48 protein-coding genes, 1 tRNA gene and 5 pseudogenes (1 of these 54 running past the window's edge) are annotated in these 57,179 nt (G+C 59.6%); 31 read left to right on the top strand and 23 right to left on the bottom strand.

Going from position 1 to position 57,179, the window contains the following annotated elements; genetic code table 11:
• Window positions 1-92, bottom strand: partial view of a helix-turn-helix domain-containing protein gene (locus JCM21793_RS06235; protein WP_007010879.1) — the beginning only. Its footprint begins 172 nt before the window's first position; 92 of the gene's 264 nt are visible here — the first part of the coding sequence; its start codon is at window positions 90-92; the stop codon falls past the left edge of the window.
• A 94-nt stretch (window positions 93-186) separates the two neighbouring features.
• On the opposite strand from JCM21793_RS06235, the gene JCM21793_RS06230 reads away from it, so the two are divergent.
• The 6 genes from JCM21793_RS06230 (at window position 187) to JCM21793_RS06205 (ending at window position 5,925) form a co-directional block, all read left to right on the top strand.
• On the top strand, window positions 187-525 hold the full coding sequence (locus tag JCM21793_RS06230) for a hypothetical protein (protein WP_025029807.1): 339 nt from the start codon (window positions 187-189) through the stop codon (window positions 523-525).
• A 41-nt stretch (window positions 526-566) separates the two neighbouring features.
• The gene (locus JCM21793_RS06225) at window positions 567-1,538 is read left to right on the top strand and encodes a hypothetical protein (RefSeq protein ID WP_155983383.1); all 972 of its coding nucleotides are present in this window, start codon (window positions 567-569) and stop codon (window positions 1,536-1,538) included.
• 266 nt (window positions 1,539-1,804) lie between these two features.
• Window positions 1,805-2,077, top strand: a complete 273-nt coding sequence (locus JCM21793_RS06220) for a hypothetical protein (RefSeq protein WP_025029805.1) — start codon at window positions 1,805-1,807, stop codon at window positions 2,075-2,077.
• A gap of 844 nt (window positions 2,078-2,921) precedes the next feature.
• Complete coding sequence (locus JCM21793_RS06215) at window positions 2,922-4,394, top strand: hypothetical protein (protein ID WP_025029804.1); 1,473 nt, start codon at window positions 2,922-2,924, stop codon at window positions 4,392-4,394.
• 65 nt (window positions 4,395-4,459) lie between these two features.
• On the top strand, window positions 4,460-5,323 hold the full coding sequence (locus tag JCM21793_RS06210) for an autotransporter outer membrane beta-barrel domain-containing protein (RefSeq protein WP_025029803.1): 864 nt from the start codon (window positions 4,460-4,462) through the stop codon (window positions 5,321-5,323).
• 11 nt (window positions 5,324-5,334) lie between these two features.
• On the top strand, window positions 5,335-5,925 hold the full coding sequence (locus JCM21793_RS06205; protein ID WP_162175216.1) for an autotransporter domain-containing protein: 591 nt from the start codon (window positions 5,335-5,337) through the stop codon (window positions 5,923-5,925).
• A 309-nt stretch (window positions 5,926-6,234) separates the two neighbouring features.
• Here JCM21793_RS06205 and JCM21793_RS28150 read toward each other — a convergent pair whose 3' ends face one another.
• From JCM21793_RS28150 to JCM21793_RS29140, 3 genes and pseudogenes are all read right to left on the bottom strand, one after another.
• The gene (locus tag JCM21793_RS28150) at window positions 6,235-7,767 is read right to left on the bottom strand and encodes a glycosyltransferase family 4 protein (protein WP_370671627.1); all 1,533 of its coding nucleotides are present in this window, start codon (window positions 7,765-7,767) and stop codon (window positions 6,235-6,237) included.
• A gap of 36 nt (window positions 7,768-7,803) precedes the next feature.
• Window positions 7,804-8,474: pseudogene (locus JCM21793_RS31395) on the bottom strand (glycosyltransferase family 2 protein); the annotation flags it as partial.
• Window positions 8,456-9,334, bottom strand: coding sequence for a class I SAM-dependent methyltransferase (locus JCM21793_RS29140; RefSeq protein WP_025029800.1), 879 nt, complete (start codon window positions 9,332-9,334; stop codon window positions 8,456-8,458). The pseudogene JCM21793_RS31395 and the gene JCM21793_RS29140, both read right to left, overlap by 19 nt.
• 267 nt (window positions 9,335-9,601) lie before the next feature.
• Between JCM21793_RS29140 and JCM21793_RS06190 the strand changes: the two genes are divergently transcribed.
• Both JCM21793_RS06190 and JCM21793_RS28140 read left to right on the top strand, forming a co-directional pair.
• Window positions 9,602-10,405 (top strand): ABC transporter permease, encoded by an 804-nt coding sequence (locus JCM21793_RS06190; RefSeq protein WP_025029799.1) that lies wholly within the window; start codon window positions 9,602-9,604, stop codon window positions 10,403-10,405.
• Window positions 10,406-10,434: 29 nt separating this feature from the next.
• The gene (locus JCM21793_RS28140) at window positions 10,435-11,754 is read left to right on the top strand and encodes an ABC transporter ATP-binding protein (protein ID WP_025029798.1); all 1,320 of its coding nucleotides are present in this window, start codon (window positions 10,435-10,437) and stop codon (window positions 11,752-11,754) included.
• A 17-nt stretch (window positions 11,755-11,771) separates the two neighbouring features.
• On the opposite strand, the gene JCM21793_RS06180 is transcribed toward JCM21793_RS28140, so the two are convergent.
• Window positions 11,772-12,272, bottom strand: a complete 501-nt coding sequence (locus tag JCM21793_RS06180) for an acyltransferase (RefSeq protein WP_162175215.1) — start codon at window positions 12,270-12,272, stop codon at window positions 11,772-11,774.
• Between the two features lie 826 nt (window positions 12,273-13,098).
• Between JCM21793_RS06180 and JCM21793_RS06170 the strand changes: the two genes are divergently transcribed.
• The 3 genes from JCM21793_RS06170 (at window position 13,099) to JCM21793_RS06160 (ending at window position 14,901) form a co-directional block, all read left to right on the top strand.
• Window positions 13,099-13,172 (top strand) — tRNA-Gly (locus JCM21793_RS06170).
• A gap of 97 nt (window positions 13,173-13,269) precedes the next feature.
• Window positions 13,270-13,533: a DUF6460 domain-containing protein gene (locus tag JCM21793_RS06165; RefSeq protein ID WP_007009504.1), complete on the top strand. Its 264-nt coding sequence runs from the start codon at window positions 13,270-13,272 to the stop codon at window positions 13,531-13,533.
• Between the two features lie 21 nt (window positions 13,534-13,554).
• Complete coding sequence (locus JCM21793_RS06160) at window positions 13,555-14,901, top strand: MATE family efflux transporter (protein WP_025029796.1); 1,347 nt, start codon at window positions 13,555-13,557, stop codon at window positions 14,899-14,901.
• Between the two features lie 3 nt (window positions 14,902-14,904).
• On the opposite strand, the gene JCM21793_RS06155 is transcribed toward JCM21793_RS06160, so the two are convergent.
• On the bottom strand, window positions 14,905-15,996 hold the full coding sequence (locus JCM21793_RS06155; RefSeq protein ID WP_025029795.1) for a quinone-dependent dihydroorotate dehydrogenase: 1,092 nt from the start codon (window positions 15,994-15,996) through the stop codon (window positions 14,905-14,907).
• Window positions 15,993-16,340 carry a DUF952 domain-containing protein gene (locus JCM21793_RS06150; RefSeq protein WP_007009500.1) on the bottom strand — a complete coding sequence of 116 codons (348 nt, stop codon included), beginning with the start codon at window positions 16,338-16,340 and terminating at the stop codon, window positions 15,993-15,995. Before JCM21793_RS06150 ends, JCM21793_RS06155 begins: the two co-directional genes overlap by 4 nt.
• A gap of 136 nt (window positions 16,341-16,476) precedes the next feature.
• Here JCM21793_RS06150 and JCM21793_RS06145 point away from each other — a divergent pair, with 136 nt between their 5' ends.
• A complete protein-coding gene (locus tag JCM21793_RS06145) occupies window positions 16,477-16,914 on the top strand; it encodes a hypothetical protein (RefSeq protein WP_025029794.1) in 438 nt (145 codons plus the stop codon).
• Between the two features lie 116 nt (window positions 16,915-17,030).
• On the opposite strand, the gene JCM21793_RS06140 is transcribed toward JCM21793_RS06145, so the two are convergent.
• The gene (locus JCM21793_RS06140; RefSeq protein WP_007009498.1) at window positions 17,031-17,405 is read right to left on the bottom strand and encodes a hypothetical protein; all 375 of its coding nucleotides are present in this window, start codon (window positions 17,403-17,405) and stop codon (window positions 17,031-17,033) included.
• A 179-nt stretch (window positions 17,406-17,584) separates the two neighbouring features.
• Between JCM21793_RS06140 and JCM21793_RS06135 the strand changes: the two genes are divergently transcribed.
• Window positions 17,585-18,262 carry a response regulator transcription factor gene (locus JCM21793_RS06135; protein WP_244439680.1) on the top strand — a complete coding sequence of 226 codons (678 nt, stop codon included), beginning with the start codon at window positions 17,585-17,587 and terminating at the stop codon, window positions 18,260-18,262.
• 27 nt (window positions 18,263-18,289) lie between these two features.
• Here the strand turns inward: JCM21793_RS06135 and JCM21793_RS06130 are convergent, their stop codons facing one another.
• Window positions 18,290-21,778 (bottom strand): PAS domain-containing hybrid sensor histidine kinase/response regulator, encoded by a 3,489-nt coding sequence (locus JCM21793_RS06130; protein ID WP_025029792.1) that lies wholly within the window; start codon window positions 21,776-21,778, stop codon window positions 18,290-18,292.
• Between the two features lie 303 nt (window positions 21,779-22,081).
• On the opposite strand from JCM21793_RS06130, the gene mscL reads away from it, so the two are divergent.
• Window positions 22,082-22,498: a large conductance mechanosensitive channel protein MscL gene (gene mscL / locus JCM21793_RS06125; RefSeq protein WP_007009495.1), complete on the top strand. Its 417-nt coding sequence runs from the start codon at window positions 22,082-22,084 to the stop codon at window positions 22,496-22,498.
• A 100-nt stretch (window positions 22,499-22,598) separates the two neighbouring features.
• Here mscL and hemA read toward each other — a convergent pair whose 3' ends face one another.
• Both hemA and JCM21793_RS06115 read right to left on the bottom strand, forming a co-directional pair.
• The gene (hemA, locus tag JCM21793_RS06120; RefSeq protein ID WP_025029791.1) at window positions 22,599-23,876 is read right to left on the bottom strand and encodes a 5-aminolevulinate synthase; all 1,278 of its coding nucleotides are present in this window, start codon (window positions 23,874-23,876) and stop codon (window positions 22,599-22,601) included.
• Between the two features lie 134 nt (window positions 23,877-24,010).
• The gene (locus JCM21793_RS06115) at window positions 24,011-24,511 is read right to left on the bottom strand and encodes a MarR family winged helix-turn-helix transcriptional regulator (RefSeq protein WP_007009493.1); all 501 of its coding nucleotides are present in this window, start codon (window positions 24,509-24,511) and stop codon (window positions 24,011-24,013) included.
• 89 nt (window positions 24,512-24,600) lie between these two features.
• Between JCM21793_RS06115 and JCM21793_RS06110 the strand changes: the two genes are divergently transcribed.
• From JCM21793_RS06110 to JCM21793_RS24440, 3 genes and pseudogenes are all read left to right on the top strand, one after another.
• The gene (locus tag JCM21793_RS06110) at window positions 24,601-26,376 is read left to right on the top strand and encodes an N-acetylglutaminylglutamine amidotransferase (protein WP_025029790.1); all 1,776 of its coding nucleotides are present in this window, start codon (window positions 24,601-24,603) and stop codon (window positions 26,374-26,376) included.
• A 3-nt stretch (window positions 26,377-26,379) separates the two neighbouring features.
• Window positions 26,380-28,193: pseudogene (gene ngg / locus JCM21793_RS24445) on the top strand (N-acetylglutaminylglutamine synthetase).
• A 48-nt stretch (window positions 28,194-28,241) separates the two neighbouring features.
• Window positions 28,242-29,398, top strand: a pseudogene (locus JCM21793_RS24440) (osmoprotectant NAGGN system M42 family peptidase).
• Window positions 29,399-29,410: 12 nt separating this feature from the next.
• Here JCM21793_RS24440 and JCM21793_RS30880 read toward each other — a convergent pair.
• Window positions 29,411-29,539 carry a hypothetical protein gene (locus JCM21793_RS30880; RefSeq protein WP_280113497.1) on the bottom strand — a complete coding sequence of 43 codons (129 nt, stop codon included), beginning with the start codon at window positions 29,537-29,539 and terminating at the stop codon, window positions 29,411-29,413.
• 73 nt (window positions 29,540-29,612) lie between these two features.
• On the opposite strand from JCM21793_RS30880, the gene JCM21793_RS06095 reads away from it, so the two are divergent.
• Window positions 29,613-30,401: an ABC transporter substrate-binding protein gene (locus JCM21793_RS06095; RefSeq protein WP_025029789.1), complete on the top strand. Its 789-nt coding sequence runs from the start codon at window positions 29,613-29,615 to the stop codon at window positions 30,399-30,401.
• Between the two features lie 67 nt (window positions 30,402-30,468).
• Complete coding sequence (locus tag JCM21793_RS06090; RefSeq protein ID WP_244439679.1) at window positions 30,469-31,608, top strand: aminotransferase class V-fold PLP-dependent enzyme; 1,140 nt, start codon at window positions 30,469-30,471, stop codon at window positions 31,606-31,608.
• On the opposite strand, the gene JCM21793_RS06085 is transcribed toward JCM21793_RS06090, so the two are convergent.
• The gene (locus tag JCM21793_RS06085; protein ID WP_025029787.1) at window positions 31,509-33,077 is read right to left on the bottom strand and encodes an aminotransferase class V-fold PLP-dependent enzyme; all 1,569 of its coding nucleotides are present in this window, start codon (window positions 33,075-33,077) and stop codon (window positions 31,509-31,511) included. The two genes, JCM21793_RS06090 and JCM21793_RS06085, sit on opposite strands and share 100 nt — an antisense overlap.
• Before the next feature lie 107 nt (window positions 33,078-33,184).
• Between JCM21793_RS06085 and JCM21793_RS06080 the strand changes: the two genes are divergently transcribed.
• Both JCM21793_RS06080 and JCM21793_RS06075 read left to right on the top strand, forming a co-directional pair.
• Window positions 33,185-33,646, top strand: coding sequence for an Lrp/AsnC family transcriptional regulator (locus JCM21793_RS06080; protein ID WP_007009486.1), 462 nt, complete (start codon window positions 33,185-33,187; stop codon window positions 33,644-33,646).
• Between the two features lie 16 nt (window positions 33,647-33,662).
• Complete coding sequence (locus JCM21793_RS06075; protein WP_036539764.1) at window positions 33,663-34,886, top strand: multidrug effflux MFS transporter; 1,224 nt, start codon at window positions 33,663-33,665, stop codon at window positions 34,884-34,886.
• Here JCM21793_RS06075 and JCM21793_RS06070 read toward each other — a convergent pair whose 3' ends face one another.
• Window positions 34,887-35,237 (bottom strand): RidA family protein, encoded by a 351-nt coding sequence (locus JCM21793_RS06070; protein WP_007009485.1) that lies wholly within the window; start codon window positions 35,235-35,237, stop codon window positions 34,887-34,889.
• 11 nt (window positions 35,238-35,248) lie between these two features.
• Window positions 35,249-36,355: an NAD(P)/FAD-dependent oxidoreductase gene (locus tag JCM21793_RS06065; RefSeq protein ID WP_007009484.1), complete on the bottom strand. Its 1,107-nt coding sequence runs from the start codon at window positions 36,353-36,355 to the stop codon at window positions 35,249-35,251.
• Window positions 36,356-36,646: 291 nt separating this feature from the next.
• On the opposite strand from JCM21793_RS06065, the gene JCM21793_RS31390 reads away from it, so the two are divergent.
• Window positions 36,647-37,846: a serine hydrolase gene (locus JCM21793_RS31390; RefSeq protein ID WP_081784644.1), complete on the top strand. Its 1,200-nt coding sequence runs from the start codon at window positions 36,647-36,649 to the stop codon at window positions 37,844-37,846.
• Between the two features lie 80 nt (window positions 37,847-37,926).
• Here the strand turns inward: JCM21793_RS31390 and JCM21793_RS24435 are convergent.
• From JCM21793_RS24435 to JCM21793_RS06030, 6 genes and pseudogenes are all read right to left on the bottom strand, one after another.
• Window positions 37,927-39,145, bottom strand: a pseudogene (locus JCM21793_RS24435) (Gfo/Idh/MocA family protein); the annotation flags it as partial.
• Window positions 39,146-39,160: 15 nt separating this feature from the next.
• Complete coding sequence (locus tag JCM21793_RS06050; protein ID WP_025029784.1) at window positions 39,161-40,180, bottom strand: LacI family DNA-binding transcriptional regulator; 1,020 nt, start codon at window positions 40,178-40,180, stop codon at window positions 39,161-39,163.
• Entirely contained in the window at window positions 40,177-41,133 is a 957-nt protein-coding gene (locus tag JCM21793_RS06045; RefSeq protein WP_025029783.1) for an ABC transporter permease, read from the bottom strand. The genes JCM21793_RS06050 and JCM21793_RS06045 overlap by 4 nt, the downstream gene beginning before the upstream one ends.
• Window positions 41,130-42,119: an ABC transporter permease gene (locus tag JCM21793_RS06040; protein ID WP_155983386.1), complete on the bottom strand. Its 990-nt coding sequence runs from the start codon at window positions 42,117-42,119 to the stop codon at window positions 41,130-41,132. The genes JCM21793_RS06045 and JCM21793_RS06040 overlap by 4 nt, the downstream gene beginning before the upstream one ends.
• A 2-nt stretch (window positions 42,120-42,121) precedes the next feature.
• Window positions 42,122-43,622 (bottom strand): annotated as a pseudogene (locus tag JCM21793_RS24430) (sugar ABC transporter ATP-binding protein).
• Between the two features lie 61 nt (window positions 43,623-43,683).
• Window positions 43,684-44,706: an ABC transporter substrate-binding protein gene (locus JCM21793_RS06030; protein WP_025029781.1), complete on the bottom strand. Its 1,023-nt coding sequence runs from the start codon at window positions 44,704-44,706 to the stop codon at window positions 43,684-43,686.
• 353 nt (window positions 44,707-45,059) lie between these two features.
• Between JCM21793_RS06030 and JCM21793_RS06025 the strand changes: the two genes are divergently transcribed.
• Window positions 45,060-45,383, top strand: coding sequence for a hypothetical protein (locus JCM21793_RS06025; RefSeq protein ID WP_025029780.1), 324 nt, complete (start codon window positions 45,060-45,062; stop codon window positions 45,381-45,383).
• 29 nt (window positions 45,384-45,412) lie between these two features.
• Here JCM21793_RS06025 and JCM21793_RS06020 read toward each other — a convergent pair whose 3' ends face one another.
• The gene (locus JCM21793_RS06020; RefSeq protein WP_025029779.1) at window positions 45,413-45,631 is read right to left on the bottom strand and encodes a hypothetical protein; all 219 of its coding nucleotides are present in this window, start codon (window positions 45,629-45,631) and stop codon (window positions 45,413-45,415) included.
• 353 nt (window positions 45,632-45,984) lie between these two features.
• Here JCM21793_RS06020 and JCM21793_RS06015 point away from each other — a divergent pair, with 353 nt between their 5' ends.
• The 7 genes from JCM21793_RS06015 to JCM21793_RS05985 all read left to right on the top strand — a co-directional run bounded on the left by JCM21793_RS06015 (window position 45,985) and on the right by JCM21793_RS05985 (window position 54,005).
• Complete coding sequence (locus JCM21793_RS06015) at window positions 45,985-46,776, top strand: GGDEF domain-containing protein (protein WP_007009478.1); 792 nt, start codon at window positions 45,985-45,987, stop codon at window positions 46,774-46,776.
• A gap of 194 nt (window positions 46,777-46,970) precedes the next feature.
• A complete protein-coding gene (locus tag JCM21793_RS06010) occupies window positions 46,971-47,480 on the top strand; it encodes a hypothetical protein (RefSeq protein WP_155983382.1) in 510 nt (169 codons plus the stop codon).
• Between the two features lie 106 nt (window positions 47,481-47,586).
• The gene (locus JCM21793_RS06005) at window positions 47,587-48,147 is read left to right on the top strand and encodes a L,D-transpeptidase (protein WP_370671625.1); all 561 of its coding nucleotides are present in this window, start codon (window positions 47,587-47,589) and stop codon (window positions 48,145-48,147) included.
• A gap of 295 nt (window positions 48,148-48,442) precedes the next feature.
• Window positions 48,443-49,843 (top strand): TolC family outer membrane protein, encoded by a 1,401-nt coding sequence (locus tag JCM21793_RS06000; protein ID WP_007009475.1) that lies wholly within the window; start codon window positions 48,443-48,445, stop codon window positions 49,841-49,843.
• A 34-nt stretch (window positions 49,844-49,877) separates the two neighbouring features.
• Entirely contained in the window at window positions 49,878-52,055 is a 2,178-nt protein-coding gene (locus JCM21793_RS05995) for a type I secretion system permease/ATPase (protein WP_025029775.1), read from the top strand.
• Between the two features lie 51 nt (window positions 52,056-52,106).
• Entirely contained in the window at window positions 52,107-53,384 is a 1,278-nt protein-coding gene (locus tag JCM21793_RS05990) for an HlyD family type I secretion periplasmic adaptor subunit (RefSeq protein ID WP_025029774.1), read from the top strand.
• A 6-nt stretch (window positions 53,385-53,390) separates the two neighbouring features.
• Entirely contained in the window at window positions 53,391-54,005 is a 615-nt protein-coding gene (locus JCM21793_RS05985; protein ID WP_007009472.1) for a ribbon-helix-helix domain-containing protein, read from the top strand.
• Window positions 54,006-54,023: 18 nt separating this feature from the next.
• On the opposite strand, the gene JCM21793_RS05980 is transcribed toward JCM21793_RS05985, so the two are convergent.
• Window positions 54,024-55,007, bottom strand: a complete 984-nt coding sequence (locus tag JCM21793_RS05980; protein ID WP_244439678.1) for a transglutaminase-like cysteine peptidase — start codon at window positions 55,005-55,007, stop codon at window positions 54,024-54,026.
• 342 nt (window positions 55,008-55,349) lie between these two features.
• On the opposite strand from JCM21793_RS05980, the gene JCM21793_RS24425 reads away from it, so the two are divergent.
• Window positions 55,350-57,179: Ig-like domain-containing protein (locus JCM21793_RS24425; protein WP_036539762.1), on the top strand; the 1,830-nt coding region annotated here is incomplete at its 3' end.

The following is a 57,179-nucleotide window of genomic DNA, read 5'->3' as shown; positions in this document are numbered from 1 at the left end:
ACATTGGCGATCAACGCAAGCTCGTCCTGAGAGATTTTCCTCTCAACACGCAGCCTTCGCAAATTCCAACCAACAAGCTCTTGCACATCCATGGGCGGAAGCAATCACTTGCACTTGAATAAAACCACGTATTATAGGACCATAAATTAAGCGCAAGCCCCGCTGTCGCTTTTTCAGGAGAGCCAAATGCAAGAGACGTCTCAGGCAACAACAATCGAATGCCCCTACTGCTCGGAACCGATCAATCCGAAGTCCAAGAAGTGCCGCCACTGCGGTGAAATCCTCGATCCGCAAATGCGTGATCTGGAACTGCTGAAATCGCAACGCAGCAATCCGAACGTGTTCATGAATGCTGGTGGTGGAGCAGCGGCGGCATCTGCATCATCGTCGGCGTCAGGTGAGGGCGCAGGGCTTCGCAGGTTCCCGCACTGGATTCACATTCTGCTGTCGTTGATCACCAGCGGGCTTTGGCTTCCCGGCTATCTGCTGATGTATCTGTTCCGCAATAAGCGGTACTACTACTGACGTTGTTGAGCTGACTTGAGCCGTAGCGGATGCTCTGGCCCATGGTTCAAGAGCACTTATTGAAGGCAGGCTCGGATACAGGGCCTGTTCCTGATCTCGTGCGTTTCATTGCCGGTGACTTCACGCCGTCGGTCATGGCGATCTGGCAGGGCGACACTGTTGCCGACTATCTATTGGCTTCATCTGCGCAGCGTCATGTCTGGCATGCGGTGATTGCTGCGTTTGATGATCAGTCACCGCCCCATTCTGAATTGCGTTGGTGGCTTTCCAGAACACGGCGAAAACACCTTTTGCGCGAGGTATACGGCAATTGTCCGCCGGGCATGGTGCAACTGCTATCCAAACTCGGACCGCGCTCGCAATCTCCGGGTTTCTACCGTGCCGCATATCAGGCGATGAACCGGCGGGACAGCCTCAGCCGCGTGCTACAGCGCTCTCAAAAAATCGATCCGCGTATGGTCTTTGAGATCGCCATGCTGCCGACCGATCCGTTCACCGCGCGTCTTGCCAGTCACGCGCTTCGAAGCAATGCGCCGCTGTTTCAGGTCGCCGAAATCTGTTGGCTGGGGCGGCGTGTTGCTGCGCTGACAGGCGATCAATCCGTTCTCAATGCGGTTTCGGGTTCGAGCAGTCCTTTTGGTGTCCTTCGCAAGATGATCGCAGCATTGCCGTTCCCCGAGGCTCCATGGCTGGTTGATGGGCTTGTGCCTGTCAAAACCTCAGCCGAGCTCGCACGAATAGCTCGCGAACTTGAAAACTGCCTGACCGATCATGATCAATTCTATTCCGCATGCCTCGATGTGCAGGCGGGTGTCGCCTTCTATTACCAGGCGCAGCAGCCTGAACGCCTGTTGCTGAAGTTCACGCGGCTGGGCCGTCTTGGCTGGTTCCTCGATGAGTGTCGCGGTCAGGCCAATCGGTATCCATCACCCCAAGAGATTGAGAAAATCATAGAGCGCTTGTCGGCACGTGGAGACGTTTGGTGCGAGCGCTTGAATTATCAAATCGTCTAGGAAGGATGTGGGGTGAATATCTCGGCGTCTGCAAAGCAATCATCAATGCGAAGGCAACGTCGTGTCGCGATGTCCGCAGCGCAATTCGAGGCATGGCTGAAGCATGTCGGCTTCAGCGATCGTCGCGCCGCAACAATTTTGCAGATATCCAGAGCAACCGTTGCGAAGTACCGTAGAGAAGGCGCACCGGCGCATATTGGATACGCTTGTACGGCGATAGCGTTGGGGCTTTCCATGTGGGAGCCGCACTCTGAATGAGGTGCTGAATGGTGGATTGGGTAAGGCGGCAAATATTGGTGCTGCTGCTCGCAACGGTGTTCGTCGGTCCAGTATCTGCCGACGACCAATTCGACTGGATTCCGCAGCCTTCTGCGCCGGATCAGGAGCGGCCGGGTGGCGATTTGGAGGCGCGCCCGAAATGCTATCCGACAAGGATGGTGGGGATTGCTGAGAGCTCAGCGGATTACTATGCGTCTTGCCAATCCGAGCCGGTTGGGGAGGGGGCTTCGGAAAGGTTTGAAGAAAATGAAAATCCGTAAAAGTTGTATATGGGTGTGGGGACAATAAGAGTTAAGGATTATCGATATTCTATATTTATAAAAAAATACAAAATCATCAAAAATGAGCGTAGCTCCCCTTCACTGTGTGAAGGGATTCTTGTTTCCTTTTTTACAATTTTATCAATCTTATCAAAAAAAATTCAAAATCTCACCCAATCGAGGGTAACAGAATGGATTATATAGAAACCCAAAAAATATCCCGGCTGTTACCTCGATTGGGTGAAATTGGCATGGAGCGTCTCCAAAATTCCAATTCAAAATCAAAGCAATCATGAGCGAAGCTCATCTTCACGCGGTGAAGGATATTTATGTTTACTTAATGGTCTTTTATAGCGATTACGGATGGTGTACTTCATTCTCGAGGTTCGGTGCGCGCCTGAACTTTCGGAGTGCCTGCTCGGTTGACTGTGATTGCGGATGTCAATGAGGAAGGAGAGCGCTTCCTATTTGGACGGTGGACGAATCTCATATGGCGGCTATGTTTGAAGGATGGAGTTCACCTGTTTCGAGGGGTGGGATTATGGTTGTCGATGTCACAAGTGGGGCAAGGCTTTTCACACTGTCCGTGACACGTAGGCGGTGCAATTTACGGCGTTACGCGATTCTAGTGGGCTCTACGGCTCTTTTCAGCGTGTTCGGATCAGATGCCTTTGCGTGGTGTAGCGTTCCACCTGGAGGGCCGCGAGCGGTGGCAACCAATGGTTCTGTCTGCTCGAGTCCTGCAAGCAGTCTCAATCATGCATCGGTTTCGCCTGTAATCGCCGGCACGGGCGGTCAGCTTACCCTGACCGCGCCCATGGTCTCCGCATTGGGAAGTGGTTCGGTGAGCCGGCTGATACGTGCAACGGACCCGAACAGTTCCATTCTTTTCCAGGGTGGGCTTTCCGGCCACCTCACATCTGCAGGCTCCAATCTCATCGGCATTCTCGTCGACGGCAGTGGTGCGGTCTTTGTCGTGAACGGTGACGCATCGCTATCTGCCTTGTCTGCGTCGGCCATGGGAATGGTCGTGAGGAACGGAGGCTCCGCGTCCGTGAAGGGGGCCTATGCTTCCGTGACCGGAGATGACGGGCTCTCCGCGGAGGGACCGAACGCAGTCATCAACCTCAACGGCCAGTCTGTTTCCATTCTGACGACAGCAGACATGGCGCGCGGGATTGTGGCGGAAGATGGCGGAAAGGTCTTCGTTCAGCCCGCGGCTGGCTCCGGGGCGGCGGACGGAAATGCTCTTATCATATTGAACAACCCCGGTGCGACGGTGCGGACGAACGGAGATGGTTCCAACGCCATTGAGGCGAAGTCCTCGTCTGGCAATGCCAGGGTAGAGCTCCTTGGCGGCGTTGTCGTCACCGGTGCAGACGGCAGCGCTGATGATGCTGAGGGCCTCTATGCGCTGGTCAATGGGGGCTATGGCCAGGCCTCGGTGCTGATGAGCGGGGGGAGTGTAACCACCAACGGAGAAAACGCCGATGGTATCGTTGCCTACACGGATGTCTTCTTCTTCGCCGGAGATTCAACCGTCACGATGACGGGTGGCGTTGTGAATGCCAATGGGGATGGCTCATCCGGCATTGTGTCGCAGACGGGTGTGTTCTCGGGCGCAGACGCAAGCGTCTTTCAGACCGGCGGAACCATCCGCACGACCGGTGGCACGGCCGGTGGACTGTATCAGAACAGCGCCGGTATCCTCGCGCTCTCGGCTGGGTCGGGCACCACGAGGATCATACAGTCCGGTGGCCTTGTCGAAACGACGGGGGATGAAGCGCATGGCCTTTATGGTGTGTCGATCTCCGGGGACGTAGTTATCCAGCAGGGCCCCGGTGGGCGGGTTATGACAGGCGGAGCGGATGCCGACGGTGTCCATGCCACTGTTCTGGGCGGAACCTTCGATCTTGATATTGGAGGTCTGGTTCAGGGTGGTTCCGGAAATGCGGCGGGCATTCACACGATTGGCGCTTCGGGTACGCTGGATGTGTCTGAGACCGGGCAGGTCGGAGCGCTTTCCGGTGTCGCCCTTCTTGATGAGGCGGGTGACATCACGGTGGTCAGCCGCGGCCTGATACAGGGCGACATTCTCACCAATGACGGGAATGACAGTGTGACGCTCGCGCCGGCAAGCGAGACAACCGGGCGCCTGGTGTTGGGGGATGGCTCCGACACGTTGAGGGTGGAAGGGACGGCTGATGTTTCCGGCGTGACCCTCTTCGATGGCGGTGACGATATCGGCCCGGGCGACGGCTACGTCGATAACCTGAATTTCGTCGGGGGCACCCGAACCTGGACGCAGGCCTCCTGATCAACTGGGAGCGTATCTCTCTGCTCGGCGGGGTAGACCTTGGTCTTTCTGGTTCCAGTCTTCTGGTGGGCAATGGCGGAGCTCCGCAGAACGGTCTTCTGGTGAACGGCGGCAGCGTTCTCAGGTTCGTTGAGCCGTCTTTCACCGTCATGGGGGATCTGTGGAATGCCGGCACGGTTTCGCTGGTTCAGGGAAGCCCGGATAGCACACTTACCGTCACACCCGGTGGCACGGGAAACTATATCGGCGCGGGAGGGGTGCTTGCACTTGATACCGTTCTTGAAAGTGACGGCGCCCCCTCGGACAGGCTCATTGTCGATGGCGGTTCCGCCATTGGTGGCAGTGGCATCGCGGTCAGCAATGCCGGCGGCTCGGGAGATCTCACATCCGGCGACGGAATTCTGGTTGTCGAAGCGGTAAACGGCGGTACGACCGCGGCCAATGCATTCTATGCTTCGGGCCCCATCGCGGCAGGTCCGTTCGAGTACCTGCTTTTCAGGGGGGATGCAGGAGGCGCAGGGGAGAACTGGTATCTGCGCTCCCGTGTCATTGATCCGGTGCTAAGGCCAGAAGTGCCTGGTCATATAATGGCGCCTGAACTCGCCTATCGCATAGGCCTTGCCGAGATAGGCACCTTTCATGAACGGCGGGGTGACCAGCGCCTGCTCGATCCAGCGAAAGAGGAATACACGCCGCTCTGGACGCGCTTTTTTGCTCAGGGCACGGGCTTTCAGCAAGACGGTATTCTCGCTGACAGTTCCTTCAACATGCAGCCGCGCTTTGAGGGTCGCATTGCCGGATTTCAGGTCGGTACCGACCTCGCCGGCGTGCTTCATGAAAACGGCGCTCTGGACCAGCTGGGCATTTTTGCAGGTATTGGTCAGGGGATGGGCAAGGTTCACGGAACGTGCTTCTGGAGAACCAGGTGAGGACCGGGACCATGGACCTGCGTTCGTTTCATATGGGAGGATACTGGACCCGTACAACGCCCTCCGGCGGCTATATTGATGCGATCGGTCTCGTTGATTTGATCCGAGGCGATGTCTCTTCGGACCGTGGCGTTACCTCCGATGTCAGGGGCGTCGGGCTTGCTGCCTCGATCGAAGCGGGGCAGCGTTTCGATTTTGCAGAGAACTGGTCGATTGAACCGCAGGCTCAGTTGATCTGGCGCCGTGTTCGGCTGGATGACGCGAATGATGGGTACTCACGCATCCAATACGGCTCCATTTCAGAACTGACGGGGCGTCTGGGGGCTCGCGTTGAACGCCATGTTGTCAGAGAGAAAAGTGAGTACACGCTGCATGCAGGTGTTAATTTCTGGCACACCTGGAGCCACAGGAACGAGGCGCGTTTCAACCAGTGGCAATTGTCGGGGGACCAGAAAGCGAGCTATCTGGAGCTCAATGCCGGTGTCGCTGCCAAACTTGATAACACCACATCGGTCTTCGCAAACTTGAAATATGATATCGGGCTGGGGGATCAGAGCAGGAATGCTCTGGGCGGGCAACTCGGCCTGAAGGTGGAATTCTAGGGTAATTGCAAGGAGAGTTGGCACCGGTATTCGGTGCGAATCCACACACACTACCGTCCACGCGCATTTACAACGCCGAGTGTGGCCCCTGCGCGATATGGGCTCGGCTCGTCCACGCGTGACGGCGACGTTCAGGCGTTTTTCACCGCCGTCGCCGTTAAGGGCTCCGAAGGCCATTGACAGCTTGCCTCATCGATCACCTTCGTTACGGAATTAATGACGTATCTAATTCCGAAACTTCAACCGAAGAACCAAAATCGAAAAGGGAGTGTCACCGGACGCTTACGCTTCAAACACAAAACAAAATCCCTAACAGTCCCTCGCTTCTCGGCGCGAACACGCTCGGTCGAGAAGAGGGGCCAACTGTGCTGCCATCATCTCGCTAGTAAACAGTTTCTCGTACCGCGCCCGGCCAGCCGCTCCAAGTTGCTTCCGTAGTGATGGATTGTCAAGGAGCCGGCTCAGAGCTGCCGCTAGAGACTCAGCCTCGCCCGGCTCAGCCAATATGCCAGTCTCTCCGTCTATGACTACCTCTGGCATGCCGCCTGTCCTACAAGCGACTACCGGTTTGGAACACATCATAGCCTCAAGTGATATAAGGCCGAAAGATTCATACCGTGAAGGCGCGACGAATATGTCGCACGCCCTATAAAAATCTCTAAGTGCTTCTTCGTCACATCTACCGTGGAAATGAATCCGTCGGCGTATTTCATTAGGTACATCGCTAGCTGCGAAAAGCTCACGGAACGTCGACTCTTTAGCTCTGATGCTATCGTCACCAACGATGTCAAGTGTGGCATTAGGATAGGCTGCTAAAACGGCAGGTGCTGCGCTTAGCAGGACATCAATCCCTTTCCGTGCCTCTAGGCGGCCGACAAAGAGGATCTTGACGTTTGAGTGCGCAGCCTCGGTCGTGTCACTGCCCCAGTCGTCCAGGCCAATCGGAGCAACCAGCAAGCGCTTTCCATAATCGACGCCGAAGATGGACGCCACATCGTTTGCTATAGCTTGACTAATTGAGTGAAGCCCCCAACTCTTCTCGATTAGTCGCTTTTCCAAACTCAAGATCGGATTTCCAAACATTTGCATCCATGACGCATCTTCTCGGCGCTCAGGATAACTGTTCAACCAGTGAGTCAATGTGGTCTGCAGAGATGTGATTAAGGGAGGACCATCTTCTTCAATGAACGCAATCCCTTCGCAGTCCCAGATCGGTGCGTAAACGACGTCTATGTTCCGCCGTCCCGAAATGCGCTTTACCTCCTCACAAGCGGTCTTTGACCAGTTCCAGATATGCTGCGGTATCGCAAGGTCACCTGATGAAACTGGAACTTCGTAGTGCTTGGGAAACAGGCGGTGTACCCAAATGTCGTCCTGGTAGTCGACACGGTGGAAGTCAGAACTTTTTGTAATGACGAATATATCATGCCCATCATTTCCGAGCGTCTTGGCCAGTTGGTCAATGTACCTAGCTATGCCGCCATTTTGGCCCGGTGGAAAATCTTGACTGATGAATGCAATCGACATCCTATCTTTCCTCCGAATGGCGGGGAAGGGAAGAAATGTCGGCTGCTCGACGCCATCTGGGAGAAGCGTCAGGAGTTTTCTCGGCAATTTTGCTCTCGCAATGCCGTCAGAAAGCGCATTTGAGGCTTGAGAATGAAAGTGTTCCACCTCGTCCGTGGTGTAAAGTCCTTCCTGCACCCCCCCATGCACACCTTGTTCCCATGCCCGGGCGTCATCAAGGCCAGCTTTGATGCAATCTCGGAAATCATAGTGAGCAGTACCGTTCCTAAGCGCGAAGTAAACCCGATTTTTGATGAGCGGATACCAGTTTCTCACAATGCTCTTGTGATCGCGAAGCGCACTGGATGCGAACTTGTGGTGTACGAATGCGTCATCGCGCTGAACAATCCTAAAACCTTGGTCCACCAACCGGCACAGGACATCGGTCTCGTCAAGGAAGTACTCGTACTCCTCATCAAAGCCGCCGATGGCGAGTAGCGCTTCGCGCAGAAACGACGAATTAGTACCGAGTAGGTGTGGAAGTTCGCTACTGAATGGAAAATTATATTCAGGGCAGGCCCTGTCCCAGACAGTAGGATACCCCAGTCTGTTGACTGTCATATAGGTGGTCTGAAACCGCGTCCCGGTGTTGTCGTAGACGAAACCGCCTGCAGCCCCGACCGAAGGATCATCATAGCTGCTGACAAGCTCAGTTAGCCATTCGGGCTCAGGAACGGCGTCATCATCTATGAATGCGACGATCTCTCCTGATGCAGCGGCAATGCCAGATTTCTCGACACAGATAAGTTGCGAACGGGGCAATCGATTAACTTTAACTTGTTTGCAAACTCTGACAGCAGTTCGCGAGTGCCGTCCTCGGTAGGGCCTACAACGACGCAAACCTCGAACGAAGGATAGTTAATATGAAAAAGGCTGCTTAGCGTGGTCCGGATGGTATGAGCACGGCCATCAGTATTGATAATTATGGAAACTCGCCTGATGCCGCTGTTGCGTTCAGGATTTCTCAGTTTGGCTTCAGACATTTAATTTCAAACTCATAGCAGAGGCCATTCCGACGACCTTCGGCAGCGATCTGAATCTTCTCAAATCCTGCTTCGCGAAGTAACTTTGAAAAACTATCGGGAGTAAGAGCGTTGTAGTGGTAGTCTCCAGCATAATCTTGAGAGCCAAAAATGACCTCTCTGAACTCCTGGAAGGTAAGCTCCCCCGAGCTGGCGTGGTTTATCATGGCTGCACAGTCAGGAACGACCGCATGAAAAGTGCCGCCTGGGCGAAGCAGTGATTTCCAATACGGAAGAAGCCGTCGCACTAGGCGTTCCTGGGGGAAGTGCTCTATGAGGTGAGAACTGGAGATCGAGTGAACTGTGTTCTCTTCGAAAGGGAGGTTGTCAACGGCAGCCACGACATCCACCCCTGGAAGATCCCGTACGTCGATGTTGACATGATCCGCTAGGGGCTTAAGCCCACAACCAAGGTTCAATCTGAGTGCGTTGGCGAAGTCGGCTACCTTGTTTTGGTTCTTTATCTGCCATGCTATTTCTTTGGCTGTCTCTGACGATGCGTTGTCATCGTACTGACCGGTATTTCTTGCATCCCAGCCATACTTGAATTCGTACAAGATTTCGCGCCTTACAAACTCAATGCGATGCTCCAGATTGCGCTGTGCCACTTGCAGGTTTTTGATAGCAGTCTGACCCATTAGGAAAGCGCTTGCATCTTGCTGATTCTTTAGTTTCTCCACCTCTTGTTGAGTTTTCAGAAGTGTGTTGGAGACGCCTCGAAGGCTATTCAGTAAATGCCCGCTTGCCTTCTCAGTTGACATCTCAAGCTTAGAAAGCCGCGACTCGAGTGACTGGAAACGAGGTTCAAGCAGTTCGTTCATACGAAACTGAATTCGGTGCCAAACGCGGCGCCAAAGTGGTCGAAGCACTGGCGTAGAAGCTTTGCGTAGTATCGTCTTCATCTATTCTGATCGCCCCATTTGCAGGCTCGGTATCTGCGTGCACGTTTAGACAAAGGGCGTCTGGTTGGCAAGGCGTGGTTGGACACCGACCAATCCAGCGCTGCTATTGCCGGATCTGCAGGAATGCCGTAATGCACATTGCTGCCTCAAGTGGCGCGTATCTCAATGATAACGATATAGGATTTCATGTGGCAAGGCACTAGAATTAACGATCTGCACTTGGCTTGGGTACTTGCGAGGCGTGACCTAAGCAACCGATATGCGGCATCATACTTTGGGTTCGTCTGGACGATCGGTGTTCCGTTGGTATACGCCTTGATCAACATCGTTGTGTTCTCGATGATGATGCGGGGGCGAATGGGGGATCGTTACGCAGATGTTCCGTTCACGGTCTTCTACTTCATCGCCCTGTCACAGTGGATATTGTTTGCTGAGGCGGTACCTAGATCTGCGGGCATCGTCCGCGAGTACTCCTACCTGTTAAGAACACGTGTCGGTTTCCCCGCGTGGATCATTCCTATTCTGCCGCTGGCCTCCGCTGCTGTGACTCAGCTGGTGGTGATATCACTTGGGATCGCTTCAATGGTGGCTAACGATATCATTCCTTCCACCTCAGCTGTTCTCTTCATCTTTGTTACAGCGTGCACGGTCATCTTAACACTAGGTGTGAGCTACATTGTAGCAGCGATCTCGGTTTACGTCCCAGATATGTCGCAGGCGGTTCCGATTTTCGTGACAATGTTGTTTTGGTTAACCCCCATCTTGTACCCGCCTTCAATGCTTGAAGGAGCGCCGGCCATCGTGCGGCACCTCATTCTCACCTTTAACCCGTTTTATTATCTGACCGAGACAGCACGTTTAGCGGTTCTGGGTACTATCGAACCTGTTTGGCCGAAGCTGCTGGTCCCCTTCGTATTCGGCGTGTCGGTGCTCGTTGTCGGTCACTGGATATTTCGTAAGCTACGCCCCGGTTTCACGGACGTGCTTTGAAGAACCCACGAGAATTATAGGCAGAAGAGATGTCAGGAGAGATCGCTCTCAGAAACGTTAGCAAGGTCTACAGGACCTATGAAAAGCCTTGGCATCGCCTGGCCGAAATAGCTTCTGGAGGTAGGCGAGATTATGGGCATGACGTTCGAGCGTTGGGCCACGTTTCACTTGATCTGCAGAAGGGAGACCGTCTTGGCGTTGTTGGAGAAAATGGTAGCGGCAAGAGCACTTTGCTGAAGATCATAACGGGTGTACTCACCCCGTCTACAGGAACAGTGTCTGCTGGCGGGAGAATTTCTGCACTTCTAGAGTTGGGTGCCGGCTTCAACGCCTCGCTTTCGGGGCGAGAAAATATTGAAGCCTTTAGTCTTATTCACGGTCTTTCTGTAGACGAAGCTCGAGATGCTGTTCCGAAGATAATTGCATTCAGCGAGATCGGCGAATTTATAGACTACCCGGTTAATACTTACAGCAGTGGCATGGCCGTTCGACTTGGCTTCGCGTGTGCCGTCTTCGTCCGTCCCGATATACTGATTGTTGATGAGGCTCTGAGCGTTGGTGATGCCTACTTCCAGAACAAGTGCCTCCATAAAATCAAGTCGATGCTCGATGAAGGGGTCACTTTCATCTATGTGACTCACATGGCCGATAGCGTACGAGCACTTTGCAACAAAGGTCTATGGTTGGACCAGGGTAGGCAGAGGGCGTTTGGTTCTGCTACTGAGGTGGGAGAGCTCTATAAGAGCGCTGTATTTGAAAAGATCGTCGCAGCTGAGGATGTTGAGGCTCGCCTTTCTTCTAAGGATTGTGAAGAGATCGAAGATGCCACTGTTGTGGTTGATCCGAGCCGCGAGGAAGCCTTCAGAACGCGAGTCGAAGCTCTCCGCACAGGCAGCTTAGAGGTCGAGATTGTAGATATTTCGTTCCCGGATAGCCGCGATAGCTTTGAGTTAGATGACAACATCGTTGTCAGGGTGCACCTAAAACATAATCGGCCCGCACCTAAAGAGTGTGCTCTTGCAATCGGGGTGACCGACGGCTTGGGAAGGCAGATACTCCACTTTAGTTCAGCCGTGCAGGGTTTATATCTTGACGAATTCGCAGCCGGAAGTCGACACTGTGTGGAGTTCAGGTTCAAGAACGTACTATGCCCGGGAGAGTATGGCATTGTCGGAGGCATAGCTCCGTTGTCAAAGCACCCTCAGTCCGACAGTCTGTCGACCCCGAAACATGTTGTCGACTATTGCGTTGGCGGGGCTCGCTTCTCAGTAGGTTTTCCTACAGATGGCATAAAACGGGATCTATGGGGGGTGGTGCATACATCTTACGAGGTAACGCAAGTTGCTTAGAGACGCGTTGATCGGTCCTAGCGGATCCGTTTGGCGGGGCAGCCTACATAGACGCTATGAGCCTCGACTTGGTCAGTGGTGACCACAGCGCCAGCGCCGATCACCGCACCATCTCCGATGTGGCACGGGCCTATGACTATAGCACCACTTGCTATCCAAACATCGCATCCGATAATGATGTCACGACCCTCGTGAGGATAGCCTCGGCGGTCATCTCCTCCTCCATCGACGTTGTGTGTGCCTGTGAGCAAGGAGACATTATGACCAAAAAAGGTCCTGTCACCGATCACAATCCTCCCCGACGTAACGTTTAGAAGTGAATTCACGAGGTTTACTTCCGAACCTACATCAACGCGTGACCAGTCGCCCCCCCAAACCACCGGCGTGTTGGAAAGACTGTGGGCAAGTTTGTGAATGAACTCGTCGCTAACTAGCTCACGGCGTAGGTCCGCTAAACGCGCATCTAAGCTGCTATCTACAAGATGAGCAATGTAGCGTTTCAGTTGGTCAATCAGCATTGAGTACATTCGGGTGACGATATCTCGTGACAAGGATTTAAAAGCGTAAGATCTTGGATATCTCTTGGTCGAGATTCCCTAGGATTGAGACTCAATTATAGCCAGAAGGCAAAGAGTGTTGCTAGGGCGACTGCTCGACCCGCTGTGAATGTGACCTGCTCCCCTGAGGGGGCTCGGTATGTTGCACGGCTTCATGTGCCATAGTGGAATATTCTTACTCCTTAATGAAGGCGCTTTACGCGGACAAATTCGAGTTGGCCGATTTTGAAAGGCAGAAGTTCTATCGAATTTCATTTCGCGCATCGTCTCCAAGAGTTCCCCATGGCCTGTGCCGAGCCGAGCAAGTGCTTCTCGCCCCATTACAAGTGCGCTTTCGAAGGTTTCACGCACATGATATTCCGCGCCGGCGGCTAACAGCTCGATCGCATGTTCACGGTCAAACGCGCGTGCCAATATAGGCACCAACGGAAACTCACCCTTTACCAACTCGATTATCCGCGCGCTGGCTGGACCGGGAGCTTCCGCAACTTCATTGAAAACGCCGGTGGCTGCGGCAGTCCGATGCTTCAGGCGCTTGAAGACAACATGCTTCGATATCAGTCCCACGGTTCTTGATATAGGTGATCTCCGGGGCGCAGTTGATTTCGGTTCAAACGGCTGCGCCCCCCCCCCGGTCGACTGGCGTCTACTGGCATGAAGCGCGGCTTCCGAGAGTTTGTCGAGCGACCGGCAATCATCCGCCCGCCCCAAAACCAGCAACAACCGCACCACCCTCTCACAAACCCGCTTGACGCCGGGGCCCGGGTCGCGGATTAATGCGCGCTGCGCGGGTATGATGTAATGGTAGCCTGTCAGCTTCCCAAGCTGATCGCGCGGGTTCGATTCCCGCTACCCGCTCCAGATGCTCCGACCAAGGCCAGCCTCTTGGCGCCCATCCAGGCTTGCGCACCTGCGTCCGGGTGCGTATCTCTTTGCGGTCAAGATCAAGGACACTCCGGTGTCGGCACTGACCAGATTCCTCGGCGACAGCCCGCTGCGCGTCATCATCAAACTGCTGATCGTTTCACTCATCGTCGGCTTTGTGATGAGCGCGTTCAACTGGTCTCCATTCGACATCATCCATGCGCTGCGTGACACTGTCGTTCATCTCTGGAACATGGGGTTCGATGCGCTCGGTCGTTTCGCAAGCTATATCCTGCTTGGCGCGGCAATCGTCGTGCCGGCCTTTCTGATCCTGCGCCTCCTGAACTATCGCCGTTAGCTAGGCCCGGGGCGCATTTCCATGGATCATGCTCAGCCGCAAGACCGCGTATCGCATCCGTTCACGGTGACGAACCGTCTCGTCCTGTCGATCGCCCTGCCGATGACGCTGGCCTATCTGACGACGCCGCTTCTGGGCATCGCCGATACGGCCATTGTCGGCCAGTATGGCGACGCGGCCCTGCTGGGCGGGCTGGCGGCGGGCGCCATCGTCTTCGACGTGGTCTTCACCACGTTCAATTTTCTGCGCTCCGGCACGACCGGTCTCGTCGCGCAGGCCTATGGCCAGGGCAACGCACTGGAGGAACAGGCGGTTCTGTGGCGGGCATTGCTGGTTGCCCTGGCCGCCGGTCTTCTCGTTGTGTTGCTCGGTCCGTTCGTGGTTGCCGGCGGTGTGTATTTCATGGGGGCCGAGCCGGAGGTGGCGGCGGCCATGCGTGCCTATGTCTCGATCAGAATTCTCGCCGCCCCCGTCTCGCTCATCAACTACGCAATTCTCGGATATGTGCTCGGGAGGGGCGAAGGCGCGCTCGGGCTCGCGCTGCAGTTCATCCTGAACGGCACGAACATTGCGCTGTCGATGTTTCTCGCGCTGTCGCTGGGCTGGGGCATCGAGGGTGTGGCCTGGGGCACGGTGGGTGGCGAAGCTGTCGGCATGCTCACAGGGTTCGCCGTGCTGGCCTGGCGTTTTCGGCGCGGGCCCCGCGTTTCGCTGCGGCGGGTCTTCGACACGCCACGGATTGTCCGTATGGTGGCCATGAATGGCGACATCATGATCCGGTCTTTCTCGCTTCTCGCTGCATTCGCGCTCTTCACCAGGCAGGGCGCGCAGTTTGGTACCGTCACTCTGGCTGCCAATGCGATCCTGATGAATTTTTTCCTGGTCGCGGGATATTTTCTCGATGGAACCGCCACCGCTGCCGAGCAATTGGCAGGGCGTGCCGTGGGCGCGCATTACCGCCCCGCCTTTCTCCGCTCCCTGAGGCTGACGGTGGCGTGGGGCTTCGGGCTCGCCATTGTCATGTCGCTGTTTCTGCTTTTGGCCGGCGAAGCGCTGATCGCTTTTATCACCACGGCACAGGATGTACGAACGGCCGCCAACACCTTTCTGCCCTGGGCGGCGCTGATCTCCATCTCTGGCGTTCTGGCATTTCAGATGGATGGGGTGTTCATCGGCGCAACCTGGTCGCGCGACATGCGCAACACGATGCTGCTTTCTTTCGCGCTCTATCTCGCTTGCCTGTTCTTCTTGACGAGAAGTTTTGGCAATCATGGATTGTGGGCGGCGTTCCACATTCTTCTGATCGTTCGCGGCATCAGCCTTTTCGCCATTGTGCCGTCACGAATGCGCAGAACGTTCGCTGAATAGACGTCAGTCGAGGTGGCGCGCAGCCCATTCGTCCACGCGGGTGTCGCGCAACTGACGCAGCGAAGAGAGGTTCTCGCGCTGTGCGAATGCACTCATCTCTTCCAGAATCTTGCCGGGCAGGCAGGTGCCGCCGAAGATCAGGCCACTATACATCTGCACCAGATCGGCTCCGGCGCGGATCTTCTCCAGCGCCGTTTCAGTGGAGCAAACCCCGCCAACGCCGATAATCGGCATGGCCGGCCCGACCAGCAGCCGCATCTTGGCAAGAATGACCGTCGACCGTTCAAAAAGAGGCTGGCCGGAGAGCCCGCCCGTCTCGTGTGCCAGGCGGCTTGTGACGCCGGCTCTCGAAAGCGTGGTGTTGCTGACGATCAGCCCGTCGATGCGTTTGCCTAGCGCTTCGTCGGCTATGTCGGCCAGGGCAGCGTCGGTGAGGTCAGGTGCGATCTTCAGGAAAAGCGGGATTGGCGCACGCCGCAGCCTGGCGACTTCGTTGCGTGTTTCGATCACCCGGTGAAGGAGTTCGGCGAGGTTTGCACGATCCTGAAGCGATCTCAGCCCGGCCGTGTTGGGCGAGGAAATGTTGATGGCAAGATAGGACGCGATATCGCCAAAGGCACGCACGCCCGCCTCATAATCGGCAATGCGATCCGTGCTGTCCTTGTTGGCGCCGATGTTCACGCCGACAATTCCGCCCCTGCCGGCACGGCTCCTGATGCGCTCGCGCACCGCCACGATGCCGTCATTGTTGAAACCCATCCGGTTGATGAGCGCGCTGTCTTCCTCCAGCCGAAAAAGGCGCGGCTTGGGGTTTCCCTCCTGCGGCTTCGGGGTCACGGTGCCGCATTCCACGAAGCCGAAGCCCAGCTGCAGCAGGCCGTCCGCTGCCTCGGCATTCTTGTCGAAGCCGGCTGCCATGCCGAGCGGGTTGGGAAACACCATCCCGCCCACTATGGTTTTGAGACGTTTGCTTGTCTGCGGTGGCCGGGCCAGCGGCATACGGCTTTTCAGGGCCATGATCGCAAGGTTGTGGGCGCGTTCGGAATCCATCCGGAAAAGGGCCTGGCGCGCAATCCTGTCGAGCAGCGACTTCATTCTGATAGCTCTGGAAAAAGGTGGAGGCCATCTGCGCCCAGCGGCAGGGGCTGCACCCATGCGACTGCATCGAGCGGCAGGGAGGCATAGAGGTGTGGAAACAGTGCGCCGCCGCGCGAGACTTCGTGTTTCAGCGCGCTCCCGAGCGCATTGGCGTCAACGGCGACGAGCAGCAGGTCGTCCTGCCCGGCAAAGTGCCTGGCGGCTGTCTCCTTGACCTGCCCCGCCGTGGAGAAATGAATATAGCCGTCGGCGAGATCGATCGGCGCGCCATTGAACACCCCCGCGGTCTCGGCTTCCTGCCAGAGCGTGCGGGGACAGATTTTATAGATCAGTTGGACCATGCCAGCGGCTATACTTGCAATACAGTGTCAGCGAAAGGCCCGAAAAGGCGTTTTCGGGGGATTGCGGTCTATCCCAATTATGGCGCATTCCTTGCGCATGATCCCATCACCAGATGCATGAACGCGGAGCAGACCCATGCGCAAGAAAATCGCGGCGACAGGAGCGCTGATCCTCCTGTCCATGACGGCGAACGCCGTGGCGCAGGAGGCCGAACGCTTTCGGCTTGAGCGCACGGAAGAAGGCTATGTGCGCATGGACACCCAGACCGGTGCCATGTCGATCTGCCGCGAGCGGTCGGGACAGCTCGTCTGTGCGCCGGCGGCCGATGAACGCACGGCCTATGAGGAAGACATCGCCGCGCTTCAGGACAGGCTTGAAACCCTCGAGGAGCGGGTCGAAGCGCTGGAAGGCGCATCTCCCGAAGCGGCATCGGACCTGCCGTCCGAGGAAGAGTTCGAGCAGACCCTGGGTTTGATGGAGCGCTTCTTCCGCCGTTTCATGGGAATCGTGAAGGATTTCGAGAAGGAAGAAAAGACCACGTCGCCCGATACGCCCGCACCTGACCGGACCTGAGCAACTCCGGAAAATGTGGAGCCGGCTTTCTGCCCGGAACTGCGCAAAAGCAGCATGTCAGAGCGTTCTCACATCTGCGCGGACGTCGGGGGGCCCGCGCCTGGCTGCGGACCGCTCTACGTGATCGCGCGCACCACGCGCAGCACCATTGAGAAGGCGAAGAACCCGCAGCCAACCTGCAGGCTGAGAACAGCAAAGCGCAGATAGATGTCTTTCAGGATGGCGATGAACACTTTTGCGCCCGAACGGCCGACCGGGCGCGCATTCGGGTTCAGATGCATCCAGACCTCTGTCTTCCTGGGGTTTTGTCGCGCAAGCGTATAGGCCTTCAGTATCAACAACTCGGACATGATCAGCGTCATCAATGCGCCTGCGCTGAAAGCGAGCACCAGATCGAATGAGAAGCTCAGCATCACCAGGCCAATGGCAAAGGCGCCGAACATCACGGCGCGCCCGATGCAGAACATGGCTACCTTGTGGATTTTCTCCATAGCAGGCTCACGGGTTTTCACCCTCCCGGCGAGTCTGTGGCATAGATGTGGGGCAGGCAAGTAAATCTTCTGCGAGCGTTTTGGCGAGTGGTGGAGTGTCTGGCTATGGCAGAGCTTGAAATGATGGCTATTCCCCGCATAATCGCCGCCGAAACCTGCGACGGAAGAAGACGACAATAATGCCGCAGGCGCGGGAGGGACTTTTGGCATCGGGCTATAGATTTCTGGTCGCCGACGACCATCCTCTGTTCAGGGGAGCGTTGAAGGGCGCTCTTTCCGGACTCGACGATGCATGCAGGATACTGGAGGCAGGCGACTTTGAAGGCGCGAAAGCGCTGGTCGACGAGAGTATCGATCTTGTTTTGCTCGATCTTTCCATGCCGGGCGTCAGTGGTCTGTCGGGGTTGATTGCGCTTCGCGGAATGAACCCTGCAGTGCCGATCGTCGTAGTGTCGGCTCACGACGATCCGGAAACCATCAGGCGGGCGCTGGAACTGGGCGCATCCGGTTTCATCTCGAAATCGTCAGGCATGGACGAGATTCGAACGGCGGTTCAGGCCATCCTTGATGGCGGTATCTATACGCCCGCCGATATCGATCTGGGCGCCGAGGCCGATCCGGAGATTGCCGATCTCATCCGCCGGCTGCAAACCCTTACGCCGCAACAGACCAGGGTGCTGAGCATGCTGGCGGAAGGGCTGCTGAACAAGCAGATCGCCTACGAGCCCAACGTCTCGGAAGCAACCATCAAGGCGCATGTCTCCGCGGTGTTGCAGAAGCTCGATGTAGACAGTCGCACCCAGGCCGTGATCCGCCTGTCGAAAATCGGGGCCGACACCATCGCCACGGAAAGCTGAAGCCGTCGCCGGTACTGCTCTTCCTGCCTATTCCGCTGTCGCGAGCATCTGGCGGCAGCGCATCAGCAATGTGCGCAGCGATGCCGGGCGCAGAGGCTTGTTCAGCACCATGGCCGTCAGCGCCTCCGCCTCGGCGCGCACTTCGTTGGAACGGTCGGCGGTGATCAGGATTGCCGGTATCGTTTCTCCATAGCGCGCCCGCAATGCGGCGATCACATCGAGCCCCACTTCGTTGTCGAGATGATAATCGGCCAGGATGATGTTGGGCGCTCCGCCCGAAAAATCGGGCAGGGTGGCCGATCCGGTCGCCGTCGAAACGGCGCAGCCCCACCCTTCCAGAAGCCGGCGCATCCCGTCGAGAATGCGCGGATCGTTGTCGATACACAACACACGCAATCCCTCCAGCATGGTCTGCTGGACCGCCGAAGGGCGCGCGGGCCTCTCGACCTCCCTCGCAGGGGTGGAGCTTGTCGGGATGATGACGGAGAAGCGCGTGCCGCCGTGAACTTCGGAATCGAGACGTATTTCCATGTTCAGAACCCGCGCGATGCGGTCGACAATCGAGAGACCAAGGCCCAGCCCCTGAGCCTGCCGCACGCCTTCCTCCAGCCGGGTGAACTCGCGGAACACCGTATTCAGCTTGTCGGGCGCAATGCCGATACCCGTGTCGATGACCTGCAGTTCGAGAAGCGTGCCACGCCGCCGCACACCCACAAGCACGCGGCCGCTCGGCGTGTACTTGATCGCATTGGAGACAAGGTTCTGAACGAGGCGCCGCAGCAGGTTGCGGTCCGTGTTCACGGTGAGCGTCGAGGGGACGATGGTCAGCTCCAGCCCCTTTTCCTCGGCCAGTGGCATGAAATCCGTGCTCAGCTGGCGCAGCAGACCATCGAGCCTGAAGACACTGGCTGAGGGTTTCAGCGCACCGGTGTCCAGACGCGAAATGTCGAGCACGGCCCCGAGGATCGTTTCCACGGAATCGAGCGAGGACTCGATGTTACTGACATACTCGCGGGTCTCTCCGCCATCGGCGCGTTCCATTAGCGATGAACAGTAGAGCCGGGCCGCATTGAGCGGCTGGAGAATGTCGTGGCCGGCCGCCGCCAGAAAACGTGTTTTCCCGAGATTGGCTTCTTCGGCGATCACCTGCGCCTGTGCCAGCTCCTCATTGACCCGCATCAGCTCCGCTGTGCGGTCGGCCACGCGCTGTTCCAGTGTTTCGTTGATGCGCTTCAGGGCGATGTCCGCCTCCACACGCGGTGTGATGTCGGTGTAGGTGGCAACGATGCCACCGTCGGGCATGGGGTTGGTACGCAGTTCGATGATGCGCCCGCTCTTTCGCAGCCTGATTTCCCAGGGCATTCCGAAGTCGGTGAAACGGTTGAGTGTCACCGTATAGGCGTCGACGGGAATTTCCCCGCGCACTGCGAGCAGATCGACGAACCGGTCGAGCGAGACGCCAACCTGGCCCATTTCGTCCGGCAGGTTGAAGAGCGTTCTGTACTGCCGGTTCCAGCAGATGAGCTGGAAGTCGCGGTCGAACACGGTCACGCCTTCTTCCATCTGGTCGAGCGCGGTCTGCAACAGGTCGCGATTGTGCTGCAGCGCCATGGAAGCGTCGTCGAGCAGTCTGAGCGCGTCGCGCGGTGAGCGGTCATTGCGCTGGAAGAGCAGCGAAAGAATGAGCCGTGAGGAAGACGAACCCACCGCACTGGCAAGCAATTGTTCGGAAAAGCGCACCAGGGCGATGCCGGTCTGGTCGTTGCCGTTGAGACGGACGCCATGTGTCGCCTCGAAAGTGGCAAAGGAGCGTTCTGTGCGTTCCGCACCCAGATAGCGCGAGATCGTGTCTTTGAGGTCGTTGACCGTGACCGCCGTGCGAAACCGGCGCAGGGTCGGGATGGGGCCCGTGTCGCGGGGCACGAAGATCGCCGCCTGGATGCGTTCGAGCGGCTGTGCCGCGCGCGAAAGCGAGCCCAGCACGAAGAACAGCGTGTTGACGGCAAGGCTCCACAGAACACCATGATTGAGCGGCTCGGCCACGGTGCCGAAAAGCGCCTGCGGCCTGAGTGCCGGCAGGCCGAAGAGACCGTCCGTGATGATGCTGGTCCCTTGCGGGGCTAGCGAAGGAAACAGAAGCGTGTAGCCCCACAGGGCAAATCCCGCTCCCATGCCGAGCAGCGCGCCCCGCGCATTCGCACCTCGCCAGATCAGCCCGCCGAAGAAGGCCGGCGCGAACTGGGCGATGGCTGCAAAGGAGATGAGGCCGATGGCGGCCAGCCGGGTGTTGTGCGTGGTCTCGCGGTAATAAAGAAACGCGGTGAAAAGGATGATGAAGATGGCGGCGCGGCGGACGTTGAGAATGCTTGACGACCAGTCGTTCTTCTCGCGGTGGTCGGGGCGCAGCAGGCGGCGCAGAAAAAGCGGGATCACCAGGTCGTTCGAGATCATGATCGAAAGCGCCACACTGGCGACGATGACCATGGCGGTGGCGGCCGAAAGCCCGCCGATGAAGGCGACCAGGGCAAGAAGATCATGCCCGGCGAGCAGCGGCAGGGCGAGCACGTAGAGGTCGGAATTGGCTTTGTCGCCGACGAGCGCCAGACCGGCAAAGGCAATCGGAATCACGAAAAGGTTGATCAGCACCAGGTAGAGCGGAAAGAGCCAGCTTGCGGTCTCGAGTTCCGTGGTGCTGCGGTTTTCCACGATGGTGACGTAGAACTGCCGCGGTAGCATGATGATGGCGAAAGCGCTCAGCGTCGTCATCACAATCCAGGTCGCAAGCGACGTGGGATAGGTGTAGGCCTTTTGCACTTCCGGAAGGCTGCTTACGGCGCGTGCCAGATCCAGCGGTCCCGCGAAGAAGAAATAGGTGATGGCGATGCCGACTGCGAGGAAGGCCGCTAGTTTCACCACCGTCTCCACGGCAACGGCCAGAACCAGACCCTCCTGATGCTCCGTGGCATCGGCGTGACGGGTGCCGAAGAGAACGGCAAAGATTGCCAGCAGAAAGGTGACGATCAATGCCATGTCGCCGACGAAGAAATCGATCACGGGCGGCGCGCCGTCATAATGCGTGACCATGAGGCTGACGGAATCGGAGATCGCTTTCAACTGCAGGGCAATATACGGAACGGTACCAAACGTCGCGATGAGCGTGGCCACGGATGCGACAGCAAAACTCTTGCCATAGCGGGCGGCAAGGAAGTCGGCGATCGAGGTGATCTTCTCGGATTTGGCGAGCCGGATGATGCGCTTGAGGATCGGGAAGCCGAACAGGAAAACCAGCACCGGGCCGATATAGATGGCCAGAAATTCCAGCCCGCGCTCGGAGGCCAGACCCACCGAGCCGAAGAAGGTCCATGACGTGCAATAGATCGCAAGGCTGAGCGCATAGATATATGGGCGCGAGCCGAGCCCTCCCTGGCGGGCGGCGCGATTGTCGCCGACGCTCGCTATGAAGAAGAGCAGCGTCACGTAAGCGACGGCTATGATTGCGATGACCCAGCCCTGCACCGGTCGCGATTCTCCTCCTCACGGGGCACGCCAAAAGGCAAACACAGGCCCGGTGGTGTGTCCAATGCTTCTTTCGGCCAATGAGCCCTGTGAAGTCAAAAGAACGGTTTTTGTTGCGCTTCTCACTTGTGGCACTGCTATTGTGCACGTGCTGGTGGCCTTTGAGTCGCCGGGGTTGCAGCCAGGGCAATTCCAGGAAAAGTGGGAACCGGTTTTCCGTCCGGAATTGCGCAAAACAACAAGGTAGAGCGCTTTCGCGATTCAACGAAAGGCGACAACGCTCTAGATTGGGGAGATACCCTTATGATGAAAGAATTTCGGGAGTTCATTGCACGGGGCAATGTGATGGACCTCGCGGTCGGCGTGATCATCGGCGGCGCGTTCGGTCTTATTGTGAAATCTTTGACCGATGACATTATCATGCCGGTCATCGGCGCCATCTTCGGCGGTTTCGATTTTTCGAACTATTTCATGCCGCTTTCGTCCACCGTGACCGCAACGACGCTGGAAGCTGCGCGGGAGCAGGGGGCGGTGTTCGCCTACGGCAACTTCCTGACCGTGGTCGTCAACTTCCTGATTCTGGCATGGATCATTTTCCTCATGGTGAAGGGCGTGAACGCGCTGCGCCGCAAGGAAGCCGAAAAGCCGGCAGAGCCCGAAGCCCCGCCGGCCGATGTTCAGCTTCTCACCGAAATCCGCGACCTTTTGTCGAAAAAATAAGGCTTTTTCGCCTTTTTATCGAAAAACACCGGAAAAATCCGAAAACGCCGCCGAGAAGGTATCTCGCGGCGTTCTCATTGTTTATGCTTGGAAAAAGAAGTCAGCCGCCGGACTTGGGAACCAGAAGAGACACCACCCGCTCGGATTTCGCCAGCTGTGGCTGGTCCGCTTCGTTGAAGGGAATGCCGAGCGCTTCCCAGGTTTCGAGAAGCGCGTCGCGCAATGTGTCGATCAGCGCGTCGTCATGGTACGGCGTCGGCGTGATGCGCAGCCGCTCCGTGCCGCGTGGCACGGTCGGATAGTTGATCGGCTGGATGTAGATCCCGTGCTTTTCGAGCAGACGATCCGTGGCCTGCTTGCACAGTTCGGGATCGCCCACGAGCAGCGGAACGATGTGGGTCTGCGACGGCATCACCGGCAGACCGGCTGCAAGAAGCTTGTCCTTGGCCTGCTGGGCCTGGCGCTGCTGCGCTTCACGCTCGACCGAGGAAGTCTTCAGGTGGCGGATCGATGCGGTGGCCGCAGCCGCGATGGCCGGTGGCAGGGCGGTCGTGAATATGAACCCGGACGCGTAGGAGCGCACCGCGTCGATAACGGCGGTTGAGCCGGTAATATAGCCGCCGATCACGCCAAAGCCCTTGGCCAGCGTGCCCTCGATAACATCCATGCGATGCGCAAGGCCGTCGCGCTCGGTGATGCCACCGCCCCGTGCGCCATACATGCCGACAGCGTGAACCTCGTCGATATAGGTCATCGCATTATACTTGTCGGCGAGATCGGCAATCGCCTCGATGGGCGCGATATCGCCGTCCATGGAGTAGACGGATTCGAAAACGATCAGTTTTGCCCGACCGGGGTCTGCATCCCTGAGCAGGCTTTCCAGATGCGCAACATCGTTGTGCCGGAAGATTTTCTTCTCCGCGCCCGAGCGGCGCACGCCCTCGATCATCGAGGCATGGTTCAGCTCGTCGGAAAGAACCAGGCAGTTGGGAAGGAGGCGGGCGATGGTGGAGATGGAGGCTTCATTGGAGATGAAACCCGATGTGAAGACGAGGCCGGCCTCCTTTCCGTGCAGGTCGGCAAGCTCGGCTTCGAGCTCCACAAGCGGGTGATTGGTGCCGGAAATATTGCGCGTGCCGCCGGCACCTGCGCCCATTGAGCCGGCCGCCTTCTGCATGGCCGAAATCACGCTCTCGTGCTGGCCCATGCCCAGATAGTCGTTCGAGCACCAGACGGTAATTTCACGCGTCTCTTCACCGGAACGCCATAGCGCGCGCGGAAACGCGCCGACGATCCGCTCGAGATCTGCGAAGACGCGATAGCGGCGTTCAGCGTGAAGTTGATCGATCGCTTCTGAGAAAAAACGCTGGTAATTCATTGAACCTTCCTGCTGTGCGGCGCGATCATAGTCGCGCACCCCGTCTGCGTCCATTGCGTGTTTCGGGCAAATTGACACGTCTGCGTGACATCGCCTTGCGCTCGATCAAATTCGATCCGAGAGGGCAGACCTGGTCAGTGCGGAAGCGTGTCTTTCGGCAGGCCCTCGCCCGGTGCCATCATGTCGGCAATGGCTGTCAGGGCCAGGATGAGTTGGCTGCGGCGCTCTGGAGAAAGGTCTGCGAAACGCCGGGCGAAGGCGTCGCCCATCGGTTCCGGCGCCCGCGTCAACAGCGCGGCACCTTCGGGCGTGAGGCGGGTATGGACCACGCGGCGATCGTTGCGTGAGCGGTAGCGCTCGACCAGTTGCCGTGCTTCCAGATTGTCGAGAATGGTGATCACGGTCGCAGCGCTCAGATCGATATGGGCAGACAGGACAGTGGTCGTGACCTCTCCAAGTGCGGCAATCGCCTTGAGGGTAATGAGCTGCGGCGCCGTGAGCCCGATCTGCTTTGCAAGCGCCCGGGACTGCACATCGTTGGCACGGACGATCCGGCGGATGCATTTTTCCACGCCCCGTAACTCATCGTCGCGGAACCTGTTGGTGACCTTGTCAGTTGTCGTCTCAAAGCTCATGCTGACGCCATTAATTTGACATCTAATAGTTATAACTATAACTAAAATACGCTCCGACGCAACGACGAACAAGGGATCGATCGCTATCCATGTGCGGAATCTGCGGAGAACTGCGGCTTGATGGCCGCCCTGCCTCACCTGTCGCTCTTTCGAAAATGATGGACTGTCTTGCGCCGCGCGGGCCTGATGGCGCGGGCGCCGTCATTCATGGCAGCGCGGCCTTCGGGCATCGGCGGCTGAAAATCATTGACCTGTCGGAAAAGGCACGCCAGCCGATGGAGGATGCGGAGCTTGGGCTCACCATCGCCTTCAACGGCTGCATCTACAATTATCCCGAGCTGCGTGCGGAACTGGAGGGCAGGGGCTACCGCTTCTTCTCCACCGGCGACACCGAAGTCATTCTGAAAGCCTGGCATGCCTGGGGTGAGGAATGTGTGACCCGCTTCCATGGCATGTTTGCCTTCGTGCTGCGCGAGCGTGAAACGGGCCGTGTGGTAATGGCGCGCGACCGGTTTGGCATCAAGCCGCTTTACCTGGCGGAGACGCCGGAGCGCATTCGGTTCGCATCGTCCCTGCCGTCCCTGCTGGCGGTGGGTGAGGTGGACACGTCCATCGACCGCCACGCACTGCATCACTACATGACGTTCCACGCGGTCGTCCCCCCACCGCGCACCATCCTGAACGGCGTGAAGAAGCTGCCGCCTGCCACCATCCGGATCATCGAAGCCGATGGCAGTCAGCGGGATCGGATCTACTGGGATCCGCCCTTCGCGCGCGATCCCGATACGGCCCCTCTTTCTCCCGAAGAATGGCGTGACCGCACGCTGGAAGCGCTGCGTCTCGCCGTCAAACGCCGCATGGTGGCCGACGTGCCGGTGGGCGTCCTGCTTTCTGGAGGTGTGGATTCCAGCCTCATCGTCGGGCTTCTCGCCGAGGCCGGCCAGAAGGGTCTCATGACCTTCTCCGTCGGTTTCGAGGAGGCCAATGGCGAAAAGGGTGACGAATTCGTCTATTCCGATCTGATCGCGAAAGAATTCGGCACCGATCATCACAAGATCTTCGTGCCCTCGGCCGATTTGATGGATGCGCTTCCCGGCACGTTCGCTGCCATGTCGGAGCCAATGGTCTCCTACGACAATGTCGGTTTTTATCTCCTCTCCAAGGAAGTCTCGAAACACATCAAGGTCGTGCAGTCGGGGCAGGGCGCCGACGAGATTTTCGGTGGCTATCACTGGTATCCGCCGCTGATGAATTCCAACGATGTGGTGGGTGACTATGCGAAGGTCTTCTTCGACCGGTCGCACGAAACGCTGACCAGACAGCTCGCGCCCGAATGGATCGCCGACCGCGATGCGAGCCGCGAACTGGTGGCGGCTCACCTCACACGGGCAGGCGCCGACACGCCGGTCGACGCGGCGCTGAGGCTCGATTCCACCGTCATGCTCGTGGATGACCCGGTCAAGCGGGTGGACAACATGACCATGGCCTGGGGGCTTGAGGCGCGGGTGCCGTTCCTCGATCATGAGCTGGTGGAGCTTGCCGCCCGCATCCCGCCCGAGGAAAAGCTCAAACAGGGTGGCAAGGGCGTGCTGAAGGAAGTCGCAAGGCAGGTGGTCCCGCATGAGGTGATCGACCGGAAGAAGGGCTATTTCCCGGTGCCGCAGCTCAAATATGTCGATGGGCCCTATCTCGATATGGTGCGCGATGCACTGTCCTCGCAATCCGCCCGTGAACGCGGCCTCTTCCGCCAGGAGTATCTGGACACGCTCTACGCCGCGCCGGCCGATCACATCACGCCGCTGCGTGGCTCCGAACTCTGGCAGGTAGGGCTGCTCGAACTCTGGCTGCAAACCCACGGGGTATGACCGATGGCCAAGAAAGAGGATGTGGCTTTGCGCGCCTCGCGCGGGCGCAGCGACAAGGCGCTCGGCTACCGCCTGAAGCGCCTGCGCAGCGAGACCATGAAGCCGACCAGCCCCCCGGTCGATCAATCGGCTGAACAGCAGGACCGGTCCGTCTCTCTTGAACTCGGCTGGGGGCGGCTTCTCTTCGCCCAGACCTTCGAGACGAATGAAGAACTTGCCGGTGCCTGCGGGACGAGGGCCCGGCCCGGCGCGACATCGCCTTTTATATCCGCGACCCGCATGTGCTTCTGTCCATGGCGCCGCAGGAACTCTTTCTTGACCCGTCGCACACCTACCGGCTCGATCTTGCGACCTATCGCCCGAGCCGGCGTCAGCCACGCGGCTTTTTTATCCGGCGGCTGACCTCGGAGGCGGACGCAAACGCCGTCAACGCCATCTATCAGAGCCGAGGCATGGTCACCGTGCGCCCGGACTTTTTCTGGACCAACCGAGACAGCCGCGCCGTCACCTATTTCGTCGCCGAGGACGACCAGACCGGCGATATTCTTGGCACGGTAACCGGGGTCGATCATCGCCGCGTGTTTCAGGACGCCGAGAACGGCTCCTCCCTCTGGTGCCTCGCGGTCGATCCGCAATGCCGTCACGCAGGGGTGGGCGAGATGCTGGTGCGGCGGCTGGCCGAGCATTTTGCCGCCCGTGGCGCGGGCTTCATGGATCTCTCGGTCATGCATGACAATGATCAGGCCATTGCGCTTTATGAGAAGCTCGGCTTCCATCGCGTTCCGGTGTTCGCCGTCAAGCGGAAGAACCCCATCAACGAAAATCTCTTCACCCATCCGCCCGCGGATTTCGACCTTCTCAACCCCTATGCGCGGTTGATTGTGGATGAGGCTCACCGGCGCGGCGTGGCGGTGGATGTGACGGATGCCGAAGGCGGGTTTTTCCGCCTGTCGTTTGGTGGCCGCTCGATTCACTGCCGCGAAAGCCTCTCTGAACTGACCTCGGCGGTCGCCATGTCGATCTGTGATGACAAGGCGGTCACGCGCCGTGTGGTGGAGCGCGCAGGGCTGATTGTGCCGGAGCAGATGGAAGCAGTTGATGACGACGGGGCCCTTGGCGCATTCCTGAAGAAGCATGGGCGCGTCGTGGTGAAACCGGCACGCGGCGAGCAGGGCAAGGGCGTTGCCGTTGGTCTTGAAACGCTGGACGAGATGAAGAACGCCATACGTATCGCCCGTGAGCTTTCCGACCGCGTTCTGGTGGAGGCCTGCTTTGAAGGCGAGGATCTGCGCCTGGTCGTGATCGACTATCGCCTCGTAGCGGCGGCTGTGCGTCGTGCGCCGCGCGTGGTGGGCGACGGTCACAAGACCATCGGGGAACTGATCGAAAAACAGTCGCGCCGGCGCGCTGCCGCAACGGGCGGCGAAAGCCGGATCCCCATTGATGACGAGACCCGGCGTTGCGTTGCCGCTCTCGGGTATGAACTGTCGAGTGTGCTGCCGGAAGGCGAGGAGGTCGTGGTGCGCAAGACGGCAAACCTCCACACTGGCGGTTCCATTCACGACGTTACGGAAAAGGTGCATCCGGATCTGGTGAAGGCAGCCTGTACCGCAGCGCGTGCCATTGACATTCCGGTTGTCGGCATTGACCTTATGGTCCGGTCGCCCGGCCAGCCGGATTATGTCTTTATAGAAGCCAATGAACGGCCAGGCCTTGCGAACCATGAACCGCAACCGACCGCCGAACGCTTCGTCGACCTGCTTTTCCCGCGCTCCGGCGTGAAATCGGCGGAAAGGGCACTGGCTCCCAGGGCATAGGTCCTCACCCCGGGCGGCATCCGCAATCGAGCAATCCAAAGGGAATGCATGTCACGACTGAAGATCGACGTTTCCTATCTGGTCGACCAGCTCAAGGCGCTGCTGGCGATCGACAGTCCCACCGGCTACACCGATACGATCGTCAGGCATGTGACGACTGAGCTTGAGCGGCTCGGGCTGGAGCCCGAACTCACACGGCGCGGCGCCATTCGGGCCGTTGTGCGCGGTGGCCGCCGTGAGGGCGCACGCGCCATCATCACGCATCTCGACACGCTCGGCGCACAGGTCAAATACATCAAGGACAACGGGCGTTTCGAGCTCGTGCCGATCGGTCACTGGTCAGCGCGCTTCGCCGAGGGCGCACGGGCGACGCTCTATACGGAGAAGGGCGCCTATCGCGGCACCATTTTACCACTCAAGGCGTCCGGCCATACGTTCAATGACGATGTCGACACAATGCCGGTGGGCTGGAATTTTGTGGAACTGCGCGTTGATGCCATGTGCTGGGATCGCGCAGACGCGCACAATTTAGGCATAGATGTCGGCGATTTCGTTGCCGTCGACCCGCAGCCGGAATTCCTTGAAAACGGCTTCATCGTTTCGCGGCATCTGGATGACAAGGCCGGCGTTGCCATCGCCCTGGCAGCGCTGGAATCACTTCTCAGCAATGAAGTGACACTGCCGGTCGACACACACTGGCTTTTCACCATCGCTGAAGAAGTGGGAGTGGGCGCCGCCTCGATCGTCACCCCGGAAATCGCTTCCATGGTGACCATCGACAACGGCACCACGGCGCCTGGACAGAACTCCACGGAGTTCGGGGTCACCATCGCCATGGCCGATCAGGCAGGTCCGTTCGACTATCACCTGACGAAGAAGCTCGTGGAGCTGTGCGTGAGGAGGACATTCGCTACCAGAAGGATGTGTTCCGTTATTACCGTTCCGATTCCGCATCGGCGATTGAGGCCGGGCACGATGTGCGCACGGCCCTGATCGCCTTCGGTATCGACGCCTCGCACGGCTATGAGCGCATTCACGTCCATGCCCTGCGTTCGGTCGCGGAGTTGGCAACCGCCTATGTGGCAAGCCCGATGGAAATTGAGCGCGATGTCGAGGAGGTTTCCGACATCGAGGGTTTCACCGAGCAGCCGACCAACGAGGCGGAAATGGCCAGACGCGCCAACAACCTTCCAAAGCAGGAATAAGCGGCTTTTCTGTCAAGCTGCAGGAACACCCGGCAAGGCGGCATTTCGGCCGCCTTTTTTATTGGTTTCCACCGCGCAGCGAGATGCCCTGCGCAGCATGGTGATTTTAAGCTTCAAATACCCATTGATCTCCAGTCCCATAAATGATCATGTGATCAAATAATTTTCTGAACCAGGTAGGGAAGGGGTTCGGAATGATGGGAGGAGGTTGATCATGAAGATCCGTACATTTGCTCTGTCCATGGCGCTTGCCGCATTGTCGGTCGTGTCGACTGCACACGCCGAAACCATCACGGTGGGGGCTTATCCTGCAAACCCGCCATGGGAGTACAAGACCGAGACTGGTGCCTTTGAGGGTTTCGAGGTGGACGTCGCGCGGGAGGTTGCCAGGCGTCTGGGCATGGAGATTGCGTTCCAGGACCTGGGCTTTCAGGCGCTCTTCGCGGCCACGAGCTCAGGGCGGATCGATTTCGCCATATCGTCGATCTCGATCACCAATGAGCGCTTGCAGAACCAGTCTTTCACCCAGCCCTACTACGACAGCGATGGCACCATCGTTGGTCGTGAGGATTCGAAGGTCACTGCGCTGGAGGAACTCGACGGCAAGACCATTGGCGTCGTGGCCGCAACCACGGGTGAAGCATGGGCGAAGGAGAATGCCGGGAAATACGGAATTGCCGACATTCGTTCTTACTCGGCGCAGCAGGATCTGCTGCTTGACGTGCGCGCGGGCCGCCTCGAGGGCGGTGCCGGTGAAATCGCCGGGTTTCAGTATGCGATGACGCAGGTCCCGGGCCTCAAGATACTGGTGCGCATCCCGACCGGCGAGCGCTTTGCGATGATGACCCGAAAAGATCACCCCCTGCTGGAAAAAGCGAACGAAGCGATTTCGGCAATGAAGAATGACGGCACGATGGCGGCGATCCACAAGACCTGGTTCGGGGTTGACCCGGATCAGGGGACGAGCACCGTCGAGGCAATGCCAGTCCCGCAGCCACAGTGACGTCTGCAACCAGTCGAGTTCTTGACGGCGTCCCTGCGGACGGACGCCGTTTCCATACGAGGATCATATGCCAGCACAGAAACGGACCATGGATGGCTCCGGATATCTTCTCTATCACTCGATCGGCATGTATCCGGGCAAGGCCGCCGAAATGGCTGAGGCGCTGTCGGATTTTTCGTTCGGGTGGGGACAGTGCGATAATGAACAATGGGGCCGCGCTCTCGGCTTGCGGCAGGAGTTCATTGACCGCTGGTCGGCGCTGATTGGCGCCCCGGACGGCACACTCACAACGAGCGAGAACGTCACCACGGCGCTCAACAGCCTCGTCGGCGCCTTGCCGGCAGAGCACCTGCGCGGGCGGCGTGTTCTGATCGCGGGCGACTGTTTCCCCAGCATGCACTTTCTGCTGTCCGGCCTGGCGCAGCGCTATGGTTTCACCCTTGATACGGTGCCGATCCGGCCCGGCGAGCACTGGGTGCGCGATGATGATGTGATCGCGGCCTGGTCCGCGGATGTCGGAGTGTGTCTTCTGACCTATGTGACCTCCACGTCGTCGCACCGCTGCGACCTGGAGCGTCTCGTCGCCCATGGCCGCAAAATGGGCAGCGTGATTGGCGTTGACATCACTCAGGCAGCCGGACTGCTACCGTTTGATGTTATGCGGCCGGCGGTGGATTTCACGATCTCGACGAGCCTGAAATGGCTGTGTGCGACACCCGGTGCGGGGGTTCTCCACGTGGCGGAGCCGCTTCTGGCAGCGTGCCGGCCGGAACTGCGGGGCTGGTTCAGCCAGGACGATATCTTCTCATGGGACCTCGAAAGCTTTTCCTATGCGCGGGATGCGCGCCGCTTCGACAACGGCACCCCGTCGATCCTTGCCTGCGCCGGTTCGCTTCCAGCCCTGAGATGGCACGCGCAGCAGGATCAGGCGGCGCTTCTGGAGCATAACCGCCATCTCTCAGGGATTGTTGCCGATCTGGCACGGGACATCGGCCTCTCCCTCGCAAGCCCGCTGGACGAGGCCGAAAGGGGTGGCAGCGTGATGCTCGCCCTGCCGGAGAAGCAGGATCCTGCGAGGGTGGTCGCGCAACTGGCGGCCGCCGAGCTCTACGCGGACCATCGCGGCCAGATCCTGAGGCTTTCCCCCGGCTTCATGACCACCGAGAGTGGTGTCGCCCGGCTTGCCGACGTTTTGAAGGCCCTCTGAGGGGGGGCGGCCTCAGCCCGCCAGGCTAGCGCTTTGTGACGGAACCGCGCCGTGCCCGGGTCGAAATCATAGGCGCTTGCATGGCGTTCAGCCTCGCGCGCCAGCCGGTCGACGGTCTTGATGACGAAATCCGCCTTCTCATCCGTCATGAGATAGCTGAGGTTCAGCCGCACCCAGCCGGGCTTCTCCATCTCTCGACCGTCTCGAATGCTCTGCAGAAGCGCATTCGACTGCGGTTCATCGATGCCGAGCAGGTGATGCGCATAGGGGCCGGCACAGGCGCAGCCGCCACGCGCCTGGATGCCGTGAAGATCGCTCAGCATCCGGGTAAAGAGCTGATGGTGCAGCGTGTTGCCTTCAGGGCAGAGAATGCGGAACGAAAAGATCGGCAGTCGCGGCGCTGCCGGGTTGCCGAGAAGTTGCAGGCAGGGGTTTTGCGACCAGACGCCCAGTGCCCGCGTACGCAGTTCCTCATGTCGGCGGTCTATGAAATCCTGCCCCAGCGCTTCCTTGACGAGCAGGACGAGAGCAGCGCGGATGTCGCCCACCACATTTGGGGTGCCCGCCTCCTCGCGCGCCGAAAGTGATCGCGAGTAGTCATGCGCCCACGGCGACACGAAGGTCACCGACCCACCGCCGGGCATGGTCGGCTGCGCGGTACGGGCGATGGCGTTGCGCAGGATCAAAAGACCCGAAGCACCCGGCCCGCCGGGAAACTTGTGCGGCGAAATCACCACCGCATCTTTGGCACAGTCGGTGCCCGGCTTCATGTCGATTTCGAGATAGGGCGCACCGCCCGCATAATCCCATATGGCGAGTGCATCATGGGCCTTGAGCAGCCGTGTCACCGCATCCGTGTCGGTTGTTATGCCGGTGACATTCGAGGCCGCAGAAAACGTGCCGACCTTCAACGCCGCGTCGGCGTTCGCTTCAAGTGCCGTCTTCAATGCTCCCATGTCAGGGCCGCCACATGCGGTCTCCGGAATGGCGATGATCGTCGCACCGCTCTCGCGCCAGGGCAGAATGTTGGAGTGGTGCTCATAGGGGCCGGTGAACACCACCACCCGGCCACCCTTCGCCATGGTTTCGGCAATCTGCAGAAGCCGCACCAGCCGGTTGATGCCGGAGGTGGCACCTGATCCGGAAAAGACAACGCTTGTTTCTTTGTCGGCCTTGACGATGCGGTGAATCTCCGCGCGCGCCGCCTCACGCAGGCGGGTCGAGAACGAACCGCAATAGGACGCCTCGGTGTGGCTGTTCGCATAGTAGGGCAGGACCTCATCCCGGATGAAGTCCTCCACCTGCGCAAGCGCTCGGCCGGATGCGACGTAATCGGCGTAGATCAGCGGCTTTTCCCCGCAGGGGCCCTCTATGACCGCATTCTCGCCGATCAGGCCCGCACGCAGATATTCGGCAAGGTCGTCGCGGTTGAGGCTCTCCTTGAAGGCGTTCAGAACATCACGTGCCATGGTTTGATCCGTCAGATTGAACAGGACGAAAGGATCGCACAGTGATCGTCTATCATTCTCACATAAAATTATGGAATACGGAGAGAAAATGGGTCATATGATAGATTATGGGTGAAAAAATCGATCAATTTGACAGGCGGATATTGCGGGTGCTTCAGCGCGATGCGAGCCTATCGCAACGGGATCTGGCGGAGAAGGTCGGCCTTTCCCAGAATGCCTGCTGGCGCCGTCTGAAGTCGCTGGAAGAACGCGGCGTCATCCGTGGGCGCACGCTGCAGGTCGACAGAAACAAGCTGGGACTGGGGCTTGTGGTTTTCGTGATGGTCAAGACGCGCCATCACTCCACGACCTGGCTGCAGACCTTCCGTCAGCACGTCTCCAGCATTCCCGAGATCGTCGACTTCTTCCGCATCGGCGGCGACTATGATTACATGCTGCGCATCGTGACCACGGATATGGAAAGCTACGATTCCGTCTATCAGCGTCTGATCCAGAAGGTCGAGCTGGAATCCGTCACGTCTTATTTCGCCATGGAGGCCATCGAAGAGCGCCGTCCCCTGCCAATCTGATTGTTCAGGCCTGCCGATGAAAACCCGGTCCATCTCGTTCGAGCGCATCGCGCTTTACGCGTTTCTCACATCGCTCACCGCACTCAGCATCGATGCCGTGCTGCCCGCGTTGCGGATCATCGAGACGGAACTGCATGTGGAGCCGCCACTCTCCACGCAGCACATCGTGTCCCTGTTTATCTTCGGCATGGTGTTTGGCGAGCTGTTCCTCGGGCCGATTTCCGATGCCATCGGGCGCAAGCGGGCTCTGGTTCTCGGCCTTGGTCTCTATATGGTGGGCACGCTGGTGGCGATGCTTTCCACAAGCGTCGGCATGATCGTTGTCGGTCGCATCCTGCAGGGCATTGGCGTGGCGGGACCGAAAATCGCCACGCGCGCCCTGATCCGCGACCAGTTCGAAGGCGAGGCCATGGCGCGCATCATGTCCTTCATGTTCGTGCTTTTTATCCTTGTCCCGATGCTCGCGCCGGCCATGGGGCAGATTGTGCTGGCATTCGCCGGCTGGCGGGCGATCTTTGCGGTCTATCTGGCCCTTTCCGTACTTCTGTGCATCTGGCTCGTTGCACGGCAGCCCGAAACGCTTCCGCCGCAGAGCCGCATACGATTTCACCCGGCCACGCTTGTGCAGAACGGCGCGCGCATCCTGCGCAGCCGGCGTGTGACACTGCTCATCGTTGCGACCGGCCTCGTCTTCGGTGCCCATCTCCAGTATCTGAGCACGGCTGCCGACATCTTCTTCGATGTTTATGGCGTCTCCACCATGTTCCCCGCCTATTTCGCGGCCTTCGCCGCCGGCATCGGCCTTGCCTCCATCGTCAACGCCCAGGTGGTGCGCCGCTTCGGAATGCAGGCGATGTGCGAGGGAGCCCTGCTGGGCCTTGTCATCCTCGGCCTTGGCCTGCTTTCCGTGTCACTTGTCTATGAGGGGAGGCCACCCTTTGTGGCCTTCATGGCAATGGGTTTTGTGATCTTCTTCTGCATCGGCATCCTGTTTGGCAATCTCAATGCCATGGCGATGCAGTCTCTTGGGCAGCTGGCAGGGCTCGGCGCCTCGCTTATTGCCTCCGGATCGAGCCTCGTGGCCGTGATCTTTGCCGTGGCCTTTGGCGCATTCTACAACCAGACGCCCATGCCGCTGGCGTCCGGTTTCCTGACAACTGGTGTGCTAGGGTTCGTTCTTGTCCGGCTCGCCTCGGGGGCGAGCCAGGAGCCGGTGATACCGGTCAAGCGCGCGGCGTGATCAGCCGGCAGCGGCGATGACGATGATCTCGACCGTGTAGTCGGGTGTTGCCAGCGCGGACTCGCCACAGGCGCGGGCCGGTGCGTGGCCGGGCGCGACCCAGGCGTCCCAGACTTCGTTCATCTCGGCGAAATCCTTCATGTCGGCAAGCCAGATGGTTGCCTGAAGGATGCGGGTCTTGTCGGAACCATTCTGCTCCAGAAGCGCATCGATCTTCTTGAGAATGTCTTTGGTCTGCGTGGCCACGCTCTCACCCGGCGTACCGACCTGACCAGCCAGATAGATGGTGCCGTTGTGGATGACGGCCTGGCTCATGCGGGTGCCGGTGTCGACGCGTTTGATCTCGGACATTGATTTTCCTTTCAGGACTTGATGAGACGGTTCGGTGCAAGGGCCTGCACCACGGTTTGGGGCAGGGCGGATGTCCGCCCCGCACAAAGATCGGCTGCCAGCGCTGAGAGAGCGGGGGAGGTCTGCACGCCATACCCGCCCTGGCCGGCGAGCCAGAAGAAGCCCTCCGCATCCGGCGCGAAGCCGACGGCAGGTGTGCGGTCGGGGAAGAAGCTGCGCAGCCCCGCCCAGCTCCGCTCGATGCGTGTGACGGGCACGGTCACGGCCTGTTCGAAACGGTGCAGGCCTTCCGCCAGCACCATGTCATCGGGCCAGGCGTCGAAGGGTTCGGACGGGTCTTCGTCCGCCGGCGAAACCATAAGCTTGCCCGCATCGGGTTTTGCGTACCAGCCTTCACCGGCACAGCCGAACAGCGGCCAGCCCGTCACATCATGCCCGTCCGGCGCGGGCAGGATTACCGCCGAACGGCGCATCGGCGTCAGCCCAAGCGGCTGGACGCCGGCAAGTCTGGCGATCTCGTCGGCCCAGGCGCCGGCGGCGTTCACGATGACGGGGGCGGAAAAGGACCCCTGCGGCGTTTCCAGTGTCCACGTGCCGTTTGCGCGTGAAATGGCGCTCACAGGCGCCTTGTTGACAATGCTGCCACCACGATGGCGCAGCATCTTTGCAAAGCCCTGAAGCAGGCGGTCCACATCAATGTCCTGCGCCCCTTCCTCAATGGCTGCCGCTGCGACGCTTTCGCGTTTCAGAATGGGAACGCGCGTGATCGCCTCGTCCGGGCTGAGGCTTTCCATGCCGGTCGCACCCTGAAGGATCTTGTCGAGTGCCCCGATATGCTCTTCGGTGGCGACATAAAGCAGGCCGCGCGGGCTCAGAACACTTTCTTCCGAGATGCCTTCCGGCTCCCTGAACACCGGTTCGGAAGCTGCGTTGAGCGCGCGCAGCGTGTCGTTGCCGTAATTGCGGATATAGATCGCCGCGGAACGGCCCGTTGCGTGGTAGCCGATGGCCTCTTCCGACTCAAGGACAGTGACCTTCGCATCTGCGGCAATGCGCGCCCCCGCGCCGATGCCGGCGATGCCGCCGCCAATAATGATGATGTCGGATGTCTGGCTCATGCTCTCCCCTCTACGCTTTCCCGTCTCTGGATGCAGCGCCCACATCTCCGCGGGCGTATGGCGCGGCACCCGTCCTCGGCGTGGCTCTCTGAAACCGAGTCGCTAGCCAGGCGGCCAGCACCGCACACAGATACTGATCGCACTGCGAAAGCAATAGGCTCAATCCACTTGTGGCATTATGGCACCGGCCCTGAGCTCACAATGCCTTGTTGACCATAGGGTTTGTCATGTTAGGGCATTTGCTTTATCAGGTAGAAATATAGTAACGTGTTGATATTTAAGAATAATTATATGTTATACCATCATTTCGACAAAAGAGCGGTGTCTTCCCTTTGGCGTCCGCTGGCGTTGTTTCTCGGGGCAGGTCTTCTGTCGTCGGTTCCTGCGTGGGCCACAGGCCCGGTCCTTTCAGCGACAACCGGACAAAGAATCGAGGCGGAAGCCCGGCGCTTTATGCAGGAGAACAGCATTCCCGGTCTCTCGGTTGCCATCACGATTGACGGCAGGCGTCGCATCTTCAATGAAGGTGTTGCGTCCCGGGAAAGCGGAGAACCTGTTACAGACAAAACGCTTTTCGAGATCGGCGCCATCGGTGAGACCTTCGCTGGGCTTCTTGCGTCTTACGCGCAGGTCAAGGGAAGGCTCTCTTTCTTCGACGAAGTCAGCGATCATTTACTGTCGTTGAAGGGAAGCGCCTTCGACACCGTGACGGTTCTCAACCTGGCGACGCACACGAGCGGACTGGACCTGTTTCCACCCGAGGACGTCAAGACGCCCGAGGCGCTTCTTGCCTATTGCGCTTCCTGGCGACGGCGTTATGCGCCCGGTTCGCAACGGACATATTCCCATATTGGCGCCGCACTCCTCGCCACGGTTGGTGCAGCCGCAATGAAGCAGGACTATGATGAACTTCTCGGCAGGAAAATATTGCCGAAACTGGGCCTCTCACACACCTATACACAGGTTCCCGCGAGCAGCACGATAGACTACGCGCAGGGCTACACCCAGGGAGATCTGCCCGTCCACATTGGCCCGGAGCCGCTTGCTTCAGCAGTCTACGGAATGCGAACCACCGCGGGGGACATGATCCGCTATGTAGAAGCGCATATGGAGGCTGGCGACATCGACCCGGACATGAAGCGCGCCATCCGCAAGACCCTCACAGGCTATTACAAAGCCGGTCCGTTCACGCAGAATCTCATCTGGGAGCAATATGCCTTTCCGGTCGTGCTCAGGCAGCTGGTACAGGGGAATTCCACGACGGTGGAATGGACCGATGTGCCGGCGCTGCGGCTGAAGCCGCCATTTCCTCCCCGCAGGAATGTGTGGATCAACAAGGTCGGTTCGACGCGCGGCTTCGCGGCATATGTGGCCTTTGTACCGGCCAGCAAAACGGGGGTCGCCCTGCTGGTGAACAAGTCAATTCCCGAGCCCGATCTGGTGAGCACCGCATACCGCATTCTCGAGATGCTGCAGTCCCGGAGCCCCTGAGCGGAAGGGGCTGCCGGCGAGCCTTGTGGCCCAGCCGGCAGACAGGGAGCGGCCTGGAGCTGTCTAGCGCCGCGCCACCACGGCACGTAGTTCTCCAGATCGGGATTTGGGAAGTGCACGGTGTTTCCGGTCTCTGAGGAAAGATAGAGCCCCATCAGGATCTCCATGACCGCAACACCGTCGGCAAAGGTCTCAATCGGCTCTTCGCCCTTGCGGAAGCACTCGACCATGTGCCGGTTCTCATCCGTGTAGCCATAGACCCCGGCTTCATCTTCCAACACCGGCATCAGGCCCTGTTCGGCATTCTGCTTTTCAACGAGATCCTCACCCTCGTCGCCGGTCACCTCACGCGACATGAAGATTTTGAGGCCGGTTCCAAGCGAGTTGAACTCCATCGCATATTCCGGCCCAAGCAGCTCAAGCTGGATGCGCAGGCCGGCCCCGACATAGGCCCAGGACGTGCTCGCCTCGATCATCAGCTCGTTGCCGTCCTCGTCCTCCAGCATCACATTGCCGCGCGCGAAATCCTCGGAGGGGCGGTTGGCATAATCCACTTCGGGACCAAAGCGCTTCTTGAGGTCCTCCACATAGCGCGGCCGTGTCCATTTCAGATTGGCCACATTGCCCTGCACGGCCTTGAGTTTCAGCGAGTCCCGCTTCTTGCCCGGTTCTGTCAGGAGATGGCGCGCCACCTCGACGCTGTGGCACATCATGTCGAGCAGCACGCCGCCGCCCTGCTTGTCGCCCTGCCAGAACCAGCTCATGCGGGCCGGAATGCTCTTCTGCAGCACGTGCCAGATAGGGCCGTCCGGTCGTGGAGGCAGCGCGGCGCCAGATGATCTCCTTGCCGCGCAGAACGGGCGTCGCAAAAACCTGATTTTCCAGATAGCCATGGTTCAGTTTGGCGGCCTCGGCCAGCCGCAGCATCTCGCGTGCATCGGCCACCGTCCGCGCCAGCGGTTTCTCGCAGGCCACGGCAAACACCTTGCTGCGTCCGGCCACCACTTCGTCATGGATGGTGCGCATGGTGTCCACGCGCGTGTCATTGGGCGAGAGGATCCAGATCGCGTCCACATCGTCTGCCTGCACCATCGACACAAGGCTGTCATGGCTCTTGCATTCGCCAAGCCCCAGTTCGGCCACCAGCTTGACGATGCGTTCCCGGTTTTCCGCCTTGCGGCTATAGACGGCGGTCACGTCCACATGGCGTACGGCAACCATGGAGCGCAGGTGAAATTCGGCGATGAAGCCCGTGCCGACAAGGCCGATGCGCAGGCGTTTTCTTGGCTGTGCGGACATGGTTGTTTCCCCTTTTCAAGCTGATTTGGGTGGTGCGGTGGTGCCACGCACACGCAGCGTGGCGGGCAGGACCACCGGTTTTGCGGGCACGAGAGCGCCGGATAGCATTTTGAGAAGAATGCTCATCGCCTGCTGGCCGATATCGATGCGCGGCTGGCTGACAGTGGTGAGCGGCGGATAGAAGGCCTCACTCAGATAAAGATCGTCAAACCCGACAACAGAAACGTCGCCCGGCACATCACGTCCCGTCTCGCGCAAATGGTGAATGGCGCCGAAGGCCATTTCGTCATTCGAGACGAAGATCGCGGTGGGCGGTTCGGGCAGCTTAAAAAGCGCCTCGCAGGCGCGCGCACCACCGTGAAGAAGATAGTCGCCGCGCTGCTCGTAGGCCTCCGGTATGGCAAGCCCGGCATTGCGCATGGCACGGCGGTAGCCCTCCTGGCGGCGAAGGCTCATCACCTCCGGCACGGGACCGGAAATATGGGCGATCCGCCGGTGCCCAAGCCCGATCAGGTGTTCCACCGCCTCGCAGGCTGCGGCGACATTGTCGATTTGCACATGGGGAAAGCCAGAGCCCTCAATCGTCTCGAGCGCCACCACGATGGGGGCGTTGGGAGGCAATCTGTTGCGCGGACCGTCCTCTTCCGGCAGTTTTCCCGTCATCAGGATCATGCCGTCTGCATGGCCGTCGCGCAGCATGTCGAAGTATTCGATCTCACGCTCGGGGTCGTTTTCCGTATTGCCCATCAGCACGGAATAGCCGGCGGCACGCGCCGTTGCTTCCACGCTTTTCAGAATGTCGAGATAGAACGGGTTGCCCACATCACGCACCACCATCAGCACCGCCATGGAGCGGGCGGTGCGCAGGCTGCGCGCACTTGCATTGGGGCGATAGTTCAACGCATCGGCCGTCTTGCGAACGCGTGCACGGGTCTCACTCGTCACGAGGTCGCTGCCGCTAAGGGCGCGCGACACGGTGGCGGGGGAAACGCCCAGCGCCTTCGCGATATCCTTGATCTTGGGGCGTCGGTTCATGCGCGCAGCCCCCGCCCGCGGCCATAGAACAGCATCAGCACCAGAAGTGTGGCGCCAAACACCATCTGCCGTCCGGATTCATCGATGTTGATCGTGGTCAGGATGCTTTGCAGAACCACCAGCAGAACAGCGCCTGCCATGGTGCCGGTGTAGCCACCCTTTCCGCCTGAAAGCGGCGTGCCACCAAACACCACGGCAATAATCGAAGGCAACATGTATTGCTCCCCCACATTGGCAAATGAGGAGCCGGAATAGCCAAGCAGGCAAAGCCCGGCAATGGCGGCAAACACGCCCGAGAGCATGAAGAGTGCAATGCGTATGTGCCGCACCGGCACACCAGCCATGAAGGCAGCCTGCTCGTTGGAGCCAACCGCATAGATGCGCTGGCCGAACACGGTACGATGCAGGATGAAGGCCATCAGAAGGCCAACGCCTATCCACAGCCAGATGATGCCGGGCAGACCGAGGAGGAATGGCCGGGTCACGAATTCCGAAAGGGCAGGGGCGGCACGTCCCGAAGGGATGCCCTGTCGGATGACCACCAGAAGCCCCTGAAGCACCCCCAGCATGCCGAGCGTCATCACTAGCGGCGGAATGCGCAACAGCGTCACGCCGAGCCCGTTGAACAGGCCAAAGAGCGCGCCGGTCGCAACACAGGCCAGAATGGCCAGCGGGATGCCGCCATCCATGCCGTTCATCACATTGCCGGCCACGATGGCGGAAAGCGAAACCACGCCGCCGACGGAAAGGTCGATGCCTTCGCGCCCGCCCAGAATGACGAGGTTCTGGCCGGCGGCGACAATGCCGAGAAGGGCAGCAACGATGAGCAGCCGCAGAATCTGCCCGCCCGAGGCGAAGCCCGGCGAAAGCGTGTTGCCGAGGAAGAGCAGCGCGGCAATCAGAACCAGCGCGATGAGAAGCGGATTTTTTGCGATTTCGATGGCCCGGTTCATGCGCGTCCCCTGCGGCTGACGAGCACGCCGACCATCAGGGCCGCGAGTATGGCCAGCCCCTGTACGAAGTTCTGCCAGTGCGAGGGTGTGCCGGCGAAGAAGACCAATGAGTTGATGAGCCCGATGATCAGGGCCGCAATAACGGAACCCGCAACCGTGCCGAAACCGCCCGATAGTGCGCTTCCGCCCAGCACCACGGCCGCCACGCTGAAGAGCGTCATTTTCGCGCCGACGAGCGGGTCGCCGCTTGCCGTATCGCCGGTGATGCAGAAGGCGGCAAGCGCTGCAAACACGCCGCAGAGCGCATAGCCGCCAATGCGGATCGCGGTGACGGGGAGCCCGCTCTGAAACGCCGCCTGCTGCCCGTCGCCCACCGCCAGAAGCTGCGTGGCAAGCCGGGTGCGGGCAAGCAGGTAAAGCAGGATGGCGAGTGCCGCGGCCGCATAAAAGACGAACGGAATGCCGAAGAATGTGCCGCCATAGGTGCGCCAGAAAACGGTGGGCGCGGGCATGCCAGCCACTGGCAGGATGACGAGCGCCAGCCCGGTGAAGAAGATGCTGGTGGCAAACGTTGCGACGATCGCCTGCAGCCGGAGTGCAGCCACCACGAAACCGTTGACCAGCCCGCAGGCAAGCCCGACCAAAACGCCCACGCCGAGCGCGGCCAGAACCGAAAGCCCGCCGCCACCCAAATGCTGCATCAACACGATGATCGTCACATTGACCAGCGAAGCGATGGCGCCGACCGAAAGGTCGATGTCTGCGGCGTAGACCACATAGGTCTGCGCCACGGCCAGAAGCATCAGCGCCAGATAGGTGCGCACGAGCCCTGTCAGCGAGCGGAAGCTCAGGCTGTTGGGTTCAAAGACACCGTTTAGAACCAGAAGCACGGCGAGAATGAGAAGGGCAGGCAAAAAGGGAAACCGCCCGAGCAGCGCCCGAAAGCTTCCATTGTCCTGTCTGGTGGGGCTGGAAATGCTGGTCATCGTCATGCCGCCTCGTAGGCTGCCTGGTAGAGATTGTAGCGGGTGCGCTCAGCGCCGCTCAGCTCGCGGCTCACTGCCCCGCCATTGAAGACCAGGATCCGGTCGGCATTGTTCAGAAGCTCCGCATCTTCGGAGGAGTAAAGCAGGATGGCGAGCCCCTCTTCGGCGAGCCTGCGGATCAGCGCGAAAAGGTCCGCCTTGGCCGAAAGGTCGATGCCCTTGGTCGGGTCGTCGAGAAGCAGGATGTCCGGCTTGTCGATCAGCCAGCGGGCGATCACGATCTTCTGCTGGTTTCCGCCCGACAGCGAGCCGATGGAATGGGAGAGCCCGGCGAATTTGGTGTTCAGCGCCTTCAGCGCCGGCAGCGCCTTTTCAGAGAGCGGCCCGGGCCTTGCCAGCACAAGCCTGTTTCGCAGCGCGTGAATGGGCGTGACGTTTTCGAGGATGGGCCGTCCGCTGATGATGCCGTCGCGTCCGCGGTCTCCGGAAACATAGGCGATGCCCTGCGCAATGGCTGCACGCGGGCTCTCGGTGCGAAGTGGTTGCCCGTTGAGCACTACCTGCCCCGCGCGCGCCGGCGGTGCGCCGAACAGCGCCTTGAGCAGCGCCGATTGCCCCTGTCCATGCAGGCCGCCAAGCCCGAGAATTTCACCGCGCCGCACCGCAAAACTCACATCGCGGAAACCTGCACCCGTCAGGCTCTCAACTGCGAGCGCCACATCGCTCGAAGCCTCATGAGACGGCGGTGCCGCCCGCGGCGAGGCCAGCGTTTCCTGTTCGCCCACCATCATGCGTATCACCGCTTCAGGCTGGTGTCTGCAATGGCTTCTGTGCCCACCGTTTCCCCATCGCGGATCACCGTCACCCGGTTCCCGATTGCAAAAATCTCATCCATGCGGTGCGAGATGAAAACGATGCTGCGGCCATCTTCCTTGAGGTCGCGTAAAATCTCGAAGAAGCGATCCACCTGCGCGCGGTCGAGCGCGGAGGTGGGTTCGTCGAAGATCAGAATCGGCGCTTCGGTTGACAGTGCTTCATGATCTCAACCAGTTGCCGCTGGTCCGCCCGCAGATCGCCGACGGTGGTATCGGCATTGAGCTCGGCCCCTGCAACCGTCTCGAACAGCGCGATGTAGCGGCCGGCCTTTTCAAGCAGCGCTTCATGGTCGACGAAAAACCCGTTCTTTCTCGGCAGGTCCGGCAGGCAGATGTTTTCAGCCACGCTGCGATGATCGGCGAGGCTCAGTTCCTGGTAGAAAATGCCGATGCCCAGCGCCTGTGCCGCACGCGGCCCACTGACGGTCACGGCTTGCCCGTCGAGCAGCACCTCGCCAGCATCGGGCCGCACGCTGCCCGCCACGATCTTGCAAAGCGTGCTCTTGCCGGAGCCATTGGCACCGATAAGCACATGCACTTCGCCCGTCTCGAGTTCGAGGTCGCCGCGGCGTAGCGCTAGCGTGGCGCCGTAAGCCTTGCTTACACCGCTGAGCTTCAGTTTGGTCATGACATCTTCCCGAAGAGAGCGCCGCGCCAGTCAATACCGGCGCGGCATTCATGGAGCGGGCCTACTTGAACAGTGCTTCCGCATCCTCAATGGAAAGCGAGCTCGTATAGGAATAGTAGCCCGGTTTTCCCTCAACCGAGGCGGCCACTTCCTTCAGGTTCTCCGAACTGATGAAGGGGATCGGCAGATACATGGCGTTGTTGTACTGCCCGGCCGTGGCCGGTTCCTTCAACTCGCGTCCCTGCAGCATGAGAACAGCCACATTGAGCGCGCTTGCCATCACACCGGGCGGGTTCACCGATGCGCCGGAGTTGAGGTCGTTTTCGGTCCAGATATCGATGAAATCCTTGCGGATCTCGCCGGTGGCGGCAATGTCGCCCGCCTTGTCCGCATCCATGATGGAGCGCCACGCGCCGGCGGCCATGCCGTCCTGAACCCAGACGCCGTCAATGTCGGGATAGGTGGCGAGCAGGTTCTGCATGGCCTGCTGGCCCTGCGCCTGGTCCCAGTTGGCGTTCACCTCGTTGACGATCTCGATGCCGTCATGCTCGCCGAACACTTCGCGGTAGCCGGCAACGCGCATCTCGTTAGCCGGATGGCCGGCTACGCCGTTGATGGCAACGACCTTGCCTTCGCCGTTCAGTGTCTCGGCCAGCCATTTGGCGCTTTCCATCGCCCAGCCCTTCTGGTCGATACCCACATAAAGGGCGTCGGGCGAAGAAACCTCGGCATCGGTGGCGATCACCAGAATGCCGGCTTCCTTGGCCTGTGCGAATACGGGGTCGAAGGCCGTCGGGCTGTTGGGGTTGATGATGATCGCGTCCACGCCCTGGCTGATGAAGTTGCGGACATGGGCAATCTGGCCGGGCACATCGACATTGGCGCTCTGGGCGACCACTTCGACATTGACGCCCTTTTCCTTCCAGGCGGCGGCGGCCTGCTCGGCTTCCTCGATCATCTGGGTGCGCCACTCGCTGCCCACCCAGCCGTTTGACAGGCCGATCTTGAAATCTTCAGCCATGGCCGAAAGTGCCGTGCCTGCAAGGGCAGCAGCGACCACGGCGACAGTTGCCAGTCGTTTCATGAATTCCTCCCTGATGACAAACACCAGCGGCGCAGGTAGCCGGGGCCCCGTTGCCGATCGTGCATCTTCCTTCCCTTTTGGCATGTCCTCCGCCACGCCAATGAAATCGATTGTATGGCAAATGTAATCGATTTCAAGACTGAATCGGTTGCCCCCCGGCCAAAGGGCTGAAACTGCCGGATGCCAGACCGGTGGGTGGAGCCGCCCTGCCAGCGCATGGCCATGTTGACGATGAGACTGGCGGCGCAGGATCGTGTTTCATAACGACACAATCTGTTCCTGCGGATTGGTTGCCCGGCTTAAGATAACTCGACTAATTTCTGAACGTGCGTAATGATTCGAGTAGCGTAAAAGTGTCGAAAGAAGTGTCGCTGGAGGTGGTCCAGCTGGAGTTGTTGCTCGGCCTTGCAGATCTGATCGCGCAGGGCTTCGAGACCGCCCTGCTGGCAGCTCTGGAAGAGGTCGACGGGCTTGTGCTCTTCAACCGCAGGCTTGATGGTGATCCACGGTTTCAGCGGGTCGCGGCAGTGATGGTGGGGCCGGAAGCCGATGTGGCGCTGGTCTTTCTCGACCATTCGGGCACGACCATTGAGGTAGAAAACGCTGGTGAGAGCGGGCGGACGATCGCCCGCGAAGCAGAAAAGGCACGCAACCGGGTGGTCGGCGAAACGCCCTGAGGTTGGCCCGGATGGGCGCGCGGAGCATCTTATCCGTGGTGTGATGTCCGCGTCGGTCGACCGGCCTCTGTCCGCGGAAAGGGTATGATCTCGCACACCTGCGGCTTGGCGGAGAATTCGGCCTTGAGCGCGGCGTCCATCAGGAGGCCGATTGCTTCGCGCAATTGCTGCGTCGCCGGGTCGGTGCCCGTCAGCTCCGCCTGTGCTCTTTCCAGATGGGCGTGCACGGACGCAAAGTTCGTCGGCATGGTAGTCCTTTTTTCAATGCCCCCGCATCGACCCGATCATGCGCAGATAATTGTAACCGGCAAACAAAATATATCGAACGCATTTTAACGACATGGCCCTGCCACAACACTGGAGAAACCGGGATCGGTGCCCCTCAGTGGGCACTGAAAGCCCGCCGGGAGCAGTTGGCCGGCAGGCATTCTGGACAAAATTCGAGAGAGATGCGTTGCGTCCTGGACGCCGTGGGAAAGATGCTGAATTTTTGCGCTGCCGCTGAAACTGTTGATTGTTAAAAGACGATCTACCAAAGAAACTTTTATTAGAAGTTTGCCGGTTATCAACGACTCAGTCACATTGGGGACGTTGAAAGCATATGGACAAGTCGCTCTTGCAACGCAAACCGCGCTGGACATGGCTCATTGCCTTCACACTGCTGGGCACGCTCGCCGCAGTGGGGCTTTCGTTTCTGGTCCACTATCTGTTGTTCTTCGGGGATGACATCAATCCCTATCAGCGCAGTCTCGTTGCTGCGCTTGTTCTGCCGATACTCATAGCCGCCCCCCTGCTCGCTTACATCGGGCAGGCGAGCGAGCAGTTGCGGCGTGTGAAACGGGAGCGGAATTTCTCTGCAGCCCACGATCCTTCGACCGAGGTTTTTAACGGCGACATGTTCACAACGCTTGTGGAGCGCCGTCGCTCGGCAACGGTGTCCGAAGCCGGCAGGACCTTTGGTGCGCTGTTGATCGTGGAGGCTGAGAACACGCGGGATATCAGCATCGACTACGGGTTCAACTGGGGCGAGGAATCGATGCGTCAGATCGCATCGGTGATTCGGGCCAATGTCCGGCGCAGCGATGTCGTTGGCCGGCTGAGCAGCCACGAGTTCGGTGTGTTCCTGCCGGGGGCGACTGTTGAGCAGGCGCGCGATGTCGGCGAACGCATCCGCAATGCCGTGGCAAAGGCACCATTCACCGCGCAGGGAGAGACGGTCGAACTGTCGCTTGATATTGGCGGGGTAATTTTCGAGGATCAGATTGAGTTCCGCGGTCTGATGAGGATCGCGTCGGAGCAGCTCGACAAAGCGCGCCAGGGCGAGGCGGGTGGATTTCGCCTCAGCGCGCTCAACGCGCTCGAAACGGAAGAGAACGGCCAGAGTCGCGAATAGAGATCGTGGAAGGGCGGGCCGCACTCTGCCGCCCTGTAGTCCAGCGATCATCGCAACGTGCCCTGTACTGGACACGTCAGATATTTAGCCGCAGAATGAATAAAGTGCACCGCCCATGCAGCCGGCTGCATGGGCGGTCTGCTTTTGCAGAGGGTGTTCGCTCGCAATTGTGAGAAGCACCCCGGGGGGTGGCGGTGAACCTCAAGTCGCTTGTTTCGTGCTGTGGTCTGTTTCTGGTCGCCTGCGGGGCCGGATTTGCCGACGAACGCGGGGCGAGGCTTTTCCAGGCGCCACCGCCGTTTTCAGATGAAATGCATCCGGATATCGCAACGCTCTATGGTGGCCGCAGCAATGTGTTGAGGCGCTATGCATGGGCAATGTCGGCCAATCGACACGTTCTTGCGGGCCAGCGCGGCGCGGCGGTTTACGGTCAGGGGTTTGCACGCGCGCCTGACGAAGGTGGGGTTTCGGCGTTTGTGGGGGCGAATGACGGGCATGTTCTGCGGCTTGGCGACGGTGCCCTGGTCATTGCTTATGGTGAGCCGCTTGCAAATCTCTACGCCGAGATCGACTGTGAAATCGATGAATGGCCGACACTGGTGTGTCGTGACGGGCGCGCGAGGTCGATTTCGGCACCCGATACAACCACCCTGCGCATTGAGGGAGAGACGTTTGAGCTGGCGAAGAATGGCGCAGATGAATAGCTCTGACGAGAAAGGCCCTGTCAAAAGGGGGCGGCATCGGCGCCCGTGGGGCCCTGTTCTTTCGGTTCTCGCGATCGTGTTCTCGGCAGTGCCTGCACTGCCTCTGGTGACGCAGGCCAGCGCGCAGACCGCGACGGTGCGCCAGTTCGATCCGGCAACAGGAACATGGGTCAGGCGCGAACGGACCCTCTCCTTCAAGGCCCCCTGGGGGGATGCGGCGATTAAACCGTCGGTGGTACCATATTCGGAAAAACTGCCCGCCGGATCCATCGTTATCGAGACTGCCAAGCGTCGTCTTTACCATCTGCGCGGCGATGGCACGGCGGTTCGTTATGGAATTGGCGTGGGGCGCGAGGGGTTCGCCTGGCGTGGCAGTGAGCGCATCACGAGAAAGGCTGAATGGCCCGACTGGCGCCCTCCGGCCGAGATGATCCGACGAGAGGCCGCGCAGGGCAGGATCCTGCCTTCGGTCATGGAGGGTGGCCCTGAAAACCCGCTTGGCGCCCGCGCGCTTTATCTCGGTTCGACCCTGTTTCGCATTCACGGTACCAATCAACCCTGGACGATAGGGCAGGCCGTTTCGTCGGGTTGCATCCGGATGACCAACGAAGATGTTATAACACTATATAGCAGCGTTAAGATCGGAACACTGGTTCTGGTAAGATAGGGCAATAAAGCTGACAGTGTTTCATGCATTTTAGGGTTGAAATGCTTAACGAAATGCCGATTTTGTTGCCTCTATGCAACATAGCCGCGAAATGAGTCGACTAAATTACTCCTAAAGAGGTATTCGGACGGCTTATATCGTAGCCAGCCAAGGGCAGTTAGCTTAGCATAAAATGATATTTGGAGATCTGGTGTTGGAGCCGGATGGATCCGTTGGCTGCGTCGGCTGAGGCGCAGGCAAAGGGGGGATGATGAAGCACAAGTCACGTATTCTGAGTCTACTCGCTGCTACTCTGATGAGCGGCGCAGTTCTGTTTTCCACCGATGCGAACGCTCTTTCTGTGAAGGAAGCGATGGCAGTGGCTCTGGAATCCAATCCTGAAATCGGACAGGCGATCGAAAATCGTGAGGCGATCGAGTTCGAACTGCGTCAGGCTCGCGGGCTTTTTCTGCCGAGCGTCGATCTCGAAGCGTCGGTGGGCGCGCGCCGGCTCGACAATCCCTCGCGCCGCGGCGTTGGCATTGAGGATGACCCGCTCTATCCGGCCGAAATCGGGCTGTCGATCACCCAGAAGCTGTTCGATGGCGGCGGACGCCGTGCCGAACTGGAACGCCAGGCCGCACGGGTCGATTCGGCCTCCTTCCGCGTTCTGGAGCGTTCCGAGACCATCGCCCTTCAGGTCGTGCGGGAATATCTCGAATATCTGTTGCAGGTCGAGATCGTGAACGAGGCGCGCAACAATGTCGGCTTCCATCGGTCGATGCTGGGGGATATCGGTTCTCTCATTTCAGGCGGTGCGCTGACCGAAGCCGACAGGCAGCAGGCGCAGGAGCGCATGCTCTCTGCCACGGCACGCCTCAAGGAAGCCGAAGAAGAGCTGGAAGCGGCGAAGATCCGTTTCTACAAGCTTGTCGGCAAGCCCCTCACAAACCCGACAATGCCGGGCTCGGTGGCGTCGGCCCTGCCGGCATCGCTCGACAAGGCAATCGGCATCGCCCGGGCCAACAATCCGCGCATCAAGGTCGCCAATGCCGATATTGACGCGGCCGATGCCCTGGTCGATGCCGCCCGCTCCAACATGCTGCCCGAGATCAGTGCGGAAGGGCGCGCCCGCGCCGGTTATGACATCGATGGCGCCGATGGGCGCACAAACGATCTCCAGGCGCGGATCGTCGCCAAGTGGAATCTCTATCGCGGCGGTATCGACGTTGCCAACGAGCAGGAGCAGATCCGCCGTGCCAGCGAGCAGCGCCTCGTGCTTCACCAGGCCTATCGTGAGGTCGAGGAAGCGGTTCGCATTTCGTGGGATCGCCGCCAGCGCCAGATCGATCTGGCCGGCACCCTGCGTTCACAGGCCCAGACCAACGCCCAGCTCGTCAGTTCCTACCGCGAACAGCTGGTCGTAGGCCAGCGATCGCTGCTCGATGTGCTGGGCGCACAGAACACGCGGTTCAGCGTCAACGTTCTCTCCAAGACAGCCCAGTACGCCGCGCGTTTTGCCGAGTATCGCATACTCGCCGCAACGGGAACGCTGCTCTCGACAATGAACCTGTCGAGCGCCAAGCAGTCCGAGGCCTATGCGCGCGCGGAATTCAATGTGCCGGAGACGGCACCGACCGAAACCTACAAGAGGCTGCCTTCGCGACAGACGAACGATTTGCCGCTCGATCTTCTCGCTCCCATCCGGTCGCAATAGCTGCCGGACAGGCAAGGTGGCATAGAGGAGGAAGGTGGAACAGCTCCGCAATAATCCCGTGGCCGGCACGCCGCTTCAGGCAGGCAGTTTCAGGTTTGCCTTTCGGGAGATTGCGCAGTTTCTGGCGCGTCCGAGTTCGGAAACGGTCCTGTTCTCGGACACACCTTTCGATGAAGAAAACCCGTCCCTTGAGGATATAGAGCGCCTTTCAGCGCGCATCGGGCTTGAGGTGGAACAACACAGCCGGCGCGAACTGGCCGGTGGCGCGCTCGATCTGCCCGTGCTCGTCGTTTTCGAAGACGGCACGGCACAGGCGCTCCTCGAGCCGTTGCCCAACGATCATCTGCGCACCACGCTTCTCCCCGATCCGATTGCGGAAGAAGGCATTGCGCTGAAGGATGTGCTTTCCAGGAACATCCGGCTGATCCTTTCTTTCAGTGTCATCTATCTGAACCAGTCGGAAAGCACGGACTCGACCCAGGCAAAGCAGATCGAAAAGCGCCACTGGCTCACGACGACCCTTGCACCGTTCTGGAAATCCTATGCCCAGGTCGCCATAGCGGCACTCTTCGTCAATCTGCTTGCGCTGGCCTCGCCCCTGTTCGTCATGAATGTCTATGACCGGGTGCTGCCCAATCAGGCGACGGCCACGCTCTGGGTTCTGGCGCTGGGCGTCGCAGGCGCGATCCTCTTCGACCTGCTTCTGAAAAGCGTGCGCGCGGCACTGATCGACTACGCCGGCCGCAAGGCCGACCTCAAACTGTCCTACCTTCTGTTCGAGAAGGTGCTGCATGCCACCATGGCCTCTCGCCCGATGTCGACGGGAGAATATGCCAATCGGGTGACGCAGTATGAGTTCGTGCGCGAATTCTTTACCTCGAACACGATCAGTACACTGATCGACAGCGTCTTCGTCTTCGTGTTCATCGCCGTCATCTACAGTGTTGGCGGCTGGCTCGCGGTCATTCCCGCGACGGCATTCGCCTTTGCCCTGATCATCGGTTTGATTGCGCAGTCCCGGATTGGCCGGCGTGTGGCGGCTGCCAACAATGAGGCCGCGCAACGCCAGTCTCTTCTGGTGGAAACGATCTCCACCATCGAGACGGTGAAATCCCTCCGCGCCGAGCGCACTTTGCTGCGCCGCTGGAGTGAGCTGGCCAAGAACGCATCGCGCACGGCGGAGGGCATCAAGCAGCTCTCCGCCTGGGCGGCGAACATGACGCAGTTCGTTCAGCAGCTTGTGACCGTGGGCCTGGTGGTCGCCGGTGCCTATGAATTCTCTGAAGGCAATATCTCGACCGGTGCGATCATCGCAACGGTCATGCTGTCGGGCCGCGCGGTCGCGCCGCTTGGCCAGATCGCAATGACGCTCTCACGCATGCGTCAGGCGCTTTTGTCGCTGCGCATTCTCAACACGATCATGGAACAGCCGGAGGATCGGCCGGAGAGTGCGGGGTTCGTCAATCGCGAAATCCGCTCCGGTGATGTTGCCTTTCGCAATGTGGGGTTCACCTATCCCGAGGCAGCAAGCCCGGCGCTGGTGGATTTCAACCTCTCGGTCAAGGGCGGTGAACGCGTCGGCATTATCGGCCGGATCGGATCGGGCAAGACCACGGCTGGCAGGCTGCTGGCAGGCCTCTATCCGCCGTCGAGCGGCAACCTGCTCCTGGATGGCGTCGACATTCGCCAGTATCATCCCTCCGTCGTGCGTTCCGCCGTTGTTTTCACCTCGCAGAGCGCAGACCTCTTTTCGGGTTCGGTGAAGGAAAACCTCCTGATGGCGAAGCCGGGCGCAACGGACGATGAGCTGGTTGCCGCCGCCGAGTCTGCCGGTGTCGACGCTTTCGTCGCGCGCCATCCCAGAGGATACGACATGCCGGTGGGCGAGCGTGGCAGCCAGCTTTCGGGCGGACAGAGACAGGCAGTCGCCATCGCTCGTGTTCTGCTCAGCGATCCACGGGTCGTGTTCATGGATGAGCCGTCGGGAGCCATGGATCTGGCGAGTGAGCGCGAGCTCATCGCCCGGATGAAAACGGCCTTCCGCGAAGACGTGACGCTGATCATCTCCACCCATCGGCACAGCATGCTGCAGCTTGTCGACCGATTGGTGGTGATCGATCAGGGGCGTGTCATCGCCGACGGGCCCAAGGAGAGGGTGATCGAGGAATTGCAGAAGAACGCCGGGGGCGGGCGTTCAGGAAGGAAACAATAGGCCTCTCGCGGCGTCGATGATGCGCCCGGAAAAGAAGAAAGGCGGATTGCAATGGACCGTCCTCCACTGGCTGCACGATTGGGGCTGGTCGTGATCGCGGCCCTGATGATGACCTTCATAGGCTGGGCCTCTATTGCCGAGGTTCAGGAGATCGCCCGCGGTGAAGGCAAGATCATACCGGTCTCCAAAACCCAGATCGTTCAATCGAGCGAGGCCGGAATCGTCCAGGAAATCGCTGTCACGATCGGGCAGACAGTCAGCAAGGGCGACCTGATCCTTCAGCTCGACGATACGGCAACGGCCTCTTCCCTTGGCGAAGCGGCGGCGCGGGCGCGCGCCCTGCGTGCGCAGGTCACCCGGCTCGCACTGGAGGAGAAGGGGGAGCTCGATGGGGAATATGTCTGCCCGGAAGAGCTTCGCGATGTCGCGCCGGACATCTGCCAGAACGAGGCCCGGCTTTTGCAGGCGCGTGCGGACAACATCAGGAACAAGCGTTCCGTTCTGGTGGAGCGGCGTCTGCAGCGGCTGAACGAGCTTGATGAAGCCCGCGCCAACATCACGCGACTGGAAGAAAATCTCGAACTTTCGCAGCGCGAGGCCGATCTTCTGGCGCCGATGGTCAAGCGCAAGCTCGTCGCGCAGACCGAGCTGCTGCGCGTGCAGAAGGAGCTCGCCGAGACCCGTGGCCAGCTCGAATCCACGCGCGAATCGGTCGAGCGGATCGAGGCGTCAATCAACGAGGCAACGCTTCAGATTGACGAGCTCGCACTGCAGGTGCAGCAGGAAGCGCTGGCCGAGAAAACACAGGCCCTGGCAGAGCTTTCCGTTATCGAGGAGACCATTCGTGGCGCAAGCGACCGGGTGGCCCGCACCGATATCCGCTCACCGGTGGACGGCATCATCAACACGCTGGAGGTGAACACGATCGGCGCCTATGTGGAGCCGGGCACCGTGGTTGCAGGCGTGGTGCCGACGTCCGACACGCTTCTTGTGGAAGCGCGGATTTCGCCGCGCGATGTTGCGTTCGTTCGCCCGGGCCAGCCGGCGCTCATCAAGGTGACCGCATATGACTTCTCGATCTATGGCGGGCTGGAGGGCGAGGTGGCGAATGTGTCCGCCGATAGTCTCGTGGATCAGAACACCGGCGAAACCTACTATCAGGTCCGGGTCAAGACCGATCAGGCCGAACTGATCCGGGACGGGCGAAGCCATGCGATTTTCCCGGGGATGGTGGCCACCGCCGACATCATGACGGGCAAGAAAACCATCCTCGCCTACCTCATGAAACCGATCAACAAGGCGCGCAACGAGGCGCTTCGCGAGCGGTGAGCGATCATGACGAAACCTGCTGAAATCCCAAGAGACGAGGACTGGGCCTTCCAGCCCAGGTTCCGTGTGCTCCGCGTCGGCACGGCACGGCGCGGCATCCGGCTGGAGGAGATCTTCTGGACGGTCCTGCAACAGATTGCAGACGCGCGCGATTGCAGCGTCGGCGATGTTATCGAGGCCTGTGAAAACAGGCTGGAGAAGGGGGCAAACCTGTCTTCTGCCCTGCGCGTCGAAGCGGTGGGCTATCTGCAGGGGGCGCTGGAAACCGCCCGCAGGAAGATCGGCCGCCAGGCGGTGCGCAACCATGTCATGGCGAGCCCGTCACCATGCTTTGCCCTCACCGGTGACAAGCAGTTGATGGCCTACAACCCGGCATTCATCGGTTTCGTCCAGTCGCGTCTGTCGAGCCTGGCCACCGATACCACCGGAAGGGGCGTTCGTCTGTCACTGGACATTCAGTTCTCCGAACTGATCGAAAAGCTCAAGATCGAGGGGAGTGGTCCGGCGACGGTCGGTTTCGTCATCGGTGTCGACCGCCAGCTTATCCGAGGCCGTCTCAACGCGATTCTGGCCCCGCTGACAGAGCAGGAGGCGATCATCGGGTTCATCCTGCCCAATTAAGACAAGCCGAAAATTCGGTTAGTTCGCCTCGATGCGCTTGTTGGACACGCCGCGCCCGGCTGCGGTTTCAAACCCTTCTCCCGGCGCAAGATCGCGCGGCAGCGGTGCAAGCGTTGCCACCATGGAGCCGTCACGTTTCCTGCCGTGAATCCACGAGCGGTTGCCGCTGAGCGAATAAAGCGGGAGATAGCTCGCCAGGGCGGTGTCCTTCATCACACGGTCATGCAGATTGTCGAGCACGTAGTGGCCCCTGGTGGTGGAAACGGTCAGCACCGCATGGAAGAGAGAGCGGCTCTGATCCTGAAGCACGACAAGCGACATGCTGCTCAGGGGAATGCCCGCCGCGTTGAGTGCCGCCATCTTGAGTATCGCGTAATCCTCGCAATCCCCCTTGCCGCGGTCGAGAATGTCGGTTGGCTTTGCCCACACATCAAGCCGGCGATAGTTGGCACGGTCGGACACGTAGGCGACATTCCGGTTGACCGCGCGATTGACCGCCGCCAGCTTCTCAGAAAACGGTTTCGCTTTGATTTCGCGGACGAGGCCGGCCAGTTCCACGGCGCGGGGCGTGCATCCGCTGCCATTGGTGCATGTGGCGAAATCGGCCCGTACGATGGATGGGTAGACGGCTTTCCAGTTTGCGCTCGACGGAAGCGCCTTGAAGGGGATGGCGACGGAACCGAACACGCCTGTCGCCGGGCGCGTCATTCTTCGGCTGTTCGCGGGGGTGCCGTCTGCCGTTCGCGCGGCCGCACGCACTGTTTTTGCATGAAGCCCCGCAGCGGCGGCCTGCCAGCGTTCCCTGACCATGGCAAGGCCGTTGCTCGCCGCGGCCATCGCCGCAGAAGCCGACAAAAGGTTCAGGCTCGATATGGTGGAGACCTGTGCAGGTGAAGGTGCATAATGTCCCGCATCTGCGTTTTGAGGAGTTATCGCCAGTACGAATGTCGAAATCGCCAGCGCTGCGCCCCTGAAAGTGTATGTATTTCTTTTTATATTCATTTGCCCGCCCCCGGATCTTGGCGAGAAGATAGTTGAAGCAAATGAAATGCCGATTAAGTGGAAGGGGTTATTTTCCGTTTGGATTTATTGCAGTATTTTATTTAAATGTGCATCGCCTCCGAAAAGACTCCCTTAACCATGATCGGACGGCGAACCTGCCGCTCTGGAGGTGCCAAAAGGAGCGATTATACGGAAATATATATCATGTTATGATTGCAGGTTAACCAAACGGAAATTTTCGGTCAGGATCAATATCCCCATATATCAATGAACTATACATCGTATTGCGCCGACTAAACTTGCGTGGCTCGCTTCCCGGGAATTCTGTTTCCGGGGGTTATCATGGCCAGCCAAGATCGCACGAACACCACCGATGATCGCAAGATCGCTACCGAGCAATCTGCCGACGATCGGCTCAATCAACTCGAGCAGACCGCACTTCAGGTCGCGCAGAATGACAGCGCGGGCGAGCCGGTCCCGGTCGATCCTGCCGCTGGCCAGCCCACCGAAACGTCCGCTGCTCCGGACGTTCCCGAAACGGTAACACCGGACGCGGACAACATTGTCCGCCTTCCCGAAGGCGTTTCCATCGATGAGATCAAACTCGATGGCGACAACCTGATTCTGGTTCAGCCCGATGGTTCGAGCATCACCATCCTCAATGCTGCGCTCAGGATTCCCACCTTCCTGATCGGTGACGTGGAGATTCCCGAGCTCGCGCTGACAGCGGCCCTGCAGGCCAATGGCATCGATGTTGCCGCCGGCCCCGATGGCGCACTGACGGTCGTCTCTGCCACGTCGCAGAGCGGCGGCGGCAATTTCACCACGCCCAATGCCGGTATCGGCGATGCCGGCCCGGTAATCGATCTCCTTCCGCCCACGGCCCTGCAGTTCGGTGCGCTGGAGCGGCGCGAACTCTTTCCGGCGCTGCGCGAAGATCGGGAGAACGATATCCCCGAGCTTAGCATAGTCAGCATCGGCACGCCTCCTGGCGAAGTGAATGAAAGCGCACTCGCATCCGGCTCTGGCGGAGGCACCACGGCGACCGCAGGCAACATCCTCGTCGATCCGGGCAATGACGGTCTTGCATCGCTGGTCGTTACGAACGTCGGTGGTCTGAGCGTGGACGTGACCGGTGGCGGTCGTGTCGATGGTACCTATGGGACGCTGTTTGTCACGCCGAACGGCGACGGTACATACCGCTTTGAATACGTGCTGTCCCAAAACACGACCGACCACGATGGGCCGGGGAAGACAGGCGGCGACGACGTCGTCAGGGACGTCTTCAAATTCGTCGTGACCGATGGCAATGGTGACACCGCGACCGACAATCTGACAATTACCATCACCGATGATGGCCCGATCGCGGTCGACGATACGGACACCATCGCTGCGGGCGCGTTCGGCCCCGTAGCGGGCAATCTGATCACCGATGCCGAGGCCAATGGCGACAATGGCGCTGATACACCCGGTGCGGATGGCGCATCGGTGTCCTCGGTCACCGCGACCACGGCCGAAGGGCCGGCAAGTGCCGTCGGAACCGATACGGTGGTTGAGGGTCTCTACGGCGTTCTGACGATCTCCGCGGATGGCTCATACAGCTATGCGCGCAATCCCGGCACAGCGGGTGGCGTCCAGGATGTGTTCACCTACACGCTGAAGGATGGCGACGGGGACACCGACACGGCGACGCTGACGATCGACATCGGCGACGCGTCGGTCGAGATCCGCACGCCGGGTGTCGAGGAAGATGGCACCATCGTTTTCGAGCGGGGCCTTGCCGAGCGTGGTGCCGAGCCTGCGGGTTCGGGCGAGAGCGCGGATGGTGACGGCACGAACAATGACGACCCGTCGGAGGCGACGTCGGGCACGGTGACGTTCACGGCACCGGATGGCGTCCAGTCGGTCAGCGTTGCCGGCACGGCGCTTGCCCTTGGCGATCCGTTCCCGCAGACGGTGTCGAGCGACGCGACGGGCACGCTGGTGGTGACGGGCTACAGCTACAATGCGGTGACGGGTCAGGGCTCGATCAGCTACAGCTACACGCTGACGGACAACACGCTTGCCGATCCGGACGGTGTGTCGTTCGGCGTGACGGTGACGGATGCGGATGGCGACAGCCAGTCGGGCACGATCGACATCGCCATTATTGACGATGCGCCGGTTGCGGTT

Source organism: Nitratireductor aquibiodomus NL21 = JCM 21793, assembly GCF_000615975.1.
Classification (GTDB): Bacteria; Pseudomonadota; Alphaproteobacteria; order Rhizobiales; family Rhizobiaceae; genus Nitratireductor; species Nitratireductor aquibiodomus.
This window is presented reverse-complemented; position numbering and strand designations above follow the sequence as displayed.

What these genes read in the sequence shown, in the direction of transcription:
- JCM21793_RS30880 (WP_280113497.1), bottom strand. Translation starts at nt 29,539, where the DNA reads ATGGGACTGGAGATCAATGGGTATTTGAAGCTTAAAATCACCATGCTG.
- JCM21793_RS06155 (WP_025029795.1), bottom strand. Translation starts at nt 15,996, where the DNA reads ATGAAGTCGCTGCTCGACAGGATTGCGCGCCAGGCCCTTTTCCGGATG.
- JCM21793_RS06140 (WP_007009498.1), bottom strand. Translation starts at nt 17,405, where the DNA reads ATGGAGAAAATCCACAAGGTAGCCATGTTCTGCATCGGGCGCGCCGTG.
- JCM21793_RS06050 (WP_025029784.1), bottom strand. Translation starts at nt 40,180, where the DNA reads ATGAACCGACGCCCCAAGATCAAGGATATCGCGAAGGCGCTGGGCGTT.
- JCM21793_RS06145 (WP_025029794.1), top strand. Translation starts at nt 16,477, where the DNA reads ATGCGCAAGAAAATCGCGGCGACAGGAGCGCTGATCCTCCTGTCCATG.
- JCM21793_RS06190 (WP_025029799.1), top strand. Translation starts at nt 9,602, where the DNA reads ATGTGGCAAGGCACTAGAATTAACGATCTGCACTTGGCTTGGGTACTT.
- JCM21793_RS06030 (WP_025029781.1), bottom strand. Translation starts at nt 44,706, where the DNA reads ATGAAACGACTGGCAACTGTCGCCGTGGTCGCTGCTGCCCTTGCAGGC.
- JCM21793_RS06225 (WP_155983383.1), top strand. Translation starts at nt 567, where the DNA reads ATGGTTCAAGAGCACTTATTGAAGGCAGGCTCGGATACAGGGCCTGTT.
- JCM21793_RS06065 (WP_007009484.1), bottom strand. Translation starts at nt 36,355, where the DNA reads ATGAGCCAGACATCCGACATCATCATTATTGGCGGCGGCATCGCCGGC.
- JCM21793_RS28140 (WP_025029798.1), top strand. Translation starts at nt 10,435, where the DNA reads ATGTCAGGAGAGATCGCTCTCAGAAACGTTAGCAAGGTCTACAGGACC.
- mscL (WP_007009495.1), top strand. Translation starts at nt 22,082, where the DNA reads ATGATGAAAGAATTTCGGGAGTTCATTGCACGGGGCAATGTGATGGAC.
- JCM21793_RS06045 (WP_025029783.1), bottom strand. Translation starts at nt 41,133, where the DNA reads ATGAACCGGGCCATCGAAATCGCAAAAAATCCGCTTCTCATCGCGCTG.
- JCM21793_RS06180 (WP_162175215.1), bottom strand. Translation starts at nt 12,272, where the DNA reads ATGCTGATTGACCAACTGAAACGCTACATTGCTCATCTTGTAGATAGC.
- JCM21793_RS06150 (WP_007009500.1), bottom strand. Translation starts at nt 16,340, where the DNA reads ATGGTCCAACTGATCTATAAAATCTGTCCCCGCACGCTCTGGCAGGAA.
- JCM21793_RS06115 (WP_007009493.1), bottom strand. Translation starts at nt 24,511, where the DNA reads ATGAGCTTTGAGACGACAACTGACAAGGTCACCAACAGGTTCCGCGAC.
- JCM21793_RS31390 (WP_081784644.1), top strand. Translation starts at nt 36,647, where the DNA reads ATGTTATACCATCATTTCGACAAAAGAGCGGTGTCTTCCCTTTGGCGT.
- JCM21793_RS06160 (WP_025029796.1), top strand. Translation starts at nt 13,555, where the DNA reads ATGGATCATGCTCAGCCGCAAGACCGCGTATCGCATCCGTTCACGGTG.
- JCM21793_RS06040 (WP_155983386.1), bottom strand. Translation starts at nt 42,119, where the DNA reads ATGACCAGCATTTCCAGCCCCACCAGACAGGACAATGGAAGCTTTCGG.
- hemA (WP_025029791.1), bottom strand. Translation starts at nt 23,876, where the DNA reads ATGAATTACCAGCGTTTTTTCTCAGAAGCGATCGATCAACTTCACGCT.
- JCM21793_RS06205 (WP_162175216.1), top strand. Translation starts at nt 5,335, where the DNA reads ATGGACCTGCGTTCGTTTCATATGGGAGGATACTGGACCCGTACAACG.
- JCM21793_RS06095 (WP_025029789.1), top strand. Translation starts at nt 29,613, where the DNA reads ATGAAGATCCGTACATTTGCTCTGTCCATGGCGCTTGCCGCATTGTCG.
- JCM21793_RS06230 (WP_025029807.1), top strand. Translation starts at nt 187, where the DNA reads ATGCAAGAGACGTCTCAGGCAACAACAATCGAATGCCCCTACTGCTCG.
- JCM21793_RS06085 (WP_025029787.1), bottom strand. Translation starts at nt 33,077, where the DNA reads ATGGCACGTGATGTTCTGAACGCCTTCAAGGAGAGCCTCAACCGCGAC.
- JCM21793_RS06220 (WP_025029805.1), top strand. Translation starts at nt 1,805, where the DNA reads ATGGTGGATTGGGTAAGGCGGCAAATATTGGTGCTGCTGCTCGCAACG.
- JCM21793_RS05990 (WP_025029774.1), top strand. Translation starts at nt 52,107, where the DNA reads ATGGACCGTCCTCCACTGGCTGCACGATTGGGGCTGGTCGTGATCGCG.
- JCM21793_RS05985 (WP_007009472.1), top strand. Translation starts at nt 53,391, where the DNA reads ATGACGAAACCTGCTGAAATCCCAAGAGACGAGGACTGGGCCTTCCAG.
- JCM21793_RS06020 (WP_025029779.1), bottom strand. Translation starts at nt 45,631, where the DNA reads ATGCCGACGAACTTTGCGTCCGTGCACGCCCATCTGGAAAGAGCACAG.
- JCM21793_RS06070 (WP_007009485.1), bottom strand. Translation starts at nt 35,237, where the DNA reads ATGTCCGAGATCAAACGCGTCGACACCGGCACCCGCATGAGCCAGGCC.
- JCM21793_RS06090 (WP_244439679.1), top strand. Translation starts at nt 30,469, where the DNA reads ATGCCAGCACAGAAACGGACCATGGATGGCTCCGGATATCTTCTCTAT.
- JCM21793_RS29140 (WP_025029800.1), bottom strand. Translation starts at nt 9,334, where the DNA reads ATGAACGAACTGCTTGAACCTCGTTTCCAGTCACTCGAGTCGCGGCTT.
- JCM21793_RS06135 (WP_244439680.1), top strand. Translation starts at nt 17,585, where the DNA reads ATGCCGCAGGCGCGGGAGGGACTTTTGGCATCGGGCTATAGATTTCTG.
- JCM21793_RS06110 (WP_025029790.1), top strand. Translation starts at nt 24,601, where the DNA reads ATGTGCGGAATCTGCGGAGAACTGCGGCTTGATGGCCGCCCTGCCTCA.
- JCM21793_RS06080 (WP_007009486.1), top strand. Translation starts at nt 33,185, where the DNA reads ATGGGTGAAAAAATCGATCAATTTGACAGGCGGATATTGCGGGTGCTT.
- JCM21793_RS05980 (WP_244439678.1), bottom strand. Translation starts at nt 55,007, where the DNA reads ATGAATATAAAAAGAAATACATACACTTTCAGGGGCGCAGCGCTGGCG.
- JCM21793_RS06075 (WP_036539764.1), top strand. Translation starts at nt 33,663, where the DNA reads ATGAAAACCCGGTCCATCTCGTTCGAGCGCATCGCGCTTTACGCGTTT.
- JCM21793_RS06000 (WP_007009475.1), top strand. Translation starts at nt 48,443, where the DNA reads ATGAGCGGCGCAGTTCTGTTTTCCACCGATGCGAACGCTCTTTCTGTG.
- JCM21793_RS06015 (WP_007009478.1), top strand. Translation starts at nt 45,985, where the DNA reads ATGGACAAGTCGCTCTTGCAACGCAAACCGCGCTGGACATGGCTCATT.